We start from the raw sequence: 41,790 nt of genomic DNA on the forward strand, positions 1-41,790 counted from the left end.
ATTGCTCCGTGTTTCATGAACAGAACATGCGTTCCATCCAGCTATCCGCTCTTAGCTATCGTTTCCGATAGTTATCCCGGTCTTACAGGCAGGTTGCCTACGTGTTACTCACCCGTCCGCCGCTAACCGTTCCCGAAGGAACAATCCGCTCGACTTGCATGTATTAGGCACGCCGCCAGCGTTCGTCCTGAGCCAGGATCAAACTCTCCATTAAAGTTGGTCACCGAAGCGACCGTTTAACGCAAGCTTGTCTTAAGCTCAAAAGTAATGCTAGCGAGAATTTGCATTCTCTATTTTAACACTCACTCGTTGTTCAGTTTTCAAAGGGCAATCATGTTCTATTTACTCGTTTGTTTCACTGCCTCGTAAGCAGCTGAATCAATATAACACATGTTGTTTACTAATTGCAAGTACTTTATTTTTATTTATTTACTTATCTTTTTCGCCGTCTCGCAACAGCAAGAATGACAATATACCACGGATAGTATATCTATTGCAAGTCCTTTTTTGTTATTCCTCACTTATGTTGTTTTATACATCTTTGAAAGCCCACTTACTCTCCATATGAAGGATAGGCTAAGCTTTGTCAGTCTCGCCCGTATTCGATAAAATCAGCTGTTTCTGTCGTTTTTAATCTAAATCAAGACTATTATATACATTTGTAGTAAAATATTACTTAGTTTTGTTTTATTTATTTCGATAAGATTGATCATATGGGAGGAACGTGGCATGGCTCGATTGGAGTATCGGTTACATCATGACCCGTTGGAAGTGATTTGTCACTATGACAGCATTCCGCTTGAAGAGTTACTCATCCGAAACGTTTCGGACTGGTTGATTCGTGGAGGAACCATTTATGAAAAGCAACGTACTGAGAAACAAGAAAACCTCCATCTGATTTATGTGACTCCGTCCGACCAAGTGACAGAGCAAATGGAGCCTTCTATTGATAACGGAGAAGCGCTTGTCGTTGAAATCAGGCAGTTCGCTGAGGAGCTGACTGATTACCCAATCCTTCACTTACAGCATTGCGACAGCTTGTTGGATGTTCTGCTCCTGCTTCAAACAGAGACAATAACGCTGAATGGGCAGAAGTGGGACAAATCGTCTTTCGAGATCGATGAGGATCGTAAGATGTTCGTTTACTACGCCCGAAGCACAAAATGAGGTGAATACGATGTCACGAAAAAAACAAGCGGACGGCCTCAAAGAAAAGGCCGTTCCGATGAACAAATCGGCTATGATGGTTTCCGTATTTATGGCTACTGCTACACTAGTAGGATGTGGGCAAACCCCGCCGCCCCCACAAACAACAACTACCACACAGCAGGTTGCTACTTCAAGTAACCCTGCTCAGCAAGCCGTGGACCCTAATGCTGCGCCATTTGGCGGAACCCAGCAAGACTATTGCAAGGACGATAACAACGATGGCAAATGCGATGATTCGGGGGACAGCTACGACAAGCAATACTCCTATTCCCATGATGGGAATACGTATTATGGGCGAAGCTCATCCGTTGCTTCAGGATTGATTGGTGGAGCACTCGCGGGTGCAGCGATTGGTGCTGCGGCCGCTGCCATTGGATCCGCTGCGTCCAACGGAAGGCAAACTCCTGCACCCGCTGCTGGAGCGAACGGCACGGTGACAAGCTCCCCTCCCGCAGCGGCAAGCAAGGATGTGAAAAGCACAACTCCTGCACCGACGAACAGTACACCAGCGCCTACAACTTCTACACGTTCAGGTTCGTTCGGCACCGCCAATTCCGGTACTCAAAGCACTCAAAGCAGCACAACAACTCCAAAGAGTACAGGCAGCTCGTCAAGCTCATCCAGCTCCTCGAGCTCCAGCAGTGTGGGCAGCTCAAGCAGCAAATCATCCAATGGCATCTCCAGTGGAGTCTCTTCGGGCTCGAAGGGCGGCATTGGCAGCTCGAGCAGTTCAAGCGGCTCCAGCAGCTAATAAACTTAGTAAAGCTTACACAAAATACCGGCATTCATCTACAGTCACAGATGATGCCGGTATTCTATATTTTTCCACTCGACTTAATCATTTATATCTGCAGGGTATACGAGCCCAATTTGCTTTCTTGCCTCGTCCATGATTTCCATAGCGATTAAGGAATTGGCATGGGAGTTCGTAGACGACTCCAAGCGCCCGTTATAGATTAACTCAATAAATTCTTTTACCTCATAAATCATCGTTTTACTATCCTGCGGTTTCGTTATGTCCTCTATGCTTCCATCTCTATAGTGAATCTCCACTTTCCCGGGATGGTTGATTTTGTCGATGACCAAGCTTCCGCTCTCCACCTGGATTTCGGAAGGCAATGAGGAATCGGTGATTTTGGAATACATAATGACTGCATCCATTTCTTCATATTTCAGCAGTATACTGCCTTCCCCATCCACACCGGATTCAAGCTTCACCCCTGTTGCTTTTATTTGATCCGGTCTCCCGAATAAAACAACCATTGGATAAATACAATAAACTCCTAAATCCATCAACGAACCATTGGAGAACACCGGATTAAATGCATTAAGCACCGTTCCTTCTTTGTACGCATCATAGCGAGAGGAATATTGGCAGTAATTTGCAAAATAACGGCGCACTTTGCCCAGCTTATATACATTTTCTTGAATCGCCCGGAAATTAGGAAGCAGCGTTGACTTCAAAGCCTCCATCAGTACGACTTTGTTGGCTTGTGCGGCCTTAATCATTTCTTGTAACTCTTTTGTATTGGAGGCTATTGGTTTCTCACACAACACGTGCTTTCCATGATTCATACAAATTATGGCATGCTTAGCGTGAAAGGAATTGGGGCTGGCGATATACACAGCGTCTAAGTCCCCGCTTCGAGCCATTGATTCTATATCTGTAAAAATATGGGAAACCCCGTATTTGGCCCCAAATTCTTCAGCTCGCTCTTCAGTTCGTGAGTAAACGGCCGTTAATGCAAAATCCTCGATTTCTTGCGCTGCTTTAATAAATTCTTCAGTAATCCGGTTCGTCCCTATTACGCCAAATCGTATCATAATAACTCCTTCTCCATCCATATTAAAGCAGAATATTTTCGATCCTCTGCTGCTTCCATCCATTTCACCGTTGAAAACTAAGGCGATACTAATTTCGTTTTTTGCGGTACAGCCCTGACTTACCTAAGCGATAATGTATGCTTAATTCTACAACCTAACAAAAAATTCCTTTTTACGACAAGTTGTTCCCGGTATTATGCTCATTCGCATCGGATCGACCATTTCTCCACCTTAATCATCTTCCTCACAACCAACCCCGAATAAAAACCTGCAAACCTGCAGTTATTTTTCTACTGAAAAATTCTGCTAAGAGGAAAAACTGCGAAAATACATCAATTTTCTCGCAATATGTTCCGGTTTCAGCCAAGAATGAGAAAAAGATGCACATTTGCATGAATTCCAAAAGACTGCCGATTAACCGGTCAAAAGGCTGTATAAATGCATGTTTTTACGGTAGGCAATGGCTACGAATCGGATAATATCTATGCGCTGCCATTTCCTCACCCAAGGTTTGTCTAGAGCTGAGCTCGGTTCTGAGCTGAAAACGAATGACTTCGTCAATCGCTGATTTGGGTTTTGGACCATTTTTAAAGCGTCATAGAATGCCCATACCGTGCTAAAAAATCCTGCTTTTCTTTGTAATCCGGCATAATACTTCCAACACGTCTCCAAAATGATCTATCATGATTCATATGAAGCAAATGACATAGTTCGTGGACGATCACATAATCGATAACTTCAATTGGTGCCATAGCCAGCCGATAGTTAAAGGTTATCTTTTTATCCGAGCTGCAGCTTCCCCATTTGGTTTTAGACTCTACTATTTCGATAGATTTCGGCTTTACTCTCAGTTGTAGTTGAAATATTTGTATACGTTCTCCTACAATCTTCTTGCAGCTTGAGAAGTAGAACTTCTTGAGATTTCTTTGAAGTTCCTCCTCATTTAACTCATCGGTCTCTATTAGCTCATGCAGAAAACACTCTTTCCCAAGATGAAGGAACTTTCCTTTGTCTTGATATTCTCTTCTTTTAGGAGATTCTAGAGCTTTTGCAATGGCAGAGGTTTTCTCCAGTATCCATTTTCCATGATGCTCCACAGCGGCTATAATTAGCTCTTTACTCGTATCATTAGGAGCTTTTACAGTTATGAGGCCAAGAGAGTCTATATGAATGGAAAGCTTCTTTCTATTTGCATATTGAACATTAAACTCTATACTTTCATTCTCAAAATGAATTTTCATAACCACCATCTTTTCTATAAAGGTTATTTCAGATTCTTATACCTTATTTCATTTTTGACAATAAATAAACTCTCATCACCCTACTTTTCTGACACAACGATATTTAATGGGGCTACGAAAATAAGAAAAGCTTCTATTCGAAGCCCTTTCGTATGAAGATACATTCGTGTCTAAGCGGTAGCTTTTCTTGCAATAACAGACTTCTTCAGCTCCGCTGAAAACTTATAAAGTCTGTTATTATAAGAAAAGCTTCTATTCGAAGCCCTTTCGATGAAGATACATTCGTGTCTATGCGGTAGCTTTTCTTGCAATATCAGACTTCTTCAGCTCCGCTGAAAACTTATAAAGTCTGTTATTATAAGAAAAGGAAACGAGCTTAGGGTCACGGATTTCTCCTTGCTTCCCTCTTCTCATTCCCCTGTTTGATCCCAGCTATGTTTGGATTCAGTGGATGTTTAGCAGTCCATATACAAATCCTTTCTTTCGACATACCTTTACTACTCTGCAAGTCACTGATTCTATCAAAATGCCCTGTGAGTATTTGTAACATTTCATCAATATATCAAATCTTCTTTTATATTTCCAAAATGGCTTCAAAGGAAATTGAATTAATCTGAGGTCGGATTTTCTGGTTGACTGCAAAAAACTAAGCTTTTACTTGCCTCTGCCAGTGCTGTTTACTTTTTCATGACTATCAATATTGATTGCTTCAGACGGACTGTCTCTATTTTTACCCTCAGGCCGGCCAATATATTTTTCTTAAAGGCACCAAAGTTCTAGTCTCCGCATCAAATTGGTCGTAATATTGGGTCACCAGTTCAACTAAAAAATCCAGATCTACTAAAGACAGTGGGTTGTTGGACCGCTCCGCTTCATATTTGGCCTCTTTGGAAAAACCGCCTGTAGAAACATATATTCCACGGTCACCCAAACGAAGCCCCCCGGTAAAGCTGCGTATCTCATTAGCGCCCATTTGGCCCGAACGATGTTTCACTTCAACCATTATTCTGGGTTCTTCGAGACCAAGCCCATCTGGTGAAGCCAAAATATCCCTTCCACGATCAGGCCCTTTGGGAGAGATGCGAGTCTTATATCCCATTCCCCTAAGAATTCCAGCAACCAATTCCTGCATCTGTTCCCAATCAAGATTAGCGATCTTGTCCTTAATGAACTCTTTTGATTTAAGAATAATATCTGCTTTAATAAGTTCCAGTTCGTCCGTTTCTTCTTCCGACTCTTCTTCCGGCGTATTGGATTGTTTTCCCATCTGACTATATACTTCTGACCGCACCTCATCAGGTATAGTAATAATCGTCAAAATCGACCCCAGAGTATTTCTTGCACTTGCTGATAGAGAATCACGTGATACGCTACCGGTCCAGGACACTTTGCGAACATTGGGTTTATCCGTAATAAATCCTGGATTATAATCATATTTCGATGTAATATTTCCGATGTAATATAGACGTTCTTCAGGATCATAGGTGATCACTTCATCATTTACTTGAAATTCGCAGACAAATCTATATATCTGCCCTGCAGTAATATTGGTTTTCCCGTCTTTGTACTCGGGATAGTTGGACTTCAACAATGTTTTAACAGCTTGGAGAGTGGTTACACTTTCCATATTTTTCAACTTGCTCCAGCCGATAGCTACGGCTTGTTTCTCTTTGAACTCATTAAATAGGTAGGCTCCCTCACCGGCCCGAACCAACCACATTTTCTTAGACATAGCGCACCTCGATTAATGGAATGAAAAGATTTTTTTTACAAAGTCTTTATTCCTAAGAGTTACCTCATAGCACTAGAATACTATTAGACGTAGATAAAATCATCGATTCACTTTGAAATACGCTCCAAAATCCGGCTCTTTACTTCTTCCAGATTATTAATTTGGAAAACAACGCTCTCAAATTCATGGTCGATTAATCGCAATACAATTACATCTTTATGATTTTCATACGAAATAAATGACCATTTGTCGGTTAACATGAAACGCCCTTCTCTTATATCAGCGATAGAGGTTCCCACCCTAAACTGAAGCAACGAGACTTTGAAGTCTTCAATTGCTACATCCTTGATTGCTGAATATGGAATTTCTAACTGACGTTTTAGCGCGGCCAGACTTGTCAATCCAGTTAAATGTAAAATCAATGTGTTTTCAGTAAATTCAATAGTTCTGGACATCTTAATTGCCCCCTCTAATAAATCGTTGTTGGAATATTTCTTCTCAATCCTTGTTCATTTTTTTATTTATCTTATCAAGCAAATGGATTACCTCTGAGAATCCTACTATCAGCAGTCCTGTTACGATACCTGAGAATATAAACGTTACAGCTAGTATTCCATTTGGAAGTCTTAGAAACCCTGCAATAAAACCGAATATAATTACGACGAAGCCTAATAAATTTATCATTTGTGCTACCATATTCTTGCCATTCGTAGGTTCTATTGCTCTGCTGTGAATTTGCAATTCATATTGATGCTCCGTTGGATTCCATTTGTAAGAACCTTCTTCTACTCGCACTTCGTGCAGGAACGGTTTCTCCCCATTTCGTATCGATTCCTCCAAGTGTCTGATTGAGGCGAGCTCACTTGTTATTTTATCGGTTAGCTCCCATTTTCCTCTGTTCCTGTTAACATAGATTTTAATTGGTATAATTTCTTAACCTCCTTTACGCTTTGTTCCACATCTTGCTGACCCCTTCATTTTTTCAAAAAATATATCCTTTACCAGCCTTCATATTCATAACTAAGAACTTCATCAATAAATACCTTATACTTACTTTTTCTGAATCCAGCCAAAAGCAGCTTTCTTTCCTTTTCAATTCTTACGTCATGCATCTCTTGTTTTCCTACTTTAAACTCATAGGTTTTAATCAAAGATAAGGAGAACATTCTAAAATCGGTTACTCTCCTTTGCTGGTCAATACTAATACTCAGGTTTCCTATGATCTGATTAAACTTAAATTCAACTATGTGTTTCTCCTTAACACCAACTTCAAAAGAAAACTTCATAATTAACCACCTCAATTATTAACCCAGAGAAACAGTTTTAAATACATCTGACTACTACTACGAAAATAACACAAATAATAAAGCGACCAGCGAAGGAAGTCCTTGTACTAAGAGTATCGATCTTTTAGCCGTTATTCCTCCGAATATAGCTGCAATTAGAACACAAACCAAAAAAAATATTTGAAGCTCGCGCGCTACCGCTGCATTAGTGTATAACAAGCTCCAAATCAATCCAGCAGCTAGAAATCCATTGTATAGGCCTTGATTAGCAGCCAGTGATTTTGATGCTTCGGCAGCTTCTTGCGTTGTTCCAAAGGTTTTTAATCCTTTAGGTGTGGTCCACAAAAACATTTCCAAGTATAGGATGTACAAATGCTCCAAAGCTACCACACTAACTAATATTTGGCTGATGATATTAAACTCCTCCTCTTTTTCATGAACAAATAACATGTACTTATTTATGTAGCTTTCATTTAATATTCCAAAGTAAAACGATATGCCCATGGTATCTCGAACATTTTTCACAGTAAAATTATACCATATCCGTCTAAAGAAGGCGTAAGCCGTCATTTTTGAATTCCCCAGCCATTATTCCGTGAAAAAAGGGTTACCCCTCAAGCAGCCGGTTCGACTACCTGAAGAATAACCCTATTTCCTCTCTCCAAATGCTTTATACGTTATTTCCTCTTTTGGGCCAGCATGTTCAGAAGTACGGTTACAGCCTCGGCTCTCGTTGTTGAGGCCGCAGGACCAAATTCGTTGCCGCCTTTGCCTTCTACTAACTTTTGTTTCTTCATTGCCGCTACTGCACCTTTGGACCACACCGGAACATCCTTATCATCCGCGAAGCCGGTTTCGATATCGGATTCAATAACCAGTCCCAATGCGTTAGCGATCATCACTGCCATCTCAGCACGTGTAATTTCTGCCTCTGGACGGAAGCTCCCGTCCTCATAGCCCTTAATAATATTTGCTTGGAACGCTTGTGAGACTGCTTTCTGCGCCCAAGTTCCAATCCTCGCTGCATCTATGAAGGACAGCGTCGCTCCATCTCCTTGCGGCTTCAATGTGTTCATCAGCATCACAGCAAATTCCGCACGTGTTACCGTATGATTCGGTTTAAATGTACCATCCGGGTAACCGTTGACGATTCCTTTGCTCACCGCTTGCTTGATGTTAGCCTCCGACCAATGCCCAGCGATATCGCTCAATTGAACCGTCGATTTCGTGTCTGTAGGTTGCCCAGTTATTGGCTGCTTCGTCACTTGGTCTACGGCAAATACTGCGAATTTCGTAAAGTGATTTACCTCTGCGGTAATCTGATTTCCATTGATCTTACTGCCTGTGACTTCAACCCATACTTTCTTCCCTTCATCATAGTAGAAGACAGCTGCCGTTTGGTTATTCTTCAAGCTTCCCGGATCGAAAGTGAAAATCAGCGTGACTGGATTGCTGAAGTTCTCAGGGAAGCTTTTCAAAATCTCAAATATCGAGCTGACCAGAACCTCTTTATTCGCAAGTAGGTTTTGAGTATCCGCCAGTTGCTCGATTGTTAATTTCAGTTCTTTGTCTGTAGCATTCGCGGGAATAGAGACTACGATTTTATTACCCAAACTAACTTCGCCTGTCTTGCCTGCGGGAAGCGTCAGCTTGCCTTCCGTTCCGGTCACTTTGGTATCGATTGGAGCGGAACCACCACTACTACTACCGCCTGATACACGGTTCACTACCACGCTATAAGTCTTAGTTGTGCCATTCTCCGCTGTCACTACAACGTGGATGGTATTACTACCTACATTCAAGTTAATCGCTCCGCTCGCTTGACCGCTTATGACCGGATTTCCGTTCACAGTCATCGTAGCTTTATTATCATATACATTTGCTGTTACGGTAAGGCTTGATATCCCATTACCCACTATTGAAGTGTAGGCTATTGTACCCGATGCAAATGCAGGACTTAGGGAACCATTCGACAGTGTCATAGAGCTTAAGTCGGCGTTGTTGCTTTGCCGTGTCACATTGATTGTATAGGTTTTCGTGGAGCCATCCGCTGCAGTTACAACCACCGGTATGGTATTCAGTCCTAAATTTAGTGGAATCGCCGCGCTCGGCTGACTGGTTGTAATAGGCGTTCCGTTTACCGTTACACTTGCCGATGCATAGGCTACCATTGGCGTAATCGTCAAGCTCGTAACGTTGTTCAATACATTTTGCGTATAGCTCGTCTTTGCCGAAGTAAAAGTTTCATTTAACATGCCCGATGACAAACTAATTCCGCTCAAATCCGAGGCACCCACTGATGCTAATAGCTTTGTGTTTCGCATAGCGGTTCTCATTGATTGAAGGAATGCTGATGTTTCATTATAAGGCGGTGTGTCCAAATTGCCCGGATAGCCGTCGTCGTTGGGTAGCCATAACAGCTCAACCGGTATATAACCACGATATGGGCTATTTCTGATGATCCCGAACAACTTATTCAAGTCCATAAGCTCAGTTGTTTCAGCACCAGCAGGTTTTTTCTTAACTTGAAAGTTATTTGAATAAGGAAGGATTAGCGAAATATCCTTATACCAGTCATACTGCGTCGCATCGACATTCATAAAATCTCTATAATATCCTGTGTCGTTTACTACTCCAACGTTGGGTCTATTAACCCATTTCACAAGCTGCAGCACTTGGTTGGCCGTCGCCAGCATATCGCCGTGGTTTTGAATGCCAATTTGTACCGTTGGGTAACTGGCTGCTGCAAAATCCGCAATTTGCTGAATGCTGGGCACGATTCGATCCCGCGTGATAGCAGCCCAGCCCGTGCGCTTAATGTCAACAGGGGGAGGTCCGGCGAACACACGGATAACAGGCGCTCCCATTTCTGAAGCAATTTGAGTCCAAAACTTAATACGCTCAATATCTACATCACGTCTTGCCTGGTTGGGATCGGCAAAATTATTCTGGATGCCCGTACCGCTTATTGCGATACCCAAGCTGCCAGCAAGCTCTTTAATTTGTTTGGCATAGGCATGAATGGCCACTTGCTGTTCGGGGGTCGGCATATCTGTATTGCTGTAACCCGGGATGTAGTAGCATGTGATGTCGACGGCATCAAAACCATTATCATGAGCCCATCTAATCGTATCAAGCGTTGTCATTGGGACAGGAGACGTGCGCCCTTGCAGCCATGAGTTTAAATTCATATTAAAGGTATACATGTTGAGGCTTAATTTGTAATCACCGTCATAATAAGGCACTGGATTATTCACACGCAGATAGTTATAATCAGCGTCAACATAGGGTTCTGCGGGTGGTATAACAGGCAGCGCATCTCCGTTGTCCGCAACAAAAGTCATCGCGCTCCAATCAATCTGATCGCTATTTTCAAGTTTGATGTATTCCTTATAAACAGCCAAGCTGGGTACATGCACAGTCATGTCTGTCACAAAATTAAACCACAACCCTTGTTTGCCATAGGGTACTGTAAGCGTGGGCGGTACGTTACCTAAATACAAATCCTTCAAATTCATACAAAAATAGAAGGCTCTTTGTTCAATAACTTGAACTTTCGGAAATCTTGCTGTCGTAAGCTTGCTCACACTAGAACCCTTAGTTTGCGCAAAAGCTTGCGAGCTTATTGTTGTAACATTCGGAAAGTTGACTTCGGTCAAGCTTTCAAATAAATTGAACGCTTTCGCCCCGATAACCGTTACGTTATCTGCTTTGACTTTCTTTAGGTATTTATTGCCTTCAAAGGCGTTTTTGGGAATGGTCCCATTTACGAAATTAGCCGTGCCGATAATATAAAGCTCCTCAAGCTTTTTAAGATTAGCAGCAATAAATGTACAATCAGCAGGATCTAAATTGCCATCATTAATGGTAAGAACTTTGATATCCCCATAATCGTTACCAGTAAAATTGGAGTTGTCAATGGCGCTCTTCAGTGCTTTAGATGTAAATGTATTTATGACAACATTTTGTTTTGCAGGTGTTCCGGAACCGGTATCCTCTGGAGCATTGTCACCATTCGACATAATGGTGATGCCATTGTCACCAATATTGCTCCAGTCTTCATCTTCTACAAAGACATTGACTGCAACCGTAGGCACATAAATGATGAGATTGTTAATGTTAACGCCGTAAAACCAGTCGCCAGGAGCTGCCGGTGGCCCAACAACATCATCAAGCCCAATGGGGAGATAGGTTTTGTTAAAGGTGATGGACTTTAGACTAATATCGCCCTTGAAAGCCCATGGCCCTAGCGTACGAGTCAAGCCAAACTCGGCTGTTTCCAATGAGGTACAACCCTCAAAGGCCGATGTTCCAATGTAGGAAGTATCAATTCCTATTTTTACTTGCTTCAGGCTTGTCAGCCCTTTAAAAGCGTTATTAGGCAGTTTGTTGCCGTTCCATGTTAGGGAGAGAGGATCAGCCGGTTTTTCAATCGTGAAGGATGTAAGATTTTTATAATTACTAAAAGACTTACCGGATGGGTTAAAGTCGGCATTGGCAAACGCCTTCTTTGCACTACCTGCTTTTATGACAACAGTCTTCAAGCTAGCAGCTTTCACTGGATCTGTGGAGTCATATCCAGCTGCTGCGAGGAGATCTAGAAGATTGCCTGTGGTGTTGAACGTGATGACAGCGTTTCCGTCTAAAACGGGAGGATCTACCACTCCGCCAGATGTATCACCGATCGCTTTAATACGGCTTGCTGCGCTGCTCCAAACAGCATCTGCCTTGTATGTAGCGACTTTGTCCGCAGGCACATAGAAGGTCAATGCCGCATTCGAGGGGAACGAATTGGGTCCGGCTGTGGCTGGTGGCGGTGTTGCGCCCAACGTAATAGAAGTTAGATTTGTGATACCCGTAAATGCATCTGAATAGGTTACGCTAGTCACGCTAGGAATGACTAATGCTGTCATGCTGCTGGCACCGCTAAATGCTTTTGTATCTATCGTCGTTACATTCTTAAGCGTAACGGATTTTAATTTTGTGTTTTTATTGCTAATAAGGTTTTTCGGAGTCGTATTCCTCGTATTGCTGTTTGAACTGCTTTGAGTTGTGGCATTATCTATTAGCTGAAGATCCTCAAGATTTACTAACTTTGAAATGATGCCAGATGTTGTATTTGCATCAGTCGCACCAACAGTTCCATTGGTGATTATTAAAGTTTTTATGTCTGCATAAGTTTTACCGATTGGGGTAATAGCGGCATCGATTTGAGCCTGTAACGTATTCACAGCAAATATACCTGTTAACGTCAATGTTCCTGTCGCTGCCACGAACGATGTTTCGTCTGCAGCCTCAACCTTAGTGCCCATAGTTAATTGAAGCGATGACAATGCTATAAGGATTACTAATATCATGCTCATCACTCTATGTATCTTTTTATACACGTTCCTTCACTCCTCGTAGACTTATTTGGGTTTTTTTGTCGCATAACCAATTAACTTGTTTTCTTGCACATTACATCAAACATTCCCACCCGATCACCTCCCAAAAAGACTAATATAAATTACTTTTGTACACCGGCTTATTCAAATGTTCTCCAAACTTTTTCTCACTAAATATTCAAGGTAAACGTTTACTTATATTTGTTGTAAATAAGAAAAGCATCTATTCGAAGCTCTTTCGATGAAGATACATTCGTGTCTTAGCGGTAGCTTTTCTTGCACTTCAACGACTCCTACAATTTCAACTAAAATTTCTCTTTATAAATTCAAAAAAATATTTAGGTAAACGTTTACATGAAAATATAAAAATTTACATCAACTCGTACAAATCATACTATCTCCCTTTATCTACATAGTAATTATCAACCCGAGCACCATGTAAACGTTTACATAAGAACATATGCTTCATGGTCAACATCATTCTTTGCAGCTATTTATGTAATTTGGACAGTCTTAATATATAAATTATAGTACCTTTCTCCATAAAGTCAATAACTTCACAGCTCTGAGGATTTAAAAAACCACCTCCTTCTTAATAGAATAGAGGCAGCATCTTCAAATTAAACTTATTACTTCAATTCAAAAAAATCCTTCGCTGTCTCGGTCGTAATATCCGCAACCTCTTCCCTCGTCTTTCCCACACACGCCGCTACGGCTTGCGCAATATGGGGTAGAAAAGCAGGCTCATTTCGTCCATCCTTCGGCTTCACGCTCAAGTCTCTTGGTGTCAGAAAAGGGGCATCCGTCTCGATCATCAATCGATTCAATGGGATTTTTCTGACCAAATCCCGCAGGTGCTTCCCTCTACGCTCGTCACAAATCCAGCCGGTGATTCCGATGTAAAAGCCCATGCTCAAATAAACCTGCAGCTCATGAGTGGAGCCTGTGAAGCAGTGCACAACCGCTTTATGGATACGACCCGCATAAGGCTTCAGCAAACCAATAAAATCAGAATGAGCCTCCCGTTCATGTAAAAAGAGAGGCATCTGCAGCTCACACGCTAGCTGAACTTGCTCTTCGAACCATTTTTTCTGTACGTCCCTTGGTGAAAAATCCCGGTTGTAGTCAAGCCCACATTCTCCAATTGCGACCACTTGGGGAAGTGAAGCGAGACGACGCAGCTTTTCTATGGTATGAGCCGTACAGTTGCGCGCATCATGCGGATGTATCCCTGCCGTTGCATACAGCTTCCCAGGGAACCGAGCAGCATACCTTGCCGCTTCTTCGCTGTTCCTCTCATGGGTCCCCGTGAGGATCAACGGTGAAACGCCTTCTTCCGCTGCGCGTGCAACAACCTTGTCACGATCCTGTTGAAAAGAGCGGTGCATCAAATTCACACCGATATCGATCATCTGTTTATTCATATCTAGTCCTAACCTCCACTACTATTGTCAAAAATACTACAGCATTCTGACGGAATTCCATCTGCAAGCCATACCTCGTTACCTGCATAATAAAAAGAAACTCCCCAGCTGACAGCCTTGACCGTATCTACCGCCAATATTACAAGCTCCCCTCTCCGTTTGCCCGCAAGGGTGGCAAAGTGAAGCCCCGCCGATAAATGCACATATTGTCGCTTCATCGGACGGATGCCTTCTTCCAAAATAACGGGCGCAGCCTTGTTGTTCGTTCCATGGTACAGCACAGTTGGCGGTTCCGCCATCGGATAACTTAGCTTATCGTGGCTGTGTCCATATCGTGCGCGGATTCGCCCGCCCGTAATTTCAAAACGCTGCTTCTCACAGTTTCTGACTATTTGTTCGATATCTTCTAAGCCGAGAGCAGACCATCTTGCTTCTTTCCGGAGGATATTGAGCAGATCTTCTATTGCACAAGAACCATCCCCCTCATCTAAGGACAGTCCGAAATCTTGAGGCGAATGCCGTAAAATTTTGCTCATCAGCTTGCTTAAACTCATTTGCTGTCTTTCGTTCAACATATCAATCACTTCCTAGCTTCCATACTTACCTGTCATTTTCATAATCACATTGCCAAAAATCCGACTCGTATTTCCGGCTCCTCTTTCAACCAGGATAACGTCTGTCCTTTATGAAGATCGGACTTCATTGTCTTTATTAGCTTCTCCACATGTGCCGTTTGCTCGTAGTGCCACTCCAACGCAGTAGATACATACAGTTCATTCAATTGGGCAAACGTGAATCCTTCTGTAAGCCTTGCGGCCGTCCCCATCGACTCTTTGTTCAAAAGCTTGCCGAGTCCTTTTTGCTCCAGATAGGTTAATCTCAGTTCTGCATCAGGCAGTTTAATCTCATATGCACGGTCAAATCTCCCCGCCCGATTCATCAAGGCCGGATCAATTTTTTCCGGGTAATTCGTCGTTCCGATCAAAAACATGCCTTCCTGGGAAGTCGCCCCGTCCAGCAGGTTCAAGAAATAAGAGCGCGCCTGCTCAGGCATGGAATCGATGTCCTCAATTACGAGGATCATGGGTGCCATGTTCGCTGCAGCCTGGAAAACCTCTTGCATCGACTCGCTGCAGGTATGCTCCGTAATTTGCCAATAGGCTACCGGTGCGTTCACGCTTCCGGCGATCGATTTGACAAGAGTGGTTTTGCCGTTTCCCGGTTTGCCGTAGAGCAAAATTCCTCTTTTGTAAGGAATCTGGTATTCATGAAAGAAGCTTCGGTCACGGGCAAAAAACTGATCAATCGAACGGTAAATCTCCTGTTTCACTTCATTCTTCATGATAACTTCTGCCCTATCTACCATTCTGGTGATGGGAGACAATTCTTTATCCATTCCATGAGGCCCATCTGTAAAGACAGTCACCTGATGACGGTCCAAATCCCTTCGACGCTGCCGGGATTGATTCAAAAATCCTTTCAAGCTGGCATCATCTATAGCAAAGACGAAATCCTCGTAGCCAATTCCGTTTTGCCGAAAAACAGGTATTCTCGCTAAAGCCACACCCCAATCGGGATAAGCAAATACATTATTCATGATCGTGGGAAATGTCTGGTAAGCTGAATCCTCGTTTGCTTCTGTAAGGCCAAACGCTCTCGATTCGATATAATCGAATATTGGAGCTACAAGCTGGACACTCCGATCACCGGATTTCACATCCTGCTTAAGCAGCTCCCAGTAGTCCTCTTTACCGTCAGCACTCACATACAGCTCAAAATGCTGAAGGTACCGTTCCTGGAGCACCTTTTGAATCCTTTCCTGCACATACGCATAATCGTTGTAAGCGGTCATGACACGGTTCTCAGTTTTTATATGGGTAACGACAGCGGTCGCATTTTGAAGAAGATCTCTATTCATCATCATTTTGCACCTTTCACCGTTGCCAGAGGCTTGCATTTAGCCACGACTTGAGCCAAGCCCGCTCCTACGACGCTTTCGATAATCTGATCCACATCCTTATAAGCCTGCGGTGATTCATCCAAAATAGATTCTAAAGATCGCTGATTCACAACAATCTCGTCATCCGTCCCTACTTTGAGCGATGTGGAAAACTCATTCAAAGTTACCAACCTCTTGGTCGCGCTGCGTGAGCGAATCCGTCCCGCTCCATGACAGATGGAATAAAAGTTGTCCCTTCCACCCGGAGAGCCTACCATGATATAGGAGGCCGTTCCCATTGAGCCCGGAATAAGTGCTGGATGTCCTGTATTCATATACGGTACCGGGTTGTCAGGATGATTAGCCGGAAGCGCTCGGGTCGAGCCTTTACGGTGAACAAAATAAGACTGCCCCTCGTGCTCCTCTTCCCATGCATAGTTATGCATAAGGTCGTACAGTGTCGTCATCTCGAATTTCGATCCGAACACATCCTTACCCGCTTCACGGACCGCATAAGCGATAAGATGCCGGTTCACAACCGCATAATTCAATGCAGAATACATCAAATTGACATATGATTCTGCAAGAGGATGCGACAGCGGAGCAAACAGCAGATTCGGATCCGCGGTACCGAGCCCTTCAGCCCGCATCATTTTCGTTATAAGGCTTCCGCAATACTGGCTGACCGAGCCTCCCCAGGATCGCGAGCCCGAGTGGATCATCACTGCCACTTGACCATCGAACAATCCCCAAGTTTCCGCTATTTCCCGTTGATCTTCAGCAATTTCGATAGACTGAACTTCAACAAAATGATTCCCGTTCCCGAGTGTTCCAAGCTGACGGTGCGCACGATGCCATACTCTCTCCGGAAACAGGTTCAACGCATCTTCATCCATAGCAAATTTGCTTCGCTCCACATGGGTAAGAGATGTCGCCTTACGTGGCGTATATCCGTCTGGAATATATTTTTTCGGCAAACCATGCAGGCCATTCTTGACCACATGCTCCAAGCGAATATCTGAGAAATGCCCCCTCGCATGGTCTTCCACCGGCAAATACTTATCTATAGCTTTGACAAGCTTGCGCCGCAGCTTTACTTCCTTCAAGTCATCCCTATGCAAATTCGTCAGGTGAACCCTCATGCCGCAGCCAATATCGCTTCCGACAATCGAGGGGGATACGTAGCCATTATCGCTGTTCCACACCGCTGTGGTTCCGATGCAGGTCCCTACACCCACATGCACATCCGGGGTATAGCTCATATATACTTGATTCGGGATTTGCAAATTGTTGTTTGCCATCTCGAACACCTTGTAATCCAACGTTTTAAACAGGGAATCCCCTGCATACACATGCACAATCCCCGAAGGGAGCTGCACCTGCTGGTAATAGTTTTCGTTCATTATTAATTATCTTTCCTCTCTTTGAAACCCAAGATTTCTTGCGTTTCCTTCATAATAGGTCATTTGTTCATCCAAAAATTTATTGCTGTTCCGTGATTGACTATCTTCCGACATGGGACTCACCCTTTCCTTAGTAGTTTTTTTGAACGCAAAAAAGCCATAGACCTACATCGTCTATGGCTTTACGAGTTAACTTAAGAAATAGATATACGAAATCCTATTTATTCGTCACAAGTCCGCTGAGACCGATGGAATGAAGCTATATGCAATTATCAGGTGATTGTTATGGATGCAAATCATATTCATCGGCCTCCTTTCCATTCATTTACAAATATCTTACTACCTAAATCCAATTGACGTCAATGAGCTGCAGCCGGAAAGTTTAATTAAAAACATTTGTTACCGAACGCACTAAAGATTTTCCAGTAAAGTCTCTCTAATCTCTTTTAACGAATGATCTCGAACTAAATGGCCATCGACAAACACAACTTCAAGCAAATCCGCAGACTTATTTTTTTCATATTCATCTACACTCAGATTATCGATATAACCTATTTCCCCTTCCTTCTCAGTAACAAGTACCAAGCCAGTTTGGGATTTTTTAAAGTGACCGCTGTCCGTTTTTGGATCCTTGAAAATTTTACGTTCTTCACCATTAATGATAGTAAACGTAGATTTTAACGCAAACCCAAATGTATCTCTCGTGTTGTATTGATAGGTATAGGAGCCGATTCCGTACACCATATTGGTCGAGGCGAAGCCTTTTGCCGCCAGCTTTTCACATATTTCCCGACAGCGGCCGATAGTAATCGCATCCCCGTATATAGCGCCGATATGACTGTCCAGTTGCTTAAATCCCTTATCGGTAATCGTACCACCAAAAACTTCCCAGAGGATTTCAATAACTCCTTTTCGTTCAAACTCATGGGCTGAATCAAGATCGCCGCAAATAATTTTAACCGGATCTCCACTATCGGGGCGAATGACGACTTTACCGTCTCTGCTGAGAATATCTTCTTTTAGCCCTCTAATAACAACGTCAAGCACACTCCACAAATCCCAAGTATCCGATACAATCGAAACAAACCCAGTTGGATACACTTCTTTTATTAAATATTTATAAGAAGCCATTTCATCCGTACCATGCGCACACATCACACTATGCTCTGTTGCAGGAATTGAGGTTCCCACCAGCTCATTTTCAATATTAGCCTGATAGTAGTCTTCAAGATAAAGAATTGCAGGGATTGTATCCGTTCCTGTAAAAGAAATCAAATGGCCTGCACCGCTCGTCTTTGCAGCTTCAAGGGAGCTCATGCCGCGCATCGAGAAATCATGTCCTTGAAAGGGAACCATCGAGGTGTCGCCATTCGTCAAAACTGCAAACTCCTCCAAAATTTTACGGTATTCAAATGCTAGAGTTGCGCTAGTTGCGGGCATCCATAGCTGGCAGGACATTAAAGTTTCCAAATAATTCGTTAGCCAAAAAAACTCAGGTTTCGTATTCTCAATCGTCAGCATAGGAACCTTGATCGGTACTAATGCGCCTTCTTTAATGGCTTTAATTTTAATCGGCAAAAATCCTAAATCATGCAGAGCTTCTATATGAGTAGCATCGGGTTCTTCGACTCCAAGGGCATATTGAATCACTCTTTTATATTCATTGGCTACTTCGGCTTTGGTTCTTGCAAAGAAATTATCATTAAAGTAGTTAATTAAATATTCCTTGATAAAGGATTGAAAACCAAAGGCTACAACTTGGTTGATATCTTCAATTCGGCTCGTACGTGCAGTCCATGTCGAATATACAAGCTCCGTACCTTTAGGATATTGATTCTTGTGGCTCACTTTATAAAAATCGCATAGAAGCGTAGCCGGATATACGAATTTTTGAGTCATTTTACATACCTCCTATTTCGAATACATGGATTTTTTCATGATCTGCTTGATCTAACATTGAGTTGGTAGTAAAGACTTTATCAATTGTATCGGTTTCAAGAATCTTTCCTTTGTAAATGGATTTTTCGCAGTGTCCTACCAACAAGTAGATTTCAGAAGCCCCTATTTCCTTTAACTTCTCAGCACTCAGAATAAATGTACCTCCATAAGAGCACAGGTCATCCACAATGATGACTTTAAATCCTTTCCTCTCTACACTACCGACGATATCCAGCTTCCTAATTTGCCCCGTTTGAAAGTCCCTAACTTTAAATCCTACAAGCTGTTGATATCCTTTAACTTTACCATAGCGCTTCTGTGCTCCTGCGTCGGGAAAGAACAAGTAATCCTCATGGAGATTAAAGCCTACTTCTGCAATGACTTTGTCTAACAATTCAACAGAAGGATACCTTGCTGTACTTTTATTAATTAATGCCAGAGAAACGTCCGAATGGGGTTCGATCAATGTCACTTTGTCAAAATTTAAGGAATTAATAAAATTCGAAACATATTTTAAAGTGAAGGCCGAAGCGCCCTCCACTCGATCCATTCGACTATACGGCATATAGTAAACGACTAGAGATGCTTTGAAGTTAAGATCATCCAGATAGTTCTTTAAAAACATCACCTTTATTAAGTCACTGTCATTTTCATATTTAAAAGTAACTATATTGAGCTCATTAGCATGGTTAAGTATTTGCTCCCCATCGACCAAAGTCTCGCCATTAGGAAAAAGCTTGAACTCCAACACTACGCCATTTAGCTGAATCACAGCACTCACTCTCCCCGTTTCATAGTCTCTAAAGCTGATTTCCGACAGACATGCGCTGAGCCTAATCCTGCCCGATCATTACGTTTAACCACTTAATTTAACTATAGATAGATAATTGAGGTTCCAGGTCTGTAAATCGATACAATTGAGCTGCCCTTTGTGAATACCGATTGGATAACTTCAAGCTCCCGTTACTGTCCTTCACCTCTTCAATGATCCCTTTGCGGCTTTGAGTTGATGTAATTTTTCGAATAAAATTTTTCTCCTCGAACTCTGGAACAACCGTTTGAATGACTTGATAAAGCTCACCAATCGTAAACTCTTCAGGAAGGAACTCTTTAGCAATTGTTGTGCTAAGCATTTTCTGGCGGATTCTTTGCAAGGCATCCTCAAGAATTTGTCGATGATCGAAAGCTAAATCCAGCGATAAAGCTTCATTTATTGTAAATAACCGAACTTCCGATGCATCAACTGCGGCTCTTCGATTTACTAATACATGTTCATTCACCAAGGCTAGAAAAGCGTGAGAAATGATCCATCCCCTCGGATCGCGACCAGGATCACTATAGACATTAAAATATTCGAGATGAACAAAATCTACACTCGTTTCTTCCTTCAACTCACGTTCAGCACAGGCATAAACCGTTTCTGTTTCTCGAGTAAATCCGCCTGGCAGAGCCCACTTCCCTTCATAGGGCCAAATATTTCTCTGGATCAGCATCACGTACAATTCACGTGTGGGCAAAGATTTTTTGGCTGCATGCTTCTCCTTAGACAGGATCGTGAAAATGACGATATCGGTTGGGGCCCCATCAGGAGTTCTGTATTTATTGGCTGAATAGTTCATCTCATTTTCGAACATGTCATTAATCACCATTCCATAACTTCACTTTGATATTATCATTATGACATAATTAAATTTCGTGTCAAGATGTATTTGTTAAAACGGGCAGATAAAAAGAAACAAATCGTACCATATCTTGGTGTTCTTAAGCGGGGAGGAAATTTCCAGTTTAAAGAAACATATTTTTATCGACTGCGTTTATATATACAGAAAACAACAAACTCTAGATGAGGTGAAATATGAAGATATTAGACGGTCTCTAGCTTCCCGCAAGGAGGTTAGAGAGCCAAATGAGCAGAAGTGTAAAAAAATCACCCGTATGGACAGACCATCATTCACCTGGTACCCGCTGGAGTAAACGGCAGGCAAGTAAGGCTGTGCGCCGTTTCACAGGCGGCGTTCAAAACGGAAAATGGTATCAGAAGTTGTTCTGTTCCTGGAATATTTGCGACTACCGTTTTTATAAAACCAGACAACAAGCGCTACACGAATGGGAAACGTCCCGCTGGCTGCGGGATCGATTATTGACTCAAGCAGAAGTCATTAAAGACTGGGAAAAGTTCTATAGAAGAAAATAAGCTCAAGCGCCGGCTAGGGAAGCCCGACGCTTGAGCTTTTTAAATAGAGATAGATGATTATACACTTATAGCTAAAGAATCATTTAATAATATAAAGAAGAATGATTAATTTTCTCCAGCTCTTCTTCCAAATAAGAATAATAAGTACACCGATAATCTACCTTCATACCGCTATCGTCAATTGTTCCTTTTCTTCCCCTGCCTAAATATAAAGGCTCATTGCTTTCCCTATTATAGTTTGATCGAAACTGATCCAAACTAATAGGATCGGTTAATGTAAAATGTTCTACGAGATTATCGCAGTAACCGGATTCCTTGTTTTCTTTTACCGGAAAAACATAGTTTTGATACAAGTGTACACTTCGATCATAACTACTGCTTCTGGATGTAAAATATCGAATCCCATTAAAATGGGTCGAGTTCCTTACCCATTGCAGCAAAAGCTGAGGGACGATATATTCTGGTTTGAATGGGCGAACATCATCTTTTACCTGGACGGAACATGCAGCAACTAATGGCCAACAGAGATATAATGCCTTTAAAGCATTGTAACTATCCACATCACTTTTTTTGTATGAAGCTACTGTCGCTACTCTAGGGGGATAACCCAAATCGATAAATTTCATTCCACGATCATTTTTAAATGAAGAAATATATACTTGCTGCGTATTATTTACTGTTCTCAATTCCTCCAAGCATGTGTAGACAGAACTACCCAAATAGAGGCAGGGAAATCCTGGAATGCTATACCTTTGCGTGGAAACAAGTGTCCTTTCTTCAAAGGGAATATGAAATAAGTCTTTTTTATTTGTAAGTGGAAACTTATCTTTTCTTATTCTGTATAACCGTAAGCCTGGACTTCTGTTAAATAAGCCAAAACTATCGAAATAGCAGCTTAATTGATCAATAGCTGGTTTTAATAAATTGTATGCTTCAGATGGGAAGCCATCATAGTATTTATTGAGTGAACTTTCAACGGCATCACATACTTTATAAACTATGTTTACTTCAGCATCGGAAAGAACATGTTTTAATTTTAACTGTCGAGCACTCTCCATAAAATGTAAACTTTTGAGTTTAATTAATTCCTTATAAGATAGGTTTATATAGGTAATAGGCAAATTAAACTCATCTTTTATTAGTTCTTCTCTAATAGTTTGCAGTTGGTGTTCAACTCTCAAAGTTATCGCCCTTATCTTTTCATATTCAATACAATCATTGTTACATCTGCCGCCTGTTAACCAAAACCCTCTAAATATTCTACGTTTTTTTACAAAATCCTCCACGGCAAATACAGAGCTATTATCAATTGAAAAACTAAGGAGCTTTCGTCCACATCAGAAAGAAGTCAATTGACAATCCATACTACGTTCCAATAATAAATAAAGATTTTGGTTTAGAAGCTAAAGTGGATGACAAGATATGTGGACTGACTGGGGATGCAATATGTTGCGATTATGAAACAGGGGGTCGACTCCCACGCTTTTCTGAAGCTTTTCCACGCAAAACCACAACTTATTGGTCGATTTCCGAAAAAGTACTACATGATTCGACAAAAATAATAGAAATTTTAAAAAAATTTACTTTCTTCCACTTTGCATAAAAGCTAGAATCTGTTAGAATATAAAGAAATACGATAGATTTAGTAAGAATTAAAAGGAGGCACCTTTCCATGCAAAAACTGAAGCCTGATTCCATACATGAAATGACGCATTTGGATCAACTTGAGGCTGAAGCGATTTATATTATACGAGAAGTAGCGGCGGAATGTGAAAATCCCGTGATGCTGTATTCGATCGGGAAGGATAGTTCCGTAATGCTGCATTTGGCGCTGAAAGCTTTCTATCCCGAGAAACCGCCATTTCCTTTTATGCATATTGATACAACGTGGAAATTTAAAGAAATGATCGAATTCCGCGATCGCAAAGCTAAAGAATTTGGGATCGATATGATTGTTCATTCGAATCAGGAAGGTGTTCAACAAGGGATCAACCCATTTGATCATGGTTCCGCGTACACCGATATTATGAAAACCCAAGCATTAAAACAGGGATTGGACAAATACGGATTTACGGCTGCGTTTGGCGGCGGAAGACGCGATGAGGAGAAATCCCGTGCAAAAGAGAGGATTTTCTCGTTCCGGAATAAGAATCATGCCTGGGATCCGAAAAACCAACGGCCGGAAATGTGGAAGCTTTTCAACACAAGAATCAATAAGGGAGAAAGCATCCGCGTCTTCCCAATATCCAACTGGACGGAAAAAGACATCTGGCAATACATTCGCAGAGAAAACATTGATATTGTGCCTCTCTATTTTGCAAAAGAAAGACCCGTCGTCAATCGTGATGGACATATGGTCATGGTGGATGATGATCGTTTGAAACTCGAACCTCATGAGAAAATTGAAATGAAGAAGATGCGGTTTCGCACATTAGGCTGCTATCCTCTTACTGGCGGTGCCGAGTCTGAGGCAGATACGCTAGATGCCATTATCGAAGAAACGCTTGGTGCGGTTTCATCCGAACGGACAACTCGGGTTATTGACCAAGAAGAGGCTGGAAGTATGGAAAGACGTAAACGGGAGGGTTATTTCTAAAATGAAAAGTCTGCTTAAATTTATTACTTGCGGAAGTGTAGACGACGGAAAATCCACCTTAATTGGACATATGCTTTATGAGGCCAAGCTTTTATTCGCCGACCAGGAAAGAGCGTTAGAGCTGGATAGCAGACTTGGCAGCCGCGGCGGCAAAATTGACTATTCCTTGCTTCTAGATGGACTACTGGCGGAGCGCGAACAAGGGATTACGATTGATGTGGCTTATCGGTATTTTACGACGGATCATCGTTCCTTCATCGTAGCGGACACGCCGGGACACGTAGAATATACACGTAACATGGCCGTTGGAGCATCCTTTGCGGATCTGGCTATTATTCTTGCGGACGCAACGAAAGGGGTTATTACCCAAACCAAGCGCCATACTCGGATTTGTGCACTCATGGGCATTAAACATCTTGTTTTGGCTGTGAACAAAATGGATTTAGTGAATTTTGATCCTAAGAAATTTGAAGCGATCAAACAAGAGTTCTCGCAATTGACCACTGAGTTTCACTTTGAAAGTATTCAGGTGATCCCTGTTTCTGCGACAGAAGGGGATAACATTACGAAAAAATCACCAAATACCCCATGGTACGATGGCCTTGCTTTGCTGCCGTATTTGGAAAATGTGGATGTTCACCAAACCGATGACACGAAGAAGTTTATGATGCCGATTCAGCGTGTATGTCGACCGGATCATACATTCCGCGGCTTCCAAGGTCAGATTGAGGCAGGAACCATCGCGGTTGGCGAAGAGCTGACGACGCTACCTAGTCGTGAAAAAGCGAAGGTCAAACGTATTTTAGTGACAGACCAAGATCGGAATTCTGCACATGCTGGACAGCCTGTAACCATTCAATTGGATCGGGAAGTTGACGTTTCGCGGGGTTGTGTATTTACCAAAGATAATCAACTCCAAGAGGCGGATAGTTTCTCAGCTACGATTCTTTGGATGGATGACTCCGTACTGATGCCTGGCAAAAATTATTTAGTCAAAGTAGGAACGAAAGTCCTGCCTGGTACCGTGACGGCAATTATTCATAAAATCGATATCAATTCTGGAAATACGGTTCCAGCCGATCACATTGTCAAAAATGAATTGGCCAAATGTGAATTTTCTTTATCGGACAACATCGTATTTGATTCCTTCGAAAAAAATAAAAGCATTGGCGGATTTATTCTAATCGATCGTGTAACCAACATGACGTCCGCTTGTGGAGTGATTAACCAAACCCTTCAAAGCTCCGACAGTTTGGTACGGCTAGATACGGAAATCACCAGAGATGTTCGTGCCCAGCAAAAAGGTCAGAATCCATTAACCCTCTGGTTCATCGGTACGGTTTGGGATAACTCAACCCTTGCGAAGGAAGTCGAAAAACGTTTGGTATCGACAGGCCACCATACCATGTTACTCAATAATGGCCAGGGAGAATCGTTGCAGCGATTAGCAGAAGTTGCAAAATTGATGAATGATGCTGGACTTATTGCATTGGTATCGAATGATTCCCCGGTGGAAAACGACCGAGAAACCGCGCGAGACATCATTGGCAAAGAATATATTGAAGTTTATGTAAACGGACCGCTTGCAGGCAGCTCGAGTACAAAGGATACACCTGGGAACCCGGAAATCGAAATCGATACAAGCAATTTTTCAATCGAAGAAGCTGCAAATTATGTAGTGAAACGAATTATCAAATATTTAATCAATGAGAGTAGTCGTGGACAATTCCTTAATTTCTAATGCCAACATAACCCTACATCACCGTGAATAGTGATGTAGGGACTTTTTTTGTCCGCGGCATGAGGCGCCTGTTAAGACTCTATTGGTGTATTACTGGAAATAAGCAGGTCGCCGCGGCAACCTGCTGGTGTATTTCGTTCGCAGAAAAAGGAGTTGCCCTACTCTGCAGTATTTAAAGACGCATGTTGATTGGGAATGTACCTAAGGTGTTCGAACGATTGCTAGGCTTACCGACGGTTGCCCATGCTGTCGGCTATCATGAAGCGGAATTCTTACCTCGAAGGTGCTTCCTTTCCCCATCTCGCTTCGAACGCCGATGCTTCCGTTGTGGAGCTCGACAAGCTCCCTGACAATGGCAAGCCCCAAGCCGGATGAGCCTTTATGCTTTACCGGTCTGCCTCTTTCCACTTTAAAGAACCGTTCCCAGATGAGCCCTTGATCCTCCGGCGATATCCCGATTCCAGTATCGGTTACCGTGATCAGGACGCACTCCTCCGACGGAACCGCCATCGCTTTCAGTTCTATCGTTCCGTTCTCGGTGAACTTGACCGCATTTTTGATCAAATTGTTAAAAATTTGTTCCAGCCGATCAGGATCGGCAAAGGCCTGCGGTGAATCTTCATCCATGCTGGAGTGGATGATCGTCCCTCGAGCTTCGGCTTCCGGACGGAATTTGAAGGCCAGCTTGGACAGCATCGCCTGAACATCGACCGCCATCCATAGGAGCTCGATTTCTTTATTTTCCAGCTTCATCAAATCGGTAATATCATCCACCAGCCGGTTCATATGAAGTGTTTCGTTATACATGATTTCGTAATATTGGTCTCTCGCTCCTTCTTCGATCAAACCATCCTGCAGAGCCTCCAAAAACCCCTGCATCGCCGTAAGGGGAGTACGCAGCTCATGCGAAACATTAGCCAAAAAGTCATGACGAAGCTGATTCAGCTTCCTCTTTTCCTGGTCAACGCGTTCAAGCTGCTCCATCATGTGGTTGATCGTCGTCGCCAGCTCTCCGATCTCATCCCTGGAGTCTATTCGAATTCTCTCACTGTAATCTCCGACGGCGATCTTGGCCGCCGCCTTGTCAATCTGTTGGATGGGTCGGGTAATCGACCAGGATAAATAGGAGGATACCCCAAACGAAAAGAAGATGCCAAGCAGAGTAACCCAAAGGATCGTTTCTCTAAGCTGAGCGATGGTCTCATTCATCCCTTTAAGAGGTGAATGAAGAACAATACCACCATATACGTCGTTATCTTTTCCCCACGGAACCGCAACCGAAAGCATACCTTCCTTTAATCCTTCGAATTGATTCCATTTTGCAGGCTCACCATTGATGACTTGATTCACCACCTCGGTGCTGACGACCTTGCCTATGTTCACCTCATCCTTGGAGGAGGTTGTGACGATATTTCCATTCATATCAAAAATCCAAATGCGCGAGTCAAAGGCTTGATCAAAAAAATGCAGCTGCTCCTTAAAGCCGTCATTCGGAGCCGTCTGATTTTGTATAGCGAGATTGACCTGCTTGGCCTGCCGGATCATCTCATTACTTTTGGAGTTGACTATGTATTCTTTGGCAAACAATGAAATCACAAGCCCGACCGCACAAAGCCCCAGGAGCACCGTAACGATAGAGCTTGTCAGCATTTTGCGGAGAATGCTTTTATTTGGATTCAAGAACATGCTTCTACCTCAAGCTTGTAACCCACTCCCCATACTGTATGAATACACACATTATGACAAGGGCTTAACTTTTCACGTAGTTTTTTGATGTGAACGTCCACCGTTCTCATATCGCCCAAAAAGTCATATCCCCACACCTGCTCCAGCAGCTGTTCTCTCGTAAACACACTGCCTGGAGATTTCGCAAAAAACGTGAGAAGCTCAAACTCCTTGGGGCGTAAGTCGATTTTCACGCTACCCGCAATGACCTCCCGGCGGGCCACATGAATGGCTAAATCATCAAACTCGTATTGGGAGGGCGCATCAACTTCGATGGCGGCTTGTCCTTTCTGCATTCTGCGAAAGATCGCTTTAATGCGCGACACCAGCTCCCTCGGACTGAAGGGTTTGGTCATATAATCGTCCGCACCGAGCTCCAGACCAAGCACACGGTCAAATTCATCGTTCTTCGCTGTCAGCATAATGACGGGTACATCGTCGTATCGTTTTGTAATCTCCCGGCACGTTTCGAAACCGTCGAGCCCGGGCATCATTACATCCAATATCACTATATCAGGCTTAACTTCCGCTAGCATGGCCAAGGCCGAGACGCCGTCAGGTGCTTCTATCAATTCAATGAGCTGCTGACGAAAATAGAGTCGGATTATTTCCCTCACATTCGGATCATCATCCGCGATCAACACTTTCCAGGGCACAAGCGGTTCACACCTTTCTATGGTCCTTATATAGGATTCTGACATCACTTCCATTTTAAGTGGGTAGCCGACCGGCGGTGTATCATTTATACGACTAAGTGATAGACAACTGGGCTGCCCTAAGAGTCTACATCAGTAAGCTGCTTCAGTAATAAGCGTTTGTCTAGGCAGATCAAGAATTATACAAATTACCTTTATTTTCCACTAAATTTCCCACTAAAAAACGCCCTCTATCGCATAGAGGGCGTCACAATCTGATTATTAGGATTTTTTGGGAAGCGAAGTGTTTGTGTCAAAGTTTCGAACGCGGTGGTTAGGGAGAGAATTGCTTTACCAGGAAGACAAAGTCGTCCTCTTCCATGTGTTGGGAGCAACACACACATACACGTACCCGTTGTCCCATGCGATCTCGCCCTCTTGTCCGGGGGCTGAAGACGAGACCGGCGTCATGGATTTCCTGATGCGGATGCTGTCATCGCTGATGTCCAGCTTGGTCTTGGCGTCCGTATTTCCAATGCCAATGTTGCCGCTGCCGCGATTGATGGTTAACGGGCTGTCCAATGCTTTACCGTCATCGGAATAACGGATAATTTGCAGATTGGAGCCGGCATTCCCTCCAGATTCCTCAGATGAATCTGCGCGCATAGCCCAGCGGGGAGTCGTGATATTCCCATCAGCCGATTTAGCCCAAGTCAAATCACGATTAATGCCTTCAGTTCCGGCAATTCGTAAAATCCCATCCATGACATTGAAATTGGAGGAATGCGTGCGAATTTCAGCTACATCCTGATCGAACGGAATCTCCAGACGCGTAAACAGCTCGTTCGGGTTTTTGCCATCAGGCGACATCGTCGTTTCAAATGACATATGATTATGATCATGCTGTTCAGGGTCATTTGCTTTGGCATGAGAAACGATAGCCGTCTTATCATTACCATTCTCATCCAGCCACGAGATAGCTGGCTTCGCCCGATCTTTGGTCCACTGAAGCCGGATGAGATCCGATAAGTGACCTTCTGTGGAAATCCACTGCTTATCCGTAGAAAGGTGAAACCTTTCATTATGGGGGACCTGAATGCCTCCTCCCGGTAAAGACGATTCCTGAAAGGTGTTGGCTATATCGCTGCCGCCTGCGAGAGCCATCCCTGAAATACCGAGAGCTGCACCAGCCAACAGGGAAACAACCAAACCTGAAATTTTCATTTTACTTATCCTCCTTCTTTTTCACCAATTCCGCTCCAACTCTGTCCGGCACTCATCTGTCAGCGATTATTTTTCAATAACTCGATCCATCTCACGTAATCATGGATAGCGATTCCGGAATAGCTCGGGTAAGGGGTGAGGTTTTCCTTGACCAGCTGCAATTGCGACTCCATATGCGCAGGGTCAAGCGAATGAAAGGTGGTATGATCGCCTTCCTTGCTGGGTAATGTATCCACCGCAACGATTGCTTGTTTCTTAAGCGTCACTGCTTCCAAGATGATCGACTTGGCCCTGGCAATAATTCCATTACTGCCCAGTGCGGTATTGCGATATGCCATAATGACGACACTGTCCGCCTTCTCCAGCAGCCAAGCACTAAAGGAGTAGTTTGTTCCCGGAACTGCAATACTGTTGATCCAGAAGGGAATATCGAAGGCCATCGTCATGCTGCGATCGGTTCTTCTCACTTCCGTTTCAATCAGTCTGATCGTATCCATCCAACGTTCGAGCACCCAGTTCTGCTGGGTTTTCCAAATGTCCAGAGTGTACGGTTCAATATCAAAATGGTAGCCTTGAAATCGCTCCAGGGTATCCACCGAAGTGTTATATTGGGTAACCGCCCCAATAAATTGCTGGATATAAATCTGTTTATTTTCATAAATCCAATCCGACGCACCAGCCAGCGCTTCAACCCTGATGCCCAGACCATTAGCACTGCGGATAAACGTCCGGTATGCTTCTTGATTGGTATACGTCTCGTAGCGAAGATATATCGTAGTCAACCTTTGGTTAACCGCAAACTTAAGGATGCTATCGCGCTCGTTCTCAATTATCTTGCTGTCCCAGATCCAAGTAGACCTTTGCGCTTTGTCAGACGAAGTCACCAGCACCAGATTCCGTTCCTGCACCCAATCGACATCAGCTCCAAGGCTTTCGCTAACAGCCCTGAGCGGAACCATGGTTCGGTCATTTTTAATGACTGCCGGCGCGTCCAGCTTAACTTCCTTGCCGTTGATTGAAGCATTTTTTTGACCAATGGTTAATTTTGTGGTGAGATGCTTGCTATGCAGGGTTACCTGTTCCAGCGAACGATCCCACTCCACCTCAGCCCCCAATCTTTCGGCGATCTCTCTTGCTGGAACCATCGTACTGCCCGTCCGCTCATCGATGTAAGGCTGCGCATTCGCAAAGTCCATCTTTTCCCCGTTCACCTCCACCTCAAGCTCAGTGATATAAGAGTACACCGGGATCAACAAGGAACCGATCGAAAAAATCAGGTAAAAGACTAAACATGCAATCGTCTTTCTCATATGTTGAATTGGATTAAACAACGCTATATTCAAGCTCTTCCTTTACCACCTCTACAATGCCTTCAACGTAGCCGGGCAGTTCCCTTTCATCCGGCTCCTCCGCCATCACACGCACCAAAGCCTCCGTACCCGAAGGCCGCACCAATACACGACCGATAACGACGCTTGGACGCCTCCTCCCGCAGCTGCGTGGCAGCATGCTGCCTACAACGAGGCCCAGCTCAAAGGCCAGCTCCGGCGATAGTTCGCGGTTCGCAACCCCTCTGACACCATCCGTACCAAAAACAACTCCCATATTGGAACTCCTTCCCATGACTTATTATGCAAAAATCCCCATTCGTGCATAAAAGGCCCGATTCGCCTCCTCTAATTGTTCAGGGGTGTTAATCCCCATAACCTCCGTCGGATCCTCAAGGACGATCGCTTCAAATCTCTTATGGCCCCCGGAAATGCCCGTCTGCCTCATTACCTTCACTATATCGGTCAAGTAAAACTCATGCTGAGCATTGTTGTTGGTAATGCCGTAGAGCGCTCGAAACAAGCTTTCATTATCAAAACAGAAAATCCCTGTGTTTATTTCGTTAATCCGTTTCTGCTCCGGAGTTGCGTCCTTCTCTTCAATAATGTCGATGACTTCACCGCTCAGAGGATCGCGAATAATTCTTCCGTAGCCGGTCGGATCTTGGATCACCGCGGTCAATACCACTCCGGAGCATGAGTTTGCCCTCTGGGCAGCAAGCAGCCGTTCGATGGTGGATTGCCTGATGAGAGGCGTATCTCCCGTAAGCACCAAGGTTGATCCGCAGCGGTTTCTGAGCATAGGCTCAGTCTGGAGAACGGCGTGCGCCGTTCCAAGCTGTATGGCCTGCTCAACGAATGCAACCCGCGTTCCCAAATACGCCCTCACAAGGTCCCCTCTATGCCCAACGACAACCAGAATCCGGCTGATAGGCATGCTTTCCAGCTTGTCGACCAAACGTCCGACCATCGGTATGCCCCCGACGGGATGAAGTACTTTGGGCAGCTCCGACTTCATTCGTGTGCCTTTACCTGCAGCTAACAGAATAGCGAATGCTTCCATGTGTATTCCTCCCGTTCGTTTATTCTACCGTAACGCTTTTGGCCAGATTGCGGGGTTTATCAATATCGTTCCCTAGGGCCAAAGAGGCGTAATAGGAGATCAACTGCAGCGGCACGACCGCCAAAATGGGCGCCAGCAGCTGTAGCGATGGAGGGATGAAGCAAATTTCGTCCACCGCATTAAGCAGCTCCACATTGCCTTCGACCGTTATCCCCATGACATGAGCCCCGCGAGCCTTTACTTCTTTAATATTGCTGACTGTTTTTTCGTAAAGATCCATATGTGTAGCCAGCGCAATGACCGGCGTCCCCTTCTCGATCAGAGCCAATGTGCCATGCTTCAGCTCTCCGGCCGCATAAGCTTCCGAGTGAATATAGGAAATTTCCTTTAATTTGAGAGAGCCCTCAAGGGCAACCGCGTAGTCCAGTCCCCTTCCGATAAAAAACAGGCTTTCGGCATCTTTGATCGATTCGGCAAACAACTTTACCTCATTGGCGTTCTCCAGCACCTTTTCCACTTGAACGGGTAGTGCCTTTAATCCTTTAACCAACTCCAAATGAAGCTCTTGATCCAGCGTCTGTCTTTCCTGTGCCAAGTAGATGCTGAACAAATAAAAAGCAAGCAGCTGGGCGGTATAAGCTTTGGTCGATGCCACTGCAATTTCCGGGCCAGCCTTCGTCGCAATCACATAGTCCGCATCCCGCGCGATAGAGCTGGTTGGCACATTGGTGATGGCCAGTATTTTTGCACCATTTCTCCTGCTCTCTTGCAGGGCGGCAAGCGTGTCCGCTGTTTCACCGGATTGGCTGACGACGATCACAAGCGTCCTATCCGTTATAATCGGGTCGCGATACCTGAACTCCGATGCGATATCGGACTGAACCGGGATTCGCGTTAATTTCTCAATAATCGTGCTGCCGATGAGTCCGGCATGATAGGCGGTGCCGCAGGCAACGATGAAGATTTTGTCCACGTCTTTGAAGACACCCGCTGCATGCGCCAATTCCGGAAAGCTCACTTCATCCCGGTCATTGATGCGTCCCAGCATCGTATTTCTGAGCGTTAACGGCTGTTCATGAATTTCCTTCAGCATGAAGTGCTCGAACTGACCCTTCTCCACCAGGTCGACGCTCCAATCGATGTGCAGCAGCTTACGGTCCACCGCCTCCCCTGTTTCGGCCTTCATGATGGAGATGTGATCCGAAGTAATGACCGCGAGATCTCCGTCCTCCAAAATGTATACCTTGCGGGTATGCTCAATTAAGGCTGAGATGTCCGAAGCAATGAAGTTTTCCCCTTGACCTGCGCCAATGACGAGCGGACTGGACTGTCTGACCGCGACAAGCTTATCCGGCTCATGCTCCGCCATGACGCCGAGTGAAAAGGCCCCATGCAGCTTCTGGATCACCATTCGCATGGCGGCAACGATATCGCCTTCGTATTGTTCGGCGAGCAAATGTGCGATCACCTCGGTATCGGTCTCCGAAGCAAACGTGACTCCTTTTTGCTCAAGCTCTTTTTTTAGCTCCATATAATTTTCCACGATGCCATTATGCACTATGGTAAATTTGCCCGACATATCTGCATGAGGATGTGAATTCGCGTCCGACGGCTTGCCATGCGTTGCCCAACGCGTATGGCCGATGCCGGCCGATCCCTTCAACGGTTGCTTGTCCAGCTGCCCCGATAAGTTCGCGAGACGTCCTTCCACCTTGCTTATCTTGATCTGATCCCGCTCCAGCACCGCTATCCCAGCGGAATCGTACCCTCTGTACTCCAGCTTGCTTAATCCGTTCAGTAGAATCGGCTGCACATCTCGTCTTCCAATATAGCCTACAATGCCACACATCGTTGTTTCTCCTCTCTATTGCTGTGATGAGCTTAAACCCCTACCGCGATTTTCACTTCTTGTTTCCGGATGCCGGTACCCAGTTTATAAATATTTTTGGCCTGAATGTTTTCAAACGCATTGCGCGTATCGATGATCGGCACTCCCAAGTCGGCCAGCTCTCGATTATTAAAGCAGCGGTGATTCGTGATCAGCACCATGCAGTCATACTTAGCTAATGCAGACAGATCATAGTCCACAGAATGAATTGTATGGCCCTGCTTGTCCCGGAACGAACCGGCATGCGGGTCATAATAATCCACATAAGCTCCGCTCTCCTGCAGAAGCTCGTACAGTTCAAGCCCCGGTGATTCACGCAGATCGTCTACATCCGGCTTATATGCCATTCCCAAAATAAGAATCTTTGAATTGCGGATGGACTTCGCATACATATTGAGCACCTGCGAAGCTTTATAGCGGACATACTCCGGCATATTATCGTTAATGGACTGAGCCAGCTCGATAAACTTGCTGTAGAAACGGAATTCCTTCGCCTTCCACGACAAATACATCGGGTCCAGCGGAATGCAGTGACCGCCGATGCCTGGTCCAGGGTGGAAAGGCATAAACCCGAACGGCTTCGTGGACGCTGCTTTAATGACCTCCCAGACGTCGATGTCCATTTTGTCGCACATCATGGCCATTTCATTAATGAAAGCAATGTTAATGCTGCGGAACGTATTTTCCAGAAGCTTGGACATCTCCGCCACCTTCGGTGAGGATACGGGTACGACATTTTCCACCACATGACTGTATAAGATAACTCCCAGGTCCATGCAGGCTTCGGTCGTGCCGCCGATCACCTTCGGCGTATTATAGGTGTTAAAGCTCGGATTGCCCGGATCGACACGTTCGGGTGAGAAGCAGAGGAAGAAGTCCCTGCCCACCTTCAGCCCTTGTGCTTCCAGCTCGAACTGAATCAATTCCTCCGTGGTCCCTGGATAAGTCGTGCTCTCAAGAACGATCAAAGCCCCTCGCTTTAGATTTTTCTTTATTTCCAGAACGACACTCCTAATATAGGAGGTGTCCGGGTCCTGATTATCGCTGAGCGGAGTCGGAACGCAGATGCTGATCGCATCCAGCTTTTGAACCGTATGGTAGTCGTCGGTCGGAATAAATCGGCCGGATTCCATCGCTTTCTGTATCTCCTCGCTCGGAACATCCTGAATATACGACTCGCCTTTGCGAAGCGACTCCACCTTACGGAAATCCAGATCAATGCCATATACCGTAAACCCGCCTTTTACCATCTCCATACATAGGGGCAGCCCCACATAGCCAAGACCGATCACCCCTATTTCGGCGGTTTTTTTCTGGAATTTATATTTTAAATTACTGTATGCGCTCATCGTGCTTCCACCTTTCCCATTTTTATTTCCAGCCTAGTAGCCCAACCGAGAACCCAATTTTTTGATTCTCCATTCCAACTCCGAAATGGAGAAAGGCTTCGTCACATAATCGGATGCACCCAGTTCAAAGGCGCGGTCCATACTTTTCGGCAGCTGCTTATCCGTGAGAACGATCACTTTTCCTTCACTGGAATAGTCCCTCTTGATTTTATCGATCAATTGATAGCCATCCAGAATGGGCAGGTTCAATTCGGTGATCACCAAATTTGGCATGGTTTTCTCAAATTTCTCGAGCGCTTCACTTCCGTCCTTAGCCTCTTCCACCTTGTAACCGTTCATTTCAAGCCGAAGTTTGACAAATTCCCTGCTCACTTCGTCCGGGTCAGCGATTAGAATAGAAGAAATCCCTTGCTGAATGCCTTGATTCATAAACAAATGGATATCTCTGTTCTCTCCTTTCGCATGAAGTGTCGTGTGGAGCAGCTGTGACAGTGACTGTTCTGTCAGTTCCCCGCTCTCCGGGAAGCTCGCGACAACCATTTGACCTTGGAGCAAGCCCTGCCGTTCCACAAATTCTTTGAGAACGAGCGACACATAATGGGTGTCGATCAGCTTTTTCTCGGTTAGAACCACCCCGAGAAGGCCATTTGGATCCAAGTAGAAGCATTGAAGGGGCACCTCCAGCCCAAAGCCATTCACAAAGGTCTGCAACTGTTCCAAACCCTTCTGGTTAACCGCTGAGCATGGAGCCAAAATAATCCCGCATGCGGTACCTTCTTCATATGAGGCCTGGACTCGCCTGGCCAATTCCAATATTGCTTCTTGAATCGGATCGTGAACTACTACCGCCATCTTCTCCACTCCTCTTGTCTTCGATTAGGATCGAGTCTACTAAAGCTATTTATTAAAATTGGTACGGACCATCGTTCCCCATGAGTTGTTGTTGCGCAGGAATTGGACATGTCCGTTTAACCTCCACCACACGCCAATCTGTCGATAGCCCACAAACATCAAGAAGGAATACAAAAGCATTTTGTTTAAATCGCTGAGCTTCGGATAACGGCCGAAGGCGGTCTCTTCAATGAACAAGGCCCCCAGGCTTAAGGAAAAGCAGGAAAATAAATTCACTAAAGAAAAGATGACGACAGTGCTCCAATCCGTCATATTCAGCATCCAGTACCCCAATATAGCCAACAGGCCGCTGAGTCGGAAATACGGGTTCAGCGTTTCGAACACGATGTTATAAGGAAGGGTAAGCATCCCAAAAATTTTATATTTGGGGCGCAGCACCATATGAATGCCTTCCTCAATCATATTTTTCAGATTTCCCCGCCCCCAGCGCTTGCGCTGGCTGCTCAAAATCCGATACGAATCAGGGGCTTGCGTCCAGCAAACGGCATCCGGGCAGAAGGCTACCCGGTAAGGGATCTTGTTCTCCAGGCAGTAGCGGTGAAGCTTGATGACAATGTTCATGTCCTCGCCGGGATAGCCTCCACGGTATCCTCCGACCGCAATGACCTTATCCTTTTGAAACACCCCGAATGCTCCTGATATGATAATGAGACCATTGACTGCGCTCCAGCCTATCCTCCCGCCCAGAAACGCTTTCGTATATTCGACGTTTTGCAGCGCTGGCAGCAGCTTACGGGGAAATTGAACATCCTTGACGATACCGTCTTCTACTGTGCAGCTGTTGACGATGCGGACGTTGCCGCCGACAGCGATCGTTTCTTCGGGGTTCTCCATATAGACCCGGGCAATCCTCGTTAAGGCGTCCTTTTCCAGCAAAGAGTCCGCATCAATGGTGGAGATGAGCCGGTAATGGGAAAGATTAATGCCCGCATTCAGGGAGTCGGCCTTCCCCCCATTTTCCTTATCCACCAAGTAGAGATTGGGATACTCGGGATTATGGTAGACTCCTCTGATTTTTCCTGTCTTAATGCTGCTTGAAGCCACAGGATGAATGAGCTCCAGCTTAAATTCATCGATCATGCGCTTCAGGGTATGATCCTGCGAGCCGTCATTGACGACGATCACTTCATACTCCGCATAATTGAGAGCCAACAAAGACCTTACATTCTCTATAATGGTTAACTCTTCATTATAGGCGGGGACCAATAAAGATACCGGCGGAAGATGACTGGAGCTGGATAGCTTATTCATCCGGTTATACTGGATTCCCCGCTTGATTGAAAAAATATGACGGATCGAAAACCCGAATATGAAATAATAAAGCAGTGTTACGAGAATCACATAAAACAGAGCAGTATAGCTGTAAAATAACAAGAATTGTCTTAATCCGCTCAAGAATGAATCCACAAGCACCTGATAATCGAAAATCCACATGTATGAGTACCCCTCCTAAACCACACGATACATTCGTGTATGTTTGCGAAATATTTTGTCATAGGTGTACATCAGTGTGTTATATTGCGTGAGCTTATCCAAATTGTGCAGCTGCATCGACAAATGCTTGAGCTCCTCATCGATCAGCCGCTGCATGAATTCCCCGCGATCCGTGCCCTGAGCCGCAGCTGCGCTCTGACAAAGCGCAGTCATGCCTTCTTCTCCCATTTTGAGCATGCCTTTGGCGCACGTATAGACCACACGCTGATCGGCGTCTGCCAGGCTGGTTTTCATCAATTCCACGTATGTAGTGTTTTTGATGTTCCCCAATGCCTCTAGTGTCAACCTCCGAATATCCAAATTCGGATGGCTCAGCAGCTTGCTGACTACATTCTTTGGAAGCAGGCGTGAGCTTTTCAGATACACCTCCACTGCTTTTGCTTGAATATCCTCATGCTTGGATTCCATCAGCCGGTAGACGGCAGAGGCGGCCGCAGGGTCGGAGTAACCATGCATCCCTATCAACCCGATCTGGATATATGCCGGATTCTCATGGTTTACGTATTCCGTGTACAAGGAAACGGTCTCCAGCTCCGAATCGGCAATAATATCGACGATCAGCTCATAACATTTCTTATTGTGCTGGAGCAGAGCCTGAACCATAGCTCCAAGATCCTGCTGGCTGCGGGCGCACTTGGCAACGGCTCGGGCCACAACAAACAGCGAGGAATTCAACCGATGCTCCTTCAACAATTCCAGTAAAGCCGGCACCGCCTCCTTCGTCCTCATACATCCCAAATGGTAAGCGGCATCCAGCTTCACCGGGTAAGAGCGATGATTGAATCGTGACAGATGATGCTTTACGAGTCCAAGATCTTCGCAAAGCGTGATCAGCTTTTGGCGCTGCCAGCCGGAGAAGCATTCCATCATATCGTTCAGCCTTTCCTGCATCGCCTCCCTTTCCACCTCGTTCATGGTCCATGGAGGAACTCTTAACGGCTCCACACCGTCAAGGTTGGCGTGAATATAGGTCAAGTAATCCTTGAACTTCGCTTGAAACCGGTCGTTCAGCTTCCTCCTTTGGATATTTCTCAGCTTGATGGCATAAATGAATACAATACAAACAAGATTAAAAGCAACAATGATATATAACGCTTTTATGGCTACATCAAGATTCGTGTACACCTAATGAATTCCTCCCCTGCTCCTGCTTCAGCTGCCCGATGTGTTGTTAACGGGACCGTCAATCTTCTGCATAGCCTCTTTCATGATCGAGTAGCTTTGTTTGAGCCGTTCCACATAATTGACCTTATCCTCCCATCGCTGCCATGTGTACCTCGGCAGACGTGACACTGGATACGGCTCCGCCGCAGCCGAATCTTCCCGGCCCAGGACTTTATCGTCCTGCACAATCCACGGAACGATGCGAACACCTTCCACCTGAGTCACTTCGAATTTGCTCCGGCTCGTTTGATTGTAGTTGATTACGCTTAGGGAGCTGGGGTCGCTGAAGCCCAGCAGCATCCAAGGAATACGCATTTCCAGCACCTTTCCCTGAGCCTGCCACATCGCCTTGGAATTATAATCGGGACGAGACGGATCGGTGTAGCCTCTCTCCAATTGCCCTACCTCCACATCGCCGAACGGATGATTAAATCGGGAATCCGGATATTCCAGAAGATAATTCACAGCAAGCTTCCATGGCTTAAAAATCCCCGAATCATCCTGCTTTTCCTTCGGGTCGATATCCGGCAATCCGGAACGCTCATACAAGCGGGCGTGAAGATCATAATTAGAGGCTATCAGCATGCGGCCTTTATTTTCGTCCGACAGCTCAATAAGGGTTTCCAGGCCTTCATCTAATGTCACTCCATGAAGCTGCGGTGCATGACGATTTCCTCCGGCTATCGTGTCTGCTCCCAAATATATGCTTTGCCGCGACGGGTCGAAGGGCTCAGATAGCTTGGCCATCAGGTAAAGATACCCTTCGTCATGTGTGGCCCAAATCTCTTCAAAGCCGGGAACCTGCACATCCAGTCGCTTCTTATCATTTCCCAGCCGATCCCAATCCGAAGCGTCTCCGTCTATGTGAATATCATCATCCTTGCTAGGGAACATCCCCAATACCCCGAAAAAGGACTCATTAGTCAATGTGTTATACCAGTATGCGCGGCGGTCGGCTTCATCGTAGCGTTGGGTGTTCCACGTCTTTTTAAACCATTCATCCTGCCACGTGAACAAAATCGCCCCCGAATAGCCGGCCCCGTGAATTTCCTGCAATAAATCCGCATCGATCTCACCCTGCTGCTTCTCGTTATGACCGCCTTGATTGCGGCCGAGCATTCCCAAGTGGGCTACCCCCAACGAAGCCGGCACGCCATATTCAGTGATCATGACCGGCATATCAGGGTGAGCTTCTTTTAATTTATGCAAATACGTTGTGTAGCTATCGATTTCTCCTTTACTGTTGGTCATTGTCTGAAAAGAGCTGTCAAATGAAAAAAAGTCCGGGTAATACGGATACACATGATAGGAAGCGAAATATCCCGTCTCCCAATCCACCGCCTCAATATGGGCAGGATCAACACTAACCAAATCCTCTTCAAATAACGGCTCGCCCGGATGCTCCAAAGGATCGGTAGTCACCCAATTGGCAAAAGCGATAGGATGCTGCCAGCCGTACTGGATTTCCGTTTGCGCGGCGGTATCCATCATTAAAGCCAGCCACTTTTCAAAGGCGGACGCTCCCGGTTTATTGCGGAAGTGTTTCCCTTCATAATCTGCGATATCGGCGTGCAGATCGTTGGTCCCCTTCACCATTTTGGGATCCCATTCCGTGCCGACAATCCAACCCATGAGATAGGGACCTGCATTATATTTGTACGCACCTCCTGCTTTTCCCGAATGCGGCTCGGGTGTTAGTGTCGTTTTTCCATAAACCGCCGCAACCGCGTCTTTAATTTCTTGCTCGAATTTCTGCTTGATGTGGGGGTCATACGCATCCTGCCCTTCAATCAGCTGCTCCTCGGGACTCCATATTCCCTGAATAAAAAACAGCGGATTTTTTTGATGCGTCCTATTGTATTTGACCAGCGCTTCATAAAACTCGGGCATCATGATCGTATAGATCCGGACGACATTCGACCCCATGCCCTGGATCATTTCAAACCATCTCTCATAGTCATCCTCCGAAACGACCAATTCACCGGGAAAATGTCCGGGGACGGTTGCCCCCATATTTACCCCTTTGGCGAAGTAGGGCTTCCACGCTTCATTCGAATACTCCTCCACGTTCGTTCCTTGAACCCTAAACTTCACATGTATGCCGTCGGCAATCGTCGTGCTTTCTATCTTTACCAAAAGAGGACGCAGCCAATAAAAGAGCGCACCGGCTACAATCGCAAATACAAGACCGAACTTTAACACGTATTTGAACCACTTGCCCATCATATTCACCTTCGATAGTTACTGATAGTTATGCTGTCTGGTTGTCATGTTACGCCATTAAAGTGCTGTTTGTCTGTTTTCTAAATGTTAAACATTGTGATCAATTCAAAATAAATGTGTTCTTTTTTAAAATTTTGTTATCAAAGATTGAAATTTTATTAATAAACCTTTACCTTGATGAGGAACGAGCAGAGGAAAGAGCAATTAATAAGGGCTCACCCTCAAGGGCAGTGCTTGACCCTCTATCGATCATCAGTCCTCACAAAATCCTGCAAACATGCAGTTATTTTCCTACCGAAATTGCTGTAGTGGGAACAAACCTGCGAAAGTACATCTATTTTCATGAAAAACGCTCCGGATCAGCTAAGAATGAAAAAATAAATGCACATTTGCATGAATTCAATAAGACTTCGGATATACCGGGCCAAAAACTGTATAGATGCAGGTTTTTGGGAGATGGCATTAGCTTCGAATCGAAGAAATTCGAATAAAATCGTGTGCGCTGCCATTGCCGTTCTTAAGTTTGTCTAGGGCTGGGCACGGAGACGAAATCGAATGGATCGGGGGTTGCACCCAATTGTATGATTCGAAATTTCCGCAAAAAGAAGGAGGCGCCGCGGCACCTCCTTCTTTACTATGTATAAACTTTACTTAAAGTTGCTGCTATAATAATCATTTTGGGCAAAAAAACAACCAGGGATTTCGACGTTTTCTGCTTCGTGGCTTGTTACAATCAAGCAAAACATTTAAGAAAAACGCCTTGCGGCGTCCTTGGTGTACAATCTACGTTTGTGTGTTGGGAGGGAATCGGGTATGGGATTCCGGCCGCTGTTGAAGTCGTGTTCCTTTGAATGGAAGGCTTACAGCGGGAGGA

Annotated in this window: 32 protein-coding genes, 1 rRNA gene and 2 pseudogenes; 5 read left to right on the forward strand and 30 right to left on the reverse strand. The window is 44.7% G+C overall.

The genetic code is table 11. The annotated features are described in order from the left end of the window. A 16S ribosomal RNA gene (locus tag NV381_RS35985) occupies positions 1 to 214 on the reverse strand; the annotation flags it as partial. A gap of 515 nt (positions 215 to 729) precedes the next feature. Here NV381_RS35985 and NV381_RS35990 point away from each other — a divergent pair. Then, positions 730 to 1,167 (forward strand): hypothetical protein, encoded by a 438-nt coding sequence (locus NV381_RS35990; RefSeq protein ID WP_258218089.1) that lies wholly within the window; start codon positions 730 to 732, stop codon positions 1,165 to 1,167. A 10-nt stretch (positions 1,168 to 1,177) separates the two neighbouring features. Next, entirely contained in the window at positions 1,178 to 1,960 is a 783-nt protein-coding gene (locus NV381_RS35995; protein WP_258218090.1) for a hypothetical protein, read from the forward strand. A gap of 83 nt (positions 1,961 to 2,043) precedes the next feature. Here NV381_RS35995 and NV381_RS36000 read toward each other — a convergent pair whose 3' ends face one another. The 15 genes from NV381_RS36000 to NV381_RS36070 all read right to left on the reverse strand — a co-directional run bounded on the left by NV381_RS36000 (position 2,044) and on the right by NV381_RS36070 (position 21,014). Next, positions 2,044 to 3,033, reverse strand: a complete 990-nt coding sequence (locus NV381_RS36000) for a Gfo/Idh/MocA family protein (RefSeq protein ID WP_258218091.1) — start codon at positions 3,031 to 3,033, stop codon at positions 2,044 to 2,046. A gap of 587 nt (positions 3,034 to 3,620) precedes the next feature. Beyond that, complete coding sequence (locus NV381_RS36005; protein ID WP_258218092.1) at positions 3,621 to 4,274, reverse strand: M48 family metallopeptidase; 654 nt, start codon at positions 4,272 to 4,274, stop codon at positions 3,621 to 3,623. Positions 4,275 to 5,010: 736 nt separating this feature from the next. Further along, positions 5,011 to 6,006 (reverse strand): restriction endonuclease, encoded by a 996-nt coding sequence (locus tag NV381_RS36010; RefSeq protein ID WP_258218093.1) that lies wholly within the window; start codon positions 6,004 to 6,006, stop codon positions 5,011 to 5,013. 107 nt (positions 6,007 to 6,113) lie between these two features. Then, positions 6,114 to 6,461 carry a hypothetical protein gene (locus tag NV381_RS36015; protein WP_258218094.1) on the reverse strand — a complete coding sequence of 116 codons (348 nt, stop codon included), beginning with the start codon at positions 6,459 to 6,461 and terminating at the stop codon, positions 6,114 to 6,116. Positions 6,462 to 6,504: 43 nt separating this feature from the next. Next, the gene (locus NV381_RS36020) at positions 6,505 to 6,747 is read right to left on the reverse strand and encodes a hypothetical protein (protein WP_258218095.1); all 243 of its coding nucleotides are present in this window, start codon (positions 6,745 to 6,747) and stop codon (positions 6,505 to 6,507) included. 257 nt (positions 6,748 to 7,004) lie between these two features. Next, the gene (locus NV381_RS36025) at positions 7,005 to 7,292 is read right to left on the reverse strand and encodes a hypothetical protein (RefSeq protein ID WP_258218096.1); all 288 of its coding nucleotides are present in this window, start codon (positions 7,290 to 7,292) and stop codon (positions 7,005 to 7,007) included. Positions 7,293 to 7,349: 57 nt separating this feature from the next. Next, positions 7,350 to 7,742 carry a DUF1304 domain-containing protein gene (locus NV381_RS36030; RefSeq protein ID WP_258218120.1) on the reverse strand — a complete coding sequence of 131 codons (393 nt, stop codon included), beginning with the start codon at positions 7,740 to 7,742 and terminating at the stop codon, positions 7,350 to 7,352. 227 nt (positions 7,743 to 7,969) lie between these two features. Then, complete coding sequence (locus NV381_RS36035) at positions 7,970 to 12,679, reverse strand: S-layer homology domain-containing protein (protein WP_258218097.1); 4,710 nt, start codon at positions 12,677 to 12,679, stop codon at positions 7,970 to 7,972. Positions 12,680 to 13,305: 626 nt separating this feature from the next. Then, entirely contained in the window at positions 13,306 to 14,100 is a 795-nt protein-coding gene (locus NV381_RS36040) for a TatD family hydrolase (RefSeq protein ID WP_258218098.1), read from the reverse strand. 8 nt (positions 14,101 to 14,108) lie between these two features. Beyond that, positions 14,109 to 14,675, reverse strand: coding sequence for an RNA 2'-phosphotransferase (locus NV381_RS36045; protein ID WP_258218099.1), 567 nt, complete (start codon positions 14,673 to 14,675; stop codon positions 14,109 to 14,111). A gap of 44 nt (positions 14,676 to 14,719) precedes the next feature. After that, the gene (locus tag NV381_RS36050) at positions 14,720 to 16,024 is read right to left on the reverse strand and encodes an AAA family ATPase (RefSeq protein ID WP_258218100.1); all 1,305 of its coding nucleotides are present in this window, start codon (positions 16,022 to 16,024) and stop codon (positions 14,720 to 14,722) included. Further along, positions 16,021 to 17,442, reverse strand: a complete 1,422-nt coding sequence (locus tag NV381_RS36055) for an RtcB family protein (protein ID WP_258218101.1) — start codon at positions 17,440 to 17,442, stop codon at positions 16,021 to 16,023. The genes NV381_RS36050 and NV381_RS36055 overlap by 4 nt, the downstream gene beginning before the upstream one ends. 411 nt (positions 17,443 to 17,853) lie before the next feature. After that, complete coding sequence (locus NV381_RS36060; RefSeq protein ID WP_258218102.1) at positions 17,854 to 19,341, reverse strand: nicotinate phosphoribosyltransferase; 1,488 nt, start codon at positions 19,339 to 19,341, stop codon at positions 17,854 to 17,856. Position 19,342: 1 nt separating this feature from the next. After that, entirely contained in the window at positions 19,343 to 20,152 is an 810-nt protein-coding gene (locus NV381_RS36065; protein ID WP_258218103.1) for a ribose-phosphate pyrophosphokinase, read from the reverse strand. 97 nt (positions 20,153 to 20,249) lie between these two features. Then, positions 20,250 to 21,014: an NUDIX hydrolase gene (locus NV381_RS36070; protein ID WP_258218104.1), complete on the reverse strand. Its 765-nt coding sequence runs from the start codon at positions 21,012 to 21,014 to the stop codon at positions 20,250 to 20,252. Between the two features lie 272 nt (positions 21,015 to 21,286). Here NV381_RS36070 and NV381_RS36075 point away from each other — a divergent pair, with 272 nt between their 5' ends. After that, positions 21,287 to 21,574, forward strand: coding sequence for a hypothetical protein (locus NV381_RS36075; RefSeq protein ID WP_258218105.1), 288 nt, complete (start codon positions 21,287 to 21,289; stop codon positions 21,572 to 21,574). An 83-nt stretch (positions 21,575 to 21,657) separates the two neighbouring features. On the opposite strand, the gene NV381_RS36080 is transcribed toward NV381_RS36075, so the two are convergent. Further along, positions 21,658 to 22,755 carry an RES domain-containing protein gene (locus tag NV381_RS36080; protein WP_258218106.1) on the reverse strand — a complete coding sequence of 366 codons (1,098 nt, stop codon included), beginning with the start codon at positions 22,753 to 22,755 and terminating at the stop codon, positions 21,658 to 21,660. A 491-nt stretch (positions 22,756 to 23,246) separates the two neighbouring features. Between NV381_RS36080 and cysD the strand changes: the two genes are divergently transcribed. Together cysD and NV381_RS36090 are read left to right on the forward strand one after the other, a co-directional pair. Further along, the gene (gene cysD, locus NV381_RS36085) at positions 23,247 to 24,170 is read left to right on the forward strand and encodes a sulfate adenylyltransferase subunit CysD (RefSeq protein ID WP_258218107.1); all 924 of its coding nucleotides are present in this window, start codon (positions 23,247 to 23,249) and stop codon (positions 24,168 to 24,170) included. A gap of 1 nt (position 24,171) precedes the next feature. Then, positions 24,172 to 25,911, forward strand: a complete 1,740-nt coding sequence (locus tag NV381_RS36090) for a GTP-binding protein (protein ID WP_258218108.1) — start codon at positions 24,172 to 24,174, stop codon at positions 25,909 to 25,911. Between the two features lie 201 nt (positions 25,912 to 26,112). On the opposite strand, the gene NV381_RS36095 is transcribed toward NV381_RS36090, so the two are convergent. The 13 genes and pseudogenes from NV381_RS36095 to NV381_RS36155 form a co-directional block, all read right to left on the reverse strand. Beyond that, entirely contained in the window at positions 26,113 to 27,597 is a 1,485-nt protein-coding gene (locus NV381_RS36095) for a sensor histidine kinase (RefSeq protein ID WP_258218109.1), read from the reverse strand. After that, positions 27,588 to 28,337 carry a response regulator transcription factor gene (locus NV381_RS36100; protein WP_258218110.1) on the reverse strand — a complete coding sequence of 250 codons (750 nt, stop codon included), beginning with the start codon at positions 28,335 to 28,337 and terminating at the stop codon, positions 27,588 to 27,590. The genes NV381_RS36095 and NV381_RS36100 overlap by 10 nt, the downstream gene beginning before the upstream one ends. Positions 28,338 to 28,622: 285 nt before the next feature. Continuing rightward, positions 28,623 to 29,495: a hypothetical protein gene (locus NV381_RS36105; protein ID WP_258218111.1), complete on the reverse strand. Its 873-nt coding sequence runs from the start codon at positions 29,493 to 29,495 to the stop codon at positions 28,623 to 28,625. Between the two features lie 59 nt (positions 29,496 to 29,554). Continuing rightward, positions 29,555 to 30,838, reverse strand: a complete 1,284-nt coding sequence (locus NV381_RS36110) for a copper amine oxidase N-terminal domain-containing protein (RefSeq protein WP_258218112.1) — start codon at positions 30,836 to 30,838, stop codon at positions 29,555 to 29,557. Next, positions 30,819 to 30,959 (reverse strand): annotated as a pseudogene (locus tag NV381_RS36115) (hypothetical protein); the annotation flags it as partial. The pseudogene NV381_RS36115 and the gene NV381_RS36110, both read right to left, overlap by 20 nt. Beyond that, positions 30,954 to 31,100 (reverse strand): annotated as a pseudogene (locus tag NV381_RS36120) (phosphoglucosamine mutase); the annotation flags it as partial. The pseudogenes NV381_RS36115 and NV381_RS36120, both read right to left, overlap by 6 nt. A gap of 24 nt (positions 31,101 to 31,124) precedes the next feature. Beyond that, a complete protein-coding gene (locus tag NV381_RS36125) occupies positions 31,125 to 31,886 on the reverse strand; it encodes a sugar phosphate nucleotidyltransferase (RefSeq protein WP_258218113.1) in 762 nt (253 codons plus the stop codon). Between the two features lie 19 nt (positions 31,887 to 31,905). Next, positions 31,906 to 33,735, reverse strand: a complete 1,830-nt coding sequence (gene glmS, locus NV381_RS36130; RefSeq protein ID WP_258218114.1) for a glutamine--fructose-6-phosphate transaminase (isomerizing) — start codon at positions 33,733 to 33,735, stop codon at positions 31,906 to 31,908. 32 nt (positions 33,736 to 33,767) lie between these two features. After that, a complete protein-coding gene (locus NV381_RS36135; RefSeq protein ID WP_258218115.1) occupies positions 33,768 to 35,123 on the reverse strand; it encodes a nucleotide sugar dehydrogenase in 1,356 nt (451 codons plus the stop codon). 33 nt (positions 35,124 to 35,156) lie between these two features. After that, positions 35,157 to 35,975: a response regulator gene (locus tag NV381_RS36140; RefSeq protein ID WP_258218116.1), complete on the reverse strand. Its 819-nt coding sequence runs from the start codon at positions 35,973 to 35,975 to the stop codon at positions 35,157 to 35,159. A 45-nt stretch (positions 35,976 to 36,020) separates the two neighbouring features. After that, positions 36,021 to 37,469, reverse strand: a complete 1,449-nt coding sequence (locus NV381_RS36145) for a glycosyltransferase family 2 protein (protein WP_258218117.1) — start codon at positions 37,467 to 37,469, stop codon at positions 36,021 to 36,023. Positions 37,470 to 37,484: 15 nt separating this feature from the next. Then, a complete protein-coding gene (locus NV381_RS36150; protein WP_258218118.1) occupies positions 37,485 to 38,654 on the reverse strand; it encodes a HEAT repeat domain-containing protein in 1,170 nt (389 codons plus the stop codon). A 27-nt stretch (positions 38,655 to 38,681) separates the two neighbouring features. After that, a complete protein-coding gene (locus tag NV381_RS36155; RefSeq protein WP_258218119.1) occupies positions 38,682 to 40,919 on the reverse strand; it encodes a hypothetical protein in 2,238 nt (745 codons plus the stop codon). Positions 40,920 to 41,790 lie beyond the last annotated feature (871 nt).

This window comes from Paenibacillus radicis (ex Xue et al. 2023) (assembly GCF_024722015.1).
Lineage (GTDB): Bacteria > Bacillota > Bacilli > Paenibacillales > NBRC-103111 > Paenibacillus_S.

Bases quoted from the DNA above. Each gene is read 5' to 3' on its own strand.
- NV381_RS36135 (WP_258218115.1), bottom strand. From the start codon at position 35,123: ATGAGCGCATACAGTAATTTAAAATATAAATTCCAGAAAAAAACCGCC.
- NV381_RS36155 (WP_258218119.1), bottom strand. From the start codon at position 40,919: ATGATGGGCAAGTGGTTCAAATACGTGTTAAAGTTCGGTCTTGTATTT.
- NV381_RS36060 (WP_258218102.1), bottom strand. From the start codon at position 19,341: ATGACTCAAAAATTCGTATATCCGGCTACGCTTCTATGCGATTTTTAT.
- NV381_RS36040 (WP_258218098.1), bottom strand. From the start codon at position 14,100: ATGAATAAACAGATGATCGATATCGGTGTGAATTTGATGCACCGCTCT.
- NV381_RS36050 (WP_258218100.1), bottom strand. From the start codon at position 16,024: ATGATGATGAATAGAGATCTTCTTCAAAATGCGACCGCTGTCGTTACC.
- NV381_RS36000 (WP_258218091.1), bottom strand. From the start codon at position 3,033: ATGATACGATTTGGCGTAATAGGGACGAACCGGATTACTGAAGAATTT.
- NV381_RS36045 (WP_258218099.1), bottom strand. From the start codon at position 14,675: ATGTTGAACGAAAGACAGCAAATGAGTTTAAGCAAGCTGATGAGCAAA.
- NV381_RS36025 (WP_258218096.1), bottom strand. From the start codon at position 7,292: ATGAAGTTTTCTTTTGAAGTTGGTGTTAAGGAGAAACACATAGTTGAA.
- NV381_RS36100 (WP_258218110.1), bottom strand. From the start codon at position 28,337: ATGTCAGAATCCTATATAAGGACCATAGAAAGGTGTGAACCGCTTGTG.
- NV381_RS36005 (WP_258218092.1), bottom strand. From the start codon at position 4,274: ATGAAAATTCATTTTGAGAATGAAAGTATAGAGTTTAATGTTCAATAT.
- NV381_RS36145 (WP_258218117.1), bottom strand. From the start codon at position 37,469: ATGTGGATTTTCGATTATCAGGTGCTTGTGGATTCATTCTTGAGCGGA.
- NV381_RS35995 (WP_258218090.1), top strand. From the start codon at position 1,178: ATGTCACGAAAAAAACAAGCGGACGGCCTCAAAGAAAAGGCCGTTCCG.
- NV381_RS35990 (WP_258218089.1), top strand. From the start codon at position 730: ATGGCTCGATTGGAGTATCGGTTACATCATGACCCGTTGGAAGTGATT.
- cysD (WP_258218107.1), top strand. From the start codon at position 23,247: ATGCAAAAACTGAAGCCTGATTCCATACATGAAATGACGCATTTGGAT.
- NV381_RS36140 (WP_258218116.1), bottom strand. From the start codon at position 35,975: ATGGCGGTAGTAGTTCACGATCCGATTCAAGAAGCAATATTGGAATTG.
- NV381_RS36070 (WP_258218104.1), bottom strand. From the start codon at position 21,014: ATGTTCGAAAATGAGATGAACTATTCAGCCAATAAATACAGAACTCCT.
- NV381_RS36030 (WP_258218120.1), bottom strand. From the start codon at position 7,742: ATGTTATTTGTTCATGAAAAAGAGGAGGAGTTTAATATCATCAGCCAA.
- NV381_RS36075 (WP_258218105.1), top strand. From the start codon at position 21,287: ATGAGCAGAAGTGTAAAAAAATCACCCGTATGGACAGACCATCATTCA.
- glmS (WP_258218114.1), bottom strand. From the start codon at position 33,735: ATGTGTGGCATTGTAGGCTATATTGGAAGACGAGATGTGCAGCCGATT.
- NV381_RS36105 (WP_258218111.1), bottom strand. From the start codon at position 29,495: ATGAAAATTTCAGGTTTGGTTGTTTCCCTGTTGGCTGGTGCAGCTCTC.
- NV381_RS36010 (WP_258218093.1), bottom strand. From the start codon at position 6,006: ATGTCTAAGAAAATGTGGTTGGTTCGGGCCGGTGAGGGAGCCTACCTA.
- NV381_RS36015 (WP_258218094.1), bottom strand. From the start codon at position 6,461: ATGTCCAGAACTATTGAATTTACTGAAAACACATTGATTTTACATTTA.
- NV381_RS36125 (WP_258218113.1), bottom strand. From the start codon at position 31,886: ATGGAAGCATTCGCTATTCTGTTAGCTGCAGGTAAAGGCACACGAATG.
- NV381_RS36090 (WP_258218108.1), top strand. From the start codon at position 24,172: ATGAAAAGTCTGCTTAAATTTATTACTTGCGGAAGTGTAGACGACGGA.
- NV381_RS36055 (WP_258218101.1), bottom strand. From the start codon at position 17,442: ATGAACGAAAACTATTACCAGCAGGTGCAGCTCCCTTCGGGGATTGTG.
- NV381_RS36095 (WP_258218109.1), bottom strand. From the start codon at position 27,597: ATGTTCTTGAATCCAAATAAAAGCATTCTCCGCAAAATGCTGACAAGC.